The sequence below is a fragment of the Frigoribacterium sp. AC512 genome, assembly GCF_979258295.1.
This window is the reverse complement of record NZ_OZ409850.1, coordinates 1,829,961-1,886,016: the sequence shown is the minus strand read 5'-3', so window position 1 is coordinate 1,886,016 and position 56,056 is coordinate 1,829,961. Positions and strand designations below refer to the sequence as shown.

General features: G+C 71.7%; 58 protein-coding genes (2 of these 58 only partly in view). 50 read left to right on the top strand and 8 right to left on the bottom strand.

Annotation, left to right across the window (positions count from 1 at the left end):
• Positions 1-292 carry the 5' portion of a M50 family metallopeptidase gene (locus tag ACZZ97_RS08535; protein WP_314102658.1) on the bottom strand. The gene continues 452 nt to the left of window position 1, outside the view, so only the first 292 of its 744 coding nucleotides appear in the window; it begins with the start codon at positions 290-292; the stop codon falls past the left edge of the window.
• Positions 293-411: 119 nt separating this feature from the next.
• Between ACZZ97_RS08535 and ACZZ97_RS08530 the strand changes: the two genes are divergently transcribed.
• Both ACZZ97_RS08530 and rpsO read left to right on the top strand, forming a co-directional pair.
• Positions 412-867, top strand: coding sequence for a VanZ family protein (locus ACZZ97_RS08530; protein ID WP_463472868.1), 456 nt, complete (start codon positions 412-414; stop codon positions 865-867).
• A gap of 93 nt (positions 868-960) precedes the next feature.
• Positions 961-1,230 carry a 30S ribosomal protein S15 gene (rpsO, locus tag ACZZ97_RS08525; protein ID WP_043596660.1) on the top strand — a complete coding sequence of 90 codons (270 nt, stop codon included), beginning with the start codon at positions 961-963 and terminating at the stop codon, positions 1,228-1,230.
• A gap of 106 nt (positions 1,231-1,336) precedes the next feature.
• Here rpsO and ACZZ97_RS08520 read toward each other — a convergent pair whose 3' ends face one another.
• Entirely contained in the window at positions 1,337-2,602 is a 1,266-nt protein-coding gene (locus ACZZ97_RS08520) for a coiled-coil domain-containing protein (protein WP_463472867.1), read from the bottom strand.
• Positions 2,603-2,939: 337 nt separating this feature from the next.
• Between ACZZ97_RS08520 and ACZZ97_RS08515 the strand changes: the two genes are divergently transcribed.
• On the top strand, positions 2,940-5,213 hold the full coding sequence (locus ACZZ97_RS08515; RefSeq protein WP_314100776.1) for a polyribonucleotide nucleotidyltransferase: 2,274 nt from the start codon (positions 2,940-2,942) through the stop codon (positions 5,211-5,213).
• 307 nt (positions 5,214-5,520) lie between these two features.
• Positions 5,521-6,564 carry an aldo/keto reductase gene (locus ACZZ97_RS08510; protein ID WP_463472866.1) on the top strand — a complete coding sequence of 348 codons (1,044 nt, stop codon included), beginning with the start codon at positions 5,521-5,523 and terminating at the stop codon, positions 6,562-6,564.
• A 156-nt stretch (positions 6,565-6,720) separates the two neighbouring features.
• Here the strand turns inward: ACZZ97_RS08510 and ACZZ97_RS08505 are convergent, their stop codons facing one another.
• Complete coding sequence (locus ACZZ97_RS08505; protein ID WP_463472865.1) at positions 6,721-7,272, bottom strand: TetR/AcrR family transcriptional regulator; 552 nt, start codon at positions 7,270-7,272, stop codon at positions 6,721-6,723.
• 302 nt (positions 7,273-7,574) lie between these two features.
• Here ACZZ97_RS08505 and ACZZ97_RS08500 point away from each other — a divergent pair, with 302 nt between their 5' ends.
• The gene (locus tag ACZZ97_RS08500) at positions 7,575-8,933 is read left to right on the top strand and encodes a M16 family metallopeptidase (protein ID WP_463472864.1); all 1,359 of its coding nucleotides are present in this window, start codon (positions 7,575-7,577) and stop codon (positions 8,931-8,933) included.
• Positions 8,934-8,947: 14 nt separating this feature from the next.
• Entirely contained in the window at positions 8,948-9,550 is a 603-nt protein-coding gene (locus tag ACZZ97_RS08495) for a histidine phosphatase family protein (RefSeq protein ID WP_123548739.1), read from the top strand.
• On the opposite strand, the gene ACZZ97_RS08490 is transcribed toward ACZZ97_RS08495, so the two are convergent.
• Positions 9,547-10,086 carry a GNAT family N-acetyltransferase gene (locus ACZZ97_RS08490; protein WP_463472863.1) on the bottom strand — a complete coding sequence of 180 codons (540 nt, stop codon included), beginning with the start codon at positions 10,084-10,086 and terminating at the stop codon, positions 9,547-9,549. The genes ACZZ97_RS08495 and ACZZ97_RS08490 overlap by 4 nt on opposite strands.
• A gap of 55 nt (positions 10,087-10,141) precedes the next feature.
• Between ACZZ97_RS08490 and dapB the strand changes: the two genes are divergently transcribed.
• Together dapB and ACZZ97_RS08480 are read left to right on the top strand one after the other, a co-directional pair.
• A complete protein-coding gene (gene dapB, locus ACZZ97_RS08485; protein WP_123548690.1) occupies positions 10,142-10,873 on the top strand; it encodes a 4-hydroxy-tetrahydrodipicolinate reductase in 732 nt (243 codons plus the stop codon).
• Positions 10,873-11,313, top strand: a complete 441-nt coding sequence (locus tag ACZZ97_RS08480; RefSeq protein WP_194613449.1) for a tetratricopeptide repeat protein — start codon at positions 10,873-10,875, stop codon at positions 11,311-11,313. Before dapB ends, ACZZ97_RS08480 begins: the two co-directional genes overlap by 1 nt.
• On the opposite strand, the gene ACZZ97_RS08475 is transcribed toward ACZZ97_RS08480, so the two are convergent.
• The gene (locus ACZZ97_RS08475; protein WP_314100762.1) at positions 11,310-12,215 is read right to left on the bottom strand and encodes a TIGR01777 family oxidoreductase; all 906 of its coding nucleotides are present in this window, start codon (positions 12,213-12,215) and stop codon (positions 11,310-11,312) included. The two genes, ACZZ97_RS08480 and ACZZ97_RS08475, sit on opposite strands and share 4 nt — an antisense overlap.
• Positions 12,216-12,375: 160 nt before the next feature.
• Between ACZZ97_RS08475 and thyX the strand changes: the two genes are divergently transcribed.
• From thyX to dapF, 15 genes are all read left to right on the top strand, one after another.
• Complete coding sequence (thyX, locus tag ACZZ97_RS08470; protein WP_243833450.1) at positions 12,376-13,158, top strand: FAD-dependent thymidylate synthase; 783 nt, start codon at positions 12,376-12,378, stop codon at positions 13,156-13,158.
• A 62-nt stretch (positions 13,159-13,220) separates the two neighbouring features.
• On the top strand, positions 13,221-14,198 hold the full coding sequence (gene dapA / locus ACZZ97_RS08465) for a 4-hydroxy-tetrahydrodipicolinate synthase (protein ID WP_192169887.1): 978 nt from the start codon (positions 13,221-13,223) through the stop codon (positions 14,196-14,198).
• A gap of 99 nt (positions 14,199-14,297) precedes the next feature.
• The gene (locus ACZZ97_RS08460; protein WP_314100781.1) at positions 14,298-15,974 is read left to right on the top strand and encodes a ribonuclease J; all 1,677 of its coding nucleotides are present in this window, start codon (positions 14,298-14,300) and stop codon (positions 15,972-15,974) included.
• Positions 15,975-16,093: 119 nt separating this feature from the next.
• Positions 16,094-17,110: an efflux RND transporter periplasmic adaptor subunit gene (locus ACZZ97_RS08455; protein ID WP_463472862.1), complete on the top strand. Its 1,017-nt coding sequence runs from the start codon at positions 16,094-16,096 to the stop codon at positions 17,108-17,110.
• The gene (locus ACZZ97_RS08450) at positions 17,110-17,895 is read left to right on the top strand and encodes an ABC transporter ATP-binding protein (protein ID WP_463472861.1); all 786 of its coding nucleotides are present in this window, start codon (positions 17,110-17,112) and stop codon (positions 17,893-17,895) included. Before ACZZ97_RS08455 ends, ACZZ97_RS08450 begins: the two co-directional genes overlap by 1 nt.
• Positions 17,892-19,121: an ABC transporter permease gene (locus tag ACZZ97_RS08445; protein ID WP_463472860.1), complete on the top strand. Its 1,230-nt coding sequence runs from the start codon at positions 17,892-17,894 to the stop codon at positions 19,119-19,121. The genes ACZZ97_RS08450 and ACZZ97_RS08445 overlap by 4 nt, the downstream gene beginning before the upstream one ends.
• 76 nt (positions 19,122-19,197) lie before the next feature.
• Positions 19,198-22,149: an FtsK/SpoIIIE family DNA translocase gene (locus ACZZ97_RS08440; protein ID WP_463472859.1), complete on the top strand. Its 2,952-nt coding sequence runs from the start codon at positions 19,198-19,200 to the stop codon at positions 22,147-22,149.
• Between the two features lies 1 nt (position 22,150).
• The gene (gene pgsA, locus ACZZ97_RS08435; RefSeq protein ID WP_192041331.1) at positions 22,151-22,792 is read left to right on the top strand and encodes a CDP-diacylglycerol--glycerol-3-phosphate 3-phosphatidyltransferase; all 642 of its coding nucleotides are present in this window, start codon (positions 22,151-22,153) and stop codon (positions 22,790-22,792) included.
• A complete protein-coding gene (locus tag ACZZ97_RS08430) occupies positions 22,789-23,280 on the top strand; it encodes a CinA family protein (RefSeq protein ID WP_463472858.1) in 492 nt (163 codons plus the stop codon). The genes pgsA and ACZZ97_RS08430 overlap by 4 nt, the downstream gene beginning before the upstream one ends.
• A 146-nt stretch (positions 23,281-23,426) precedes the next feature.
• Complete coding sequence (locus ACZZ97_RS08425) at positions 23,427-23,735, top strand: helix-turn-helix domain-containing protein (protein WP_123548700.1); 309 nt, start codon at positions 23,427-23,429, stop codon at positions 23,733-23,735.
• Between the two features lie 91 nt (positions 23,736-23,826).
• Positions 23,827-24,051, top strand: a complete 225-nt coding sequence (locus tag ACZZ97_RS08420; protein WP_314100754.1) for a DUF3046 domain-containing protein — start codon at positions 23,827-23,829, stop codon at positions 24,049-24,051.
• Positions 24,052-24,358: 307 nt separating this feature from the next.
• A complete protein-coding gene (gene recA, locus ACZZ97_RS08415) occupies positions 24,359-25,420 on the top strand; it encodes a recombinase RecA (protein WP_314100753.1) in 1,062 nt (353 codons plus the stop codon).
• Positions 25,421-25,602: 182 nt separating this feature from the next.
• Complete coding sequence (locus ACZZ97_RS08410) at positions 25,603-26,211, top strand: regulatory protein RecX (RefSeq protein WP_463472857.1); 609 nt, start codon at positions 25,603-25,605, stop codon at positions 26,209-26,211.
• A 24-nt stretch (positions 26,212-26,235) separates the two neighbouring features.
• Positions 26,236-27,177 carry a tRNA (adenosine(37)-N6)-dimethylallyltransferase MiaA gene (miaA, locus tag ACZZ97_RS08405; RefSeq protein ID WP_314100751.1) on the top strand — a complete coding sequence of 314 codons (942 nt, stop codon included), beginning with the start codon at positions 26,236-26,238 and terminating at the stop codon, positions 27,175-27,177.
• Positions 27,174-28,052, top strand: a complete 879-nt coding sequence (gene dapF, locus ACZZ97_RS08400) for a diaminopimelate epimerase (RefSeq protein WP_314100750.1) — start codon at positions 27,174-27,176, stop codon at positions 28,050-28,052. Before miaA ends, dapF begins: the two co-directional genes overlap by 4 nt.
• 54 nt (positions 28,053-28,106) lie before the next feature.
• Here the strand turns inward: dapF and ACZZ97_RS08395 are convergent, their stop codons facing one another.
• Positions 28,107-28,730: a class I SAM-dependent methyltransferase gene (locus tag ACZZ97_RS08395; protein ID WP_314100749.1), complete on the bottom strand. Its 624-nt coding sequence runs from the start codon at positions 28,728-28,730 to the stop codon at positions 28,107-28,109.
• 81 nt (positions 28,731-28,811) lie between these two features.
• On the opposite strand from ACZZ97_RS08395, the gene hflX reads away from it, so the two are divergent.
• Entirely contained in the window at positions 28,812-30,383 is a 1,572-nt protein-coding gene (hflX, locus tag ACZZ97_RS08390; RefSeq protein ID WP_463472856.1) for a GTPase HflX, read from the top strand.
• A gap of 75 nt (positions 30,384-30,458) precedes the next feature.
• On the opposite strand, the gene lexA is transcribed toward hflX, so the two are convergent.
• Positions 30,459-31,148 (bottom strand): transcriptional repressor LexA, encoded by a 690-nt coding sequence (lexA, locus tag ACZZ97_RS08385; RefSeq protein ID WP_314100747.1) that lies wholly within the window; start codon positions 31,146-31,148, stop codon positions 30,459-30,461.
• A 251-nt stretch (positions 31,149-31,399) separates the two neighbouring features.
• Between lexA and ACZZ97_RS08380 the strand changes: the two genes are divergently transcribed.
• From ACZZ97_RS08380 to ACZZ97_RS08355, 6 genes are all read left to right on the top strand, one after another.
• Entirely contained in the window at positions 31,400-31,771 is a 372-nt protein-coding gene (locus ACZZ97_RS08380) for a LysM peptidoglycan-binding domain-containing protein (protein ID WP_314100746.1), read from the top strand.
• A 92-nt stretch (positions 31,772-31,863) separates the two neighbouring features.
• The gene (locus ACZZ97_RS08375) at positions 31,864-32,949 is read left to right on the top strand and encodes a histidinol-phosphate transaminase (protein ID WP_314100745.1); all 1,086 of its coding nucleotides are present in this window, start codon (positions 31,864-31,866) and stop codon (positions 32,947-32,949) included.
• The gene (gene hisB / locus ACZZ97_RS08370) at positions 32,946-33,560 is read left to right on the top strand and encodes an imidazoleglycerol-phosphate dehydratase HisB (protein ID WP_314100744.1); all 615 of its coding nucleotides are present in this window, start codon (positions 32,946-32,948) and stop codon (positions 33,558-33,560) included. Before ACZZ97_RS08375 ends, hisB begins: the two co-directional genes overlap by 4 nt.
• Positions 33,557-34,192, top strand: a complete 636-nt coding sequence (gene hisH / locus ACZZ97_RS08365) for an imidazole glycerol phosphate synthase subunit HisH (protein WP_463472855.1) — start codon at positions 33,557-33,559, stop codon at positions 34,190-34,192. The genes hisB and hisH overlap by 4 nt, the downstream gene beginning before the upstream one ends.
• A gap of 74 nt (positions 34,193-34,266) precedes the next feature.
• Positions 34,267-35,016 carry a bifunctional 1-(5-phosphoribosyl)-5-((5-phosphoribosylamino)methylideneamino)imidazole-4-carboxamide isomerase/phosphoribosylanthranilate isomerase PriA gene (gene priA / locus ACZZ97_RS08360; protein WP_463472854.1) on the top strand — a complete coding sequence of 250 codons (750 nt, stop codon included), beginning with the start codon at positions 34,267-34,269 and terminating at the stop codon, positions 35,014-35,016.
• Positions 35,013-35,792: an SseB family protein gene (locus ACZZ97_RS08355; protein WP_463472853.1), complete on the top strand. Its 780-nt coding sequence runs from the start codon at positions 35,013-35,015 to the stop codon at positions 35,790-35,792. Before priA ends, ACZZ97_RS08355 begins: the two co-directional genes overlap by 4 nt.
• Before the next feature lie 52 nt (positions 35,793-35,844).
• On the opposite strand, the gene ACZZ97_RS08350 is transcribed toward ACZZ97_RS08355, so the two are convergent.
• Entirely contained in the window at positions 35,845-36,183 is a 339-nt protein-coding gene (locus ACZZ97_RS08350) for a DUF1844 domain-containing protein (RefSeq protein WP_123548743.1), read from the bottom strand.
• A gap of 330 nt (positions 36,184-36,513) precedes the next feature.
• Between ACZZ97_RS08350 and infC the strand changes: the two genes are divergently transcribed.
• The 20 genes from infC to tyrS form a co-directional block, all read left to right on the top strand.
• The gene (infC, locus tag ACZZ97_RS08345) at positions 36,514-37,161 is read left to right on the top strand and encodes a translation initiation factor IF-3 (RefSeq protein WP_314100741.1); all 648 of its coding nucleotides are present in this window, start codon (positions 36,514-36,516) and stop codon (positions 37,159-37,161) included.
• A gap of 3 nt (positions 37,162-37,164) precedes the next feature.
• Entirely contained in the window at positions 37,165-37,359 is a 195-nt protein-coding gene (gene rpmI, locus ACZZ97_RS08340; protein WP_314100740.1) for a 50S ribosomal protein L35, read from the top strand.
• 30 nt (positions 37,360-37,389) lie between these two features.
• Positions 37,390-37,782, top strand: a complete 393-nt coding sequence (gene rplT / locus ACZZ97_RS08335; protein WP_209561104.1) for a 50S ribosomal protein L20 — start codon at positions 37,390-37,392, stop codon at positions 37,780-37,782.
• Positions 37,783-37,899: 117 nt separating this feature from the next.
• Positions 37,900-38,712 (top strand): TrmH family RNA methyltransferase, encoded by an 813-nt coding sequence (locus tag ACZZ97_RS08330; protein ID WP_463473782.1) that lies wholly within the window; start codon positions 37,900-37,902, stop codon positions 38,710-38,712.
• A gap of 82 nt (positions 38,713-38,794) precedes the next feature.
• Positions 38,795-39,532, top strand: coding sequence for an amino acid ABC transporter ATP-binding protein (locus ACZZ97_RS08325; protein ID WP_314100739.1), 738 nt, complete (start codon positions 38,795-38,797; stop codon positions 39,530-39,532).
• A gap of 131 nt (positions 39,533-39,663) precedes the next feature.
• Positions 39,664-40,536, top strand: a complete 873-nt coding sequence (locus ACZZ97_RS08320; protein WP_314100738.1) for a glutamate ABC transporter substrate-binding protein — start codon at positions 39,664-39,666, stop codon at positions 40,534-40,536.
• A gap of 108 nt (positions 40,537-40,644) precedes the next feature.
• A complete protein-coding gene (locus ACZZ97_RS08315; RefSeq protein WP_314100778.1) occupies positions 40,645-41,313 on the top strand; it encodes an amino acid ABC transporter permease in 669 nt (222 codons plus the stop codon).
• A complete protein-coding gene (locus ACZZ97_RS08310) occupies positions 41,310-42,269 on the top strand; it encodes an amino acid ABC transporter permease (RefSeq protein WP_463472852.1) in 960 nt (319 codons plus the stop codon). Before ACZZ97_RS08315 ends, ACZZ97_RS08310 begins: the two co-directional genes overlap by 4 nt.
• Positions 42,270-42,360: 91 nt before the next feature.
• A complete protein-coding gene (gene pheS, locus ACZZ97_RS08305) occupies positions 42,361-43,401 on the top strand; it encodes a phenylalanine--tRNA ligase subunit alpha (RefSeq protein ID WP_463472851.1) in 1,041 nt (346 codons plus the stop codon).
• Positions 43,401-45,905 (top strand): phenylalanine--tRNA ligase subunit beta, encoded by a 2,505-nt coding sequence (gene pheT, locus ACZZ97_RS08300; RefSeq protein ID WP_463472850.1) that lies wholly within the window; start codon positions 43,401-43,403, stop codon positions 45,903-45,905. The genes pheS and pheT overlap by 1 nt, the downstream gene beginning before the upstream one ends.
• A gap of 57 nt (positions 45,906-45,962) precedes the next feature.
• A complete protein-coding gene (gene argC / locus ACZZ97_RS08295; RefSeq protein ID WP_314100734.1) occupies positions 45,963-47,012 on the top strand; it encodes an N-acetyl-gamma-glutamyl-phosphate reductase in 1,050 nt (349 codons plus the stop codon).
• Positions 47,009-48,166, top strand: a complete 1,158-nt coding sequence (gene argJ / locus ACZZ97_RS08290; RefSeq protein ID WP_463472849.1) for a bifunctional glutamate N-acetyltransferase/amino-acid acetyltransferase ArgJ — start codon at positions 47,009-47,011, stop codon at positions 48,164-48,166. The genes argC and argJ overlap by 4 nt, the downstream gene beginning before the upstream one ends.
• Entirely contained in the window at positions 48,166-49,164 is a 999-nt protein-coding gene (gene argB / locus ACZZ97_RS08285) for an acetylglutamate kinase (RefSeq protein WP_463472848.1), read from the top strand. The genes argJ and argB overlap by 1 nt, the downstream gene beginning before the upstream one ends.
• Positions 49,161-50,378, top strand: coding sequence for an acetylornithine transaminase (locus tag ACZZ97_RS08280; RefSeq protein WP_314100731.1), 1,218 nt, complete (start codon positions 49,161-49,163; stop codon positions 50,376-50,378). The genes argB and ACZZ97_RS08280 overlap by 4 nt, the downstream gene beginning before the upstream one ends.
• Entirely contained in the window at positions 50,375-51,295 is a 921-nt protein-coding gene (gene argF / locus ACZZ97_RS08275; RefSeq protein ID WP_463472847.1) for an ornithine carbamoyltransferase, read from the top strand. Before ACZZ97_RS08280 ends, argF begins: the two co-directional genes overlap by 4 nt.
• 108 nt (positions 51,296-51,403) lie before the next feature.
• Complete coding sequence (locus ACZZ97_RS08270) at positions 51,404-52,603, top strand: argininosuccinate synthase (protein WP_133738692.1); 1,200 nt, start codon at positions 51,404-51,406, stop codon at positions 52,601-52,603.
• Positions 52,603-54,054: an argininosuccinate lyase gene (gene argH, locus ACZZ97_RS08265; RefSeq protein ID WP_463472846.1), complete on the top strand. Its 1,452-nt coding sequence runs from the start codon at positions 52,603-52,605 to the stop codon at positions 54,052-54,054. The genes ACZZ97_RS08270 and argH overlap by 1 nt, the downstream gene beginning before the upstream one ends.
• The gene (locus tag ACZZ97_RS08260; protein ID WP_255416206.1) at positions 54,051-54,176 is read left to right on the top strand and encodes a hypothetical protein; all 126 of its coding nucleotides are present in this window, start codon (positions 54,051-54,053) and stop codon (positions 54,174-54,176) included. Before argH ends, ACZZ97_RS08260 begins: the two co-directional genes overlap by 4 nt.
• Positions 54,177-54,181: 5 nt before the next feature.
• Positions 54,182-54,787 carry a DNA-3-methyladenine glycosylase gene (locus tag ACZZ97_RS08255; RefSeq protein ID WP_463472845.1) on the top strand — a complete coding sequence of 202 codons (606 nt, stop codon included), beginning with the start codon at positions 54,182-54,184 and terminating at the stop codon, positions 54,785-54,787.
• A gap of 12 nt (positions 54,788-54,799) precedes the next feature.
• Positions 54,800-56,056, top strand: partial view of a tyrosine--tRNA ligase gene (gene tyrS / locus ACZZ97_RS08250; RefSeq protein WP_463472844.1) — the 5' portion only. Its footprint extends 54 nt past the window's final position; only the first 1,257 of its 1,311 coding nucleotides appear in the window; it begins with the start codon at positions 54,800-54,802; its stop codon lies off the right edge, out of view.

The following is a 56,056-nucleotide window of genomic DNA, read 5'->3' as shown; positions in this document are numbered from 1 at the left end:
GGGTCAGCACCATGCCCGGCCCCGACCGCGGCCCGCGCGAGACGGTCAGCCCGGACGTGTCCGAGTGCAGGCGGATCCCCGTCAGCCGCCGCCCGGTCAGCACGGCGGCCAGGCCGTGGCCGCCCTCGTGCACGACGGTCACCGCGTGCCGCACCGTGTGCCAGGTGCCCGGCAGCAGCACGAGCGCGGCCCCGGCGGCGACGGCCAGCAGCATCCACGACAGGGGGAGCGGATCGGCGCGCTGCGCGACCCGGGCCCACAGAGCGGCCAGGGAGGCGGTGGTCTCGTCCATCCCGCCAGCCTAGGAGGCGCCTCCCGGTCCTCCCTCCCCAGGCTCGACCACCTCCGTCGAGAGGATGGTCCTCGGCTCCGGGCGGCGTCTTCCGAGCCGGCGTGCCGCACCATGGACGGATGCGCCGCGCCGTCCTCCTCCTCTTCAGCCTCGTCTACCTCGCCGGGGTGGCCTGGATGACGCTGCGCCCGTCGGTCTACGGCGACGGCACGTCCGAGCTGCTCTGGCGCGCCCTCGACTTCTTCGGTCGTCACGAGGAGACGAGCTGGATCACGTTCGCCAGGGTCGAGGCGGCGGCGAACGTCGCCATGTTCGTGCCCATGGGCATGTTCCCCGCGCTGCTCCTCCCGAAGCGCGCCTGGTGGGTCGGCGTCGTGGTCGGCTTCGCCGCGACCTGCGCCATCGAGCTCTACCAGGCCACAGCCCTCTCGTCGACGCGGTTCTCCGACCCGCAGGACATCCTGATGAACACGATCGGCGCGGCGATCGGAGCCGCGTTCGTCGGTCTCGTCCTGCCGAGTCGCCGCCGCTCGCGAGATCGCCGCCGGTCACCTCGCCCGGCACCCGTCTGGTAAGCTCGCCCGGTTGCCGTCTGAACGGCCGCGGAACAAGAGAGCTCGCACATCCTGTGACGGGCGCCGCGCAACGAACTGGAAAGGGGATCCTGAATGGCACTCGCACCTGACGTCAAGACCCGGATCATCGAAGAATACGCGACCCACCCCGGCGACACCGGATCCCCCGAGGTCCAGGTCGCCGTGATGACGCAGCGCATCCTCGACCTGACCGAGCACCTCAAGGAGCACAAGCACGACCACCACTCGCGTCGTGGCCTGCTCCTCCTCGTCGGCCAGCGCCGTCGTCTCCTGGGCTACCTGTCCAAGGTCGACATCGAGCGCTACCGCACGCTGATCGGTCGTCTCGGCCTGCGTCGCTAGTCGACCTCCGAGTCTCGACTCCGGCCCCCGTCCTGCTCTGCAGGGCGGGGGCCGTTCTCGTCCGCGCGGGGGAGCAGACCGCACGAGGAAGAGCGGAGGGACCGGCTCAGTACCAGTTGTTCCTGACCCAGAATCCCCACGCGCCGCACGGGGTCTTGTAGCGAGACGCGATGTAGCTCAGCCCCCAGTTCACCTGGGTGCGGTAGCTGGTCTGCCAGTCCAGCCCCGCCGACGCCAGGTTCTTGGCGGGCCAGGCCTGGGGGATGCCGTAGGCGCCGCTCGTCGGGTTCGTGGCGTTCGTGCGCCAGCCCGACTCCTTGTTCCAGAGCTGCACGAGGCAGTCGTACTCGGCGCCCGTCCCGATGCGCGACGCCGCGTAGGCCTTCGCGCCTGCAGGGTCGTTGACCACGCCGGCCGGCGGTGCCGGCGTGGGGGCAGGAGACGGGGCGGGGGCAGGCGCGGGGGCGACCGGCGCAGGCGCGACGGGTGCGGGGGCGACAGGCGCGGGCGCGACCGGCGCGGGCGCAGGCGCGGACGGGGCACCTGCGCCAGCGCCGGACCCGCCCGAGGGGGCGCTGGGGCCTCGATCGTTCGCGGCAGCGGCCCCGGCCGCCTCGACGCTCTTGGTCACCGCAGCGGCGCGACGTGTCTCGCGCTCGACGTCGGGGGTCGTCTGCCGCAGTGCGGCCAGCTGCGCGTACAGCTCGGCGGCGCGGGTCGTGGCGGCGGCGACCTCGTCGTCGGCTGTCGCCTGCGCGGACCTCGCGTCGGCCGCTCGCGCGGCCGCCTCGTCCGCCAGTCGCTCGCGCTCCTGGCGGGCCGCCTCCCTCTGGTCACGGAGCGAGACGAGCGTGTTGCTGGCGAGCGTCGCGTCGGACATGACCCCCTGCCAGCGCTCGCCGAGCTGCGTGAGCGTGCCCAGCTGCTGGAGCACGTCGTCCGGGTGGTCGGAGCCCAGCAGGACGCTCGTCGTGGAGGCGCCCCGCCCGGCCCGGGCGAGGTGTGCCGCGAGCTGGCCTGCCTGCTGATGGGCCGCCTCCTCGGCGAGCTCGGCCTCCGCGGCACGACCGGACAGCTGGTCGGCGAGCGCGTCGGCCTCGACGAGGGCCGAGTCGGCGTCGGCACGTGCCGCCGAGGCGGACACCGCCTGGTCGCTCCGCTCGGCGGCCGTCGCCTCGAGCGCGTCCAGGGACGCCAGCACGGCGTCGATCTGCTGCTGGGTCGCCGCCGTCCCGGAGTCGACGCCCACGGCCGAGGCCGGGACGCCGGCGCCGAGGACCAGAGCCAGGGAGGCGGCGAGGGCGACCGTGCCGACGCAGGTCGCGCGCAGTCCGGGTCTCGCGGCACGACGGGGGCGGCGGGCGGCGAGCATGGACCGATGCTATCCGGGAGCCGCCACGCTCGCGCCGCCCCGAGAGGGGGTCGCCTCCCTGGTCCCCGAGGGGCCGGGTGCTACCATCGCCCTCGGAGCAGGCCGGTCTGGCTGCTGGTCGCCGGTGGTGACAGGCGGAACGCCCCGACACGTGCACGAAGCAGATCGCACGGGGTCGCGAGGTGGGTCCGACCGTTTCTTCCGCTGACCAGACGTGCCGCCGCCTCCGTCGCGTTGCTGCACGTGCGTGTCCTCACGCCGTCCCCGCCGCCCGCTCCCGCTGCACATCGATGCCCACACGGGGCCTCGATGCAAAACAAAGAGGAGTAGCCCCCACATGGAGGGTCCAGAGATCAAGTTCGGCGAAGCCGTCCTCGACAACGGCAAGTTCGGCAAGCGCACCATCCGATTCGAGACCGGCCGTCTCGCACAGCAGGCTCAGGGAGCCGTCGCTGCGTACCTCGACGAGGACACGATGCTCCTCTCGGCCACGAGCGCGAGCAAGAAGCCGAAGGACAACTTCGACTTCTTCCCGCTCACCATCGACGTCGAGGAGCGCTCGTACGCCGCGGGCAAGATCCCCGGCTCGTTCTTCCGTCGTGAGGGTCGTCCCTCCACCGAGGCCATCCTCGTCTGCCGTCTCATCGACCGGCCCCTGCGTCCCTCGTTCGTCGAGGGCCTCCGCAACGAGGTGCAGGTCGTCATCACCGTGCTGAGCATCGCGCCCGACGAGTTCTACGACGCCCTGGCCATCAACGCCGCCAGCGCCTCGACCCAGATCTCCGGCCTGCCCTTCTCGGGCCCGATCGCCGGCGTGCGCCTCGCGCTCATCGGCGACCAGTGGGTCGCGTTCCCCAAGGCCTCGCAGCTCGAGGAGGCCGTCTTCGACCTCACCGTCGCCGGCCGTGTCGTCACCGACGCCGCGGGCAACGAGGACGTCGCCATCATGATGGTCGAGGCCGAGGCCACCGAGCACGCCTGGGGCCTCATCCAGGGCGGCGCCACCAAGCCCGACGAGGCCGTCGTGGCCCAGGGACTCGAGGCGGCCAAGCCCTTCCTCAAGCAGCTCGTCGACGCGCAGTCGGCCATGGCCGCGCAGGCGTTCAAGGAGATCGCCGACTACCCGGTCTTCCTGCCCTACACGGACGAGGTCCTCGCGGCCGTCACCGAGGCCGCCGGCACCGAGCTCGCCGAGGTCTACAAGATCGCGGGCAAGACCGAGCGCCAGGACGCCGACGACGTGCTCAAGGGCAAGGTCAAGGACGCGATCTCGGCCAAGGTCGACGCGGGCGAGCTGCCCGCCGAGGCCAACGGCCAGGTCTCCGCCGCCTACAAGTCGGCGACGAAGAAGGTCGTCCGCGACCGCATCCTCACCGAGCAGGTCCGCATGGACGGTCGCGGCCTCGCCGACATCCGTCCGCTCGACGCCGAGGTCCAGGTCATCCCGCGCGTGCACGGCTCCGCCATCTTCCAGCGTGGCGAGACCCAGATCATGGGCGTCACCACGCTGAACATGCTCAAGATGGAGCAGCAGATCGACTCGCTGAGCCCGGTCACCAAGAAGCGCTACCTGCACCACTACAACTTCCCGCCCTACTCGACCGGCGAGACCGGTCGCGTCGGTTCGCCGAAGCGTCGCGAGATCGGGCACGGCTTCCTCGCCGAGCGCGCCCTCGTGCCGGTGCTGCCGTCGCGCGAGGAGTTCCCGTACGCCATCCGTCAGGTGTCCGAGGCCCTCGGCTCCAACGGCTCGACGTCGATGGGCTCCGTCTGCGCCTCGACCCTGTCGCTGCTCAACGCCGGTGTGCCCCTGCGCGCCCCGGTCGCGGGCATCGCGATGGGCCTCGTGTCCGACGAGGTCGACGGCCAGACGCGCTACGCCGCGCTGACCGACATCCTCGGTGCGGAGGACGCCCTCGGCGACATGGACTTCAAGGTCGCCGGCACGTCCGAGTTCGTCACGGCCATCCAGCTCGACACGAAGCTCGACGGTCTGCCGACCGCCGTCCTCGACGCCGCCCTGAAGCAGGCCAAGGAGGCGCGCACCGCCATCCTGAGCGTGCTCAACTCGGCCATCGACGCACCCGACGAGATGGCCCCGACCGCGCCCCGCGTGATCTCGGTCCAGATCCCGCAGGACAAGATCGGCGAGCTGATCGGCCCGAAGGGCAAGACGATCAACTCGATCCAGGACACCACGGGTGCCGACATCTCGATCGAGGAGGACGGCACGGTCTACATCGGCGCCGTCGACGGTCCCTCGGCCGAGGCAGCTCGCGCCCAGGTGAACGCGATCGCGAACCCGACGAACCCCGAGATCGGCGAGCAGTTCCTCGGAACGGTCGTCAAGATCGCGTCGTTCGGCGCCTTCGTCTCGCTCCTCCCCGGCAAGGACGGCCTGCTGCACATCAGCGAGGTCCGCAAGCTGGCCGGCGGCAAGCGCGTCGAGGCCGTCGAGGACGTCCTCGGCGTCGGACAGAAGATCCTGGTCGAGATCACCAAGATCGACGACCGCGGCAAGCTGTCGCTCGCGCCCGTCGTCGCCGACGAGGCCGACACCGACTCGAGCGGTGCCGCCGAGCAGTCGAACGACGAGTCCGTCGAGGTCTAGTCCCCGACGAGCAGTAGATCGCAGCGCCCGTCCCGACCACGTCGGGGCGGGCGCTGCGTCGTCGGTGCAGCCCCCGTGGCCGCCCCCGAACTCGGGGTGCCGGATCTCGTAACGATCGGGTGCGGCGTCAGGCGGACGGCGACCTCAGCACGTACGCTTGTCGCAGGAGCGAGCACGGTGCTCCCGGGCCATCTCAGGCGGCACATCGAGGTGGTCGTCCGGCGTACCCGCCTGGCTGCCCCTCGGGGCAGCGTCCCGCGGGGCCGGCACCTCGACCGCACGACGCCACGACCACGAAGGGCACGGAGTGACGAACACGTCGGCGGGCATCCCCGGTCCCACCACGCCTTCCGCGCCTCCCGTCGACCTCCCTGCGCGCATCCCCGAGACCGTCGGCGACGCCACCGTGCCCGTCGACCTCGGCATCATCCAACCTCGACGTCGACTCGGGGTCTCCGACCTCCGGGTCTTCCCCGTCGCGCTCGGCGGCAACGTCTTCGGCTGGACCGCCGACCAGACCGACACCATGTCCGTCCTCGACGCCTACTACGACCACGGCGGCAACTTCGTCGACACGGCGGACAGCTACGCCGGCGGCCGCAGCGAGGTCATGATCGGCTCGTGGATGCGCTCGCGCCGATCGCGCGACGACATGGTCGTCTCGACCAAGGTCGGCAAGGGCGCCGACGCTCCCGGGCTCTCGCCGCGCTCGATCGAGCGCGCCGTGGAGGCGTCCCTCGAGCGCCTGGGCACCGACCACATCGACTTGTTGTACCTGCACGTCGACGACACCGAGGTCGCCTTCGAGCGCACCCTGCTCGCGGTCGACCACCTCATCCGCGCGGGCAAGGTCCGCTGGTTCGGCGGGTCGCACCACTCGGGCAACCGGCTCTACGAGGCGCGCATCGCCGCCGGCATGCTCGGTGTGGCCCCGATGGTGGCCCTGCAGAACCAGTACAGCCTCATGCACCGCACCGAGTACGAGAAGGGCCTGGCGCGCGTCGCCGCGCAGCTGCGCCTCGGGGTCATGCCCCGGTTCGCCCTGGCCGGCGGGTTCCTCACCGGCAAGTACCGATCGCGCTCCGACTTCGCCGGCACGAAGCGCGGCCGCGGCGTCTCCGGTTACCTGACGAAGAAGGGGCTGCGGGTGCTGCACGAGCTCGACAGCGTCGCGTCGGCGCACGAGGTCTCGACAGCGGCCGTGGCCCTGGCCTGGCTCCTGGCCAAGCCGCACGTCGTGGCGCCCGTGGCGAGCGCCACGAACGCCAAGCAGGTCGTCGAGCTCGCGCAGGCGGCCACGGTCAAGCTCACGCGCACCCAGGTGCTCGAGCTCGACCGCGTCTCCGCGTAGCGGAACGCCCAGTCCGCCCTCTGTCACGGGCCGGACCGGCCTGATCGGTCTCGTCGGCACGACGGGCCTGATCGGCACGACGGGCCTGATCAGCACGACGGGCCTGATCAGCACGACGGGCCCGATCGCGGGGGCGGGCCCGGTGCCGTCGGCGGGCTAGGCCGGCAGGAGGCGCTCGGCCGTCCGGCGGAGCGCCGCGGACGCTGCGATGGCGTCGCCGCAGTACGCGCCCACGAGCGCACCGTCGAGCGCCAGCAGGAAGTCGTCGGCCGCGTCTCCGGGCATCGGGTGGTCGGCTTCCTTGAACAGCTCGACGAGAGCGTCGGTGAGCCATTCCTGGTGCTCGGCCACGGCGGCGCGGACGGGGTGGGTCGGGTCGCTGAACTCGGCGGCGGCGTTCGCGAAGGCCGAGCCACGGAATCGGGGCGACTGCAGCGAGGCGACGACCTCGTCGACGACGGCGAGGACGGTCGCGGCCCCGCCCGGGGACGCGGCGACGACGGCCTCGAGCCCGGCGACGGCACGCTCGTGCCTCACGCGCAGGTACTCGAGCACGAGGGTGTCCTTCGCGCCGAAGTGCTTGTAGAACGTGGCCTTCGTCACGGACGCCTCGGCGATGAGGCGGTCGACGCCGACGACGCGGACGCCCTCGTCGTAGAAGAGCCGGTCGGCCGTCGTCAGCACGCGGTCCCGGGCGCCGGGCGTCACCTGGTCGGCACGGGGCCGCCCCGGGAGACGCTGGACGGCCGGAGGGGGGAATCGACCGTCACAGCGTGGCTCCTCGAGGCATATCGGCTTGGAGCAGCGCGGGGGACGTCTGCTCCGGACCGCCGGATGACCTCCGACCAGCCGCCGACGACGAGGCAGGGGGTGTCCCGTCGACGGTTCCCCGACTCTATCACCGCGGAGGACAGACTGAACCGTCTGTTTGTCCGCAGGGCCGTCCCCAGTTCGGGTGCCAGCCCCGACGGTCGGGTCGTGCCGAGGTACGGTCCCGTAGGCTCGACGCGATGAACGGCCCGGTCTCCCTCCCACTCGACTCGGTCGAGCTCTCCTTCCGCGCGACGGGCGACGCACTCGTGCGGCGCACCCTCCTCCCGACGGGCGTCCGCGTCCTCACCGAGCAGATGCCCGGGGCCCGCAGCGCCACCGTCGGCTTCTGGGTCGCCGTGGGCTCCCGCGACGAGCAGCCCGGCGAGCGCGGCTCCACGCACTTCCTCGAGCACCTCCTCTTCAAGGGGACGGCGACGCGTTCGGCGCTCGACATTGCGGTCGCCTTCGAGTCGGTCGGCGGCGAGCACAACGCCGCCACCGCGAAGGAGTACACCTGCTACTACGCCCGGGTGCGCGATGTCGACCTGGACGACGCCGTCGACGTCCTCGCCGACATGCTGACGTCCTCGGCCCTCGAGCCCGGCGAGTTCGAGACCGAGCGAGGCGTGATCCTCGAGGAGCTCGCGATGGCCGACGACGACCCCGCGGACGTGGCCGGCGAGCGCCTGTTCGAGTCCGTCTTCGGCGAGCACCCGCTGGGGCGCCCGATCGGGGGATCGTCCGAGAGCATCAAGGAGGCGCGGCGCGACGACGTGCACGCGCACTACCTCGCGAACTACCGGCCCCGTGACCTCGTGGTCACGATCGCCGGAGCCGTCGACCACGACCACGTCGTCGAGCGGCTCGAGCAGGCGCTCGCGAGGTCGTCCTGGTCGACCGAGGCAGCCGCTCCCGTGCCCCGACGCTCGACCGAGCTCGTCGTGCCGACGCCCAGCGAGCCGACCCTCGTCGTGCGCCGCCCCCTCGAGCAGGCCACGGTCCTGCTGGGGATGCCGGGCATCTCCGCCTCCGACGACCGTCGCCCCGCCCTCGCCGTCCTCAACTCGGTCCTGGGAGGCGGCATGTCGTCCCGCCTGTTCCAGGAGGTCCGAGAACGGCGCGGCCTGGCCTACTCGGTCTACTCGTTCGCCCCGAGCTACTCCGACGCCGGGCTGTTCGGGCTCTACGCCGGCTGCACGCCGAGCAACGTCGAGATGGTCGGGCAGCTCATGCTCGACGAGCTCGACCGCGTCGCCGAGTCGGGCGTCACCGAGCTCGAGCGGGAGCGGGCGCTCGGCCAGCTCGGCGGCGCCGCCGCCCTCGCGCTCGAGGACAGCGACACCCGGATGAACCGCCTCGGCCGGGCCGAGCTGTCGACCGGCGAGTTCGTCGACCTCGACGCCTCGCTCACCCGGCTCGGTCGCGTCGGCCTCGACGACGTGCGCGACCTCGCCCGCGAGCTCCGGTCCGGCCCCCTCTCGACCGTGGTCGTGGGCGACGTCGACGGATCCTCCTTCACGCCCCCGACGACGACGTCGGCGGCGGTCACCCCATGAGTCAGGAGACGACGGTGTCCCACTACCTCTACCTGGTCCGGCACGGCGAGCAACAGGACGCCGAGCACGGGCTCCCCGACGGCCCGCTGTCCGAGCGCGGCAAGCGACAGGCGCGGCTCCTCGCCGAACGGCTCGGGGGAGTCCCGTTCTCCGCAGCCTGGCACTCCCCGCTCGAGCGGGCGGCCGAGACGGCGCGCATCATGACCGAGCGGCTGCCCGCCCTCGAGTCGCAGCCGTCGACGCTGCTCTTCGACTGCGTGCCCTCGGGCCCGACGGCCGACATGCCGTCCGCCTACAAGCCGTTCTTCGGCGGCGTCACCGAGGACGAGATCGAGGCGGGCCAGGCACAGATGGCCGACGCGGTGTCCGAGTGGCTGACGCCCTCCCGCGAGGATCGCCACGACCTGCTCATCACGCACAACTTCGTCATCGGGTGGTTCGTTCGCGAGGTCTTCGGGGCTCCCGACTGGCGCTGGATGGGCGTGAACCAGGCCAACGCGGGCCTGACCATCATCCGCGTCCGCTCGGCGAAGCCGCCGGAGCTCGTGACGCACAACGACCTGGGCCATCTCCCCGTCGAGCTCCGCACCGGCCTCCCGGTCGAGCAGCCGATCTAGCTGACGGGCTCCCGGGGCGCCACCGGCTTGGCGAACCAGGTCGTCGCGTTCGGGTTGTCGTTGTACGGCTCGACCTCGCGGTAGCCGGTGGCCCGGTAGAGGGCCCCGGCCGCCAGGAGGCTCTCGTTCGTGTCGAGGACGACCAGGTCCGCGCCCAGGCCGGCGGCCACCTCCTCGAGCTCGGCCATCAGCAGGCGACCGAGACCTCGCCCGCGGGCCTCCGGGCGCACGTAGACGTGCTTGACCTCGTACCGCACCAGCCCCTCCTCGGTCGGGTCGATGCGGCGGACCCCGCCGCAGGCCAGGGCACGCACGACGCCGGGCTCGGCGCCGGTCGCGGCGGATCCGGCGTCGACGTCCTCGCTCTCGACGACGAGGAACGACCCGGCCGGGGGAGTGAAGGTCGCGTCCGACGGCGACGCGGTGCGGTAGCTGCCCTTCCCCGACGGGAAGGTCTCCCGGCGCTCGGCGAAGTACGCCTCGAGCAGCTCGGCGGCGGCGGGGGACGACACGGGAACGGCACGGAACCGGGGCATGCGCACCATGCTAGGTCGGGCGGGCCCCCGGGCGCTGCCGGGTAGGTTGGAGCCCATGACCTCCCAGATCGCCGTCGTCGGAGCCACGGGCACCCTCGGCTCGTTCGTCGTCGACCTCGTCCGGCGCACGCCCGGCCTCGAGCTGCACGCCGGCCTCTCGTCCCGTGACGACCTCGACGACGTGCGCGGCGCCGACCTCGTGGTCGACGTGACTCACCCGGCCGTCAGCCCCGGCATCGTCGAGCACGTCGTCCGGGCGGGCCTCCCCGTCCTCGTGGGCACCTCGGGCTGGAACGCCGAGCGGGTGGCGAAGCTCCGGACGGTCGTCGCGGACGTCGGCGGCCCCGGCGTCCTGGTCGTCCCGAACTTCTCCCTCGGGTCCGTCCTCGCGACGCGGTTCGCCACGATGGCGGCGCGCTTCTATGAGAGCGTCGAGATCGTGGAGGCGCACCACCAGGGCAAGGTCGACTCGCCCTCCGGCACGGCCGTCCGCACCGCGGAGCTGATCGCCGAGGCGCGTCGCGAGCTCGGCCCGGTCTCCGCGCCCTTCTCCGACCAGCGCGCCCGCGGCCAGCAGGTCGCCAGCGTCCCGGTGCACAGCATGCGCCTCCGCGGCGTCGTCGCGAAGCAGGAGGTCGTCTTCGGCGGCGAGGGCGAGACGCTCACCCTGACGCACGACACGATCTCGCAGCGCGCCTACGAGCAGGGGCTGCTCGTCGCCATGGCCGAGGCTCCGCGGGTCGAGGGCGTCGTCGTGGGGCTCGACAGCGTGCTGCCGCTCGACTGATGAAGGGCCGCACCGCGGCGCTCGTCATGGCGCTGTTCCTCCTCCTGTACGTCGTCCTCGTCGCCCAGCGCGCGTACCTCTTCGTCATGACCGGCGAGCCCGTGGCCGTCGTGCTCGGCGTGGCCCTGCTCGTCCTGCCGGTCCTCGGGATCTTCGCCCTGGTCGCCGAGCTGCGCTTCGGGGTGCACACGCAGCAGATGGTGCGCGAGCTCGAGGAGGCGGGCGAGCTGCCGGTGGACGAGGTCCCCCGCCGTGCCTCGGGTCGGTACGAACGCGCCGCGGCCGACGCCGCCTTCCCGCGCTGGGCGCAGGCGGTCGAGGACGCCCCCGACGACTGGCGGGCCTGGTTCCGGCTCGGCCTGGCCTACGACGCGTGCGGTGACCGCAGGCGAGCCCGACAGGCAGTCCGCAAGGCCTCGCGGATGCGGTCCGCGGCCTAGCGGCCGCCGACCAGCGCGTCGACCGCCTGGTCGACCGTGCGGTGACGGAAGGCGAAGCCGTCCGCGAGCAGCGCCTCCGGGACGACCTGCTGGCTGGGCAACAGCATCTCGCGACCTGCCTCCTGCATCGCCGTGCTGATGACGACCTCGGGCACCGTGAGCGCGTAGGGGCGTCCCAGGTCCTTGGCGAGCCGTCTCGTCAGGGCGTCGCTGGTCGCGGGCGTGGGGCCGGCGAGGTTGACGGGGCCCCTGAGGCTCGACGTCAGCAGGTGCACGATGGCCGCGGCCTCGTCGTGCAGGCTGATCCAGGGCCAGAACTGGTCGCCGGTGCCGAGGCGCGAGCCGAGGCCGAGCTTCGTGAGGGGCAGCAGCGGGGCCATGGCGCCGCCGGGGCCCACGACGACGCCGGTGCGCAGGTGGACGACACGGGTGGCATCGGGCGTCGGGGCGGTCGCGGCCTCCCAGTCGGCGACGACGTCGCTGAGGAAGCCGCTGCCGCGGGGGCTCTGCTCGGTCAGGCGCTCGCCCGGGCGGTCGCCGTAGATGCCCACGGCCGAGCCGCTCAGGAACACGGCGGGCGGTCGCTCGGCGCCGGCCATGCCGTGCGCGAGCGTGGCGGTGGCCGTCACGCGGGAGTCACGGATCTCGCGCTTGTAGCCGGCGGTCCAGGGCAGCCGACCGAGGGAGGCGCCGCTCAGGTTCACGACGGCGTCCGCCCGGTCGAGCAGGGTGCGGTCGACGATGCCGGCCGCGGGCACCCACGTCGCCTCGCCCTCGTCGCGGGCCTCGCGCCGGACGAGCGCGACGACCGTGTGGCCGGCGGCCACCAGCTGGCGTCGGAGCTCGGTGCCGACCAGGCCGGAGGCGCCGGAGACGAGGACGGTGAGGGAGTCGGCGGTCATGGGCCCGGTCTTTCTCGAGGAGGTGCGGCGCAGGGGAGCTGCGCCTCCCCGGGAGCGTAGCCGCGCCTCCTGCCGGTCGCCCGGGCACCGGCCCGAGGGCCGGTGGGCCGAGCCTGCCGCCGATCGAGGCTCGTCGGTGGTCGGAGGTAGAGTCGTGGCCGTGACTGATGCCGACGCCGTGACCCCCGCCTCTTCGTCTCCCGAGACCGCCGCCGACCCCGTCGAGTTCCGCAGCGACGTCACGGTCGAGCTGGTCCGCTCGAGCGCGCACGACTCCGACGTCCTCTTCGCGGCGCGTGTCTCGACGATGGGCGAGCAGACGCTCGAGGGCGCCCAGGCCTCGGCCGACGGGGCCCAGGCGACCAAGGGCGCCGGCCTGATCAACTACCTCATGCGCGACCGCCACGGCTCGCCGTTCGAGCACAACTCGATGACCTTCTACGTGCAGGCGCCGATCTTCGTGTTCCGCGAGTTCATGAGGCACCGCATGGCGAGCTACAACGAAGAAAGCGGTCGCTACCGCGAGCTCAACCCCGTCTTCTACGTCCCCGCCGCGACCCGCAACCTGCAGCAGGTGGGCAAGCCCGGCGCCTACGACTTCCTGCCCGGCACGCCCGAGCAGAGCGAGCTCGTCCGGTCCGAGACCGAGCGCACCTCGCGCGAGGCCTACGCGGCCTACAAGCGCATGCTCGACGAGGGCATCGCCCGCGAGGTCGCCCGCATCGTCCTGCCGCTGAACATCTACTCGTCCATGTACGTCACCGTGAACGCGCGGTCGCTGATGAACTTCCTCAGCCTCCGCACGAAGCGCGAGGGCACGCACTTCCCGTCGTTCCCGCAGCGCGAGATCGAGATGTGCGCCGAGAAGATGGAGGACATCTGGGCCGAGCTCATGCCGCTCACCTACGCCGCCTTCGGCACGAACGGCCGCGTCGCCCCCTGACCGGGCCGATCCTGGCCGTCCGAGGGGCGATCCGCGCGGGGCGAGACAGTACGCTGGTCGACGTGTCGAACATCAGCAACCCCTTCGGGCAGGTCCTCGTCGCTCTCGTCACCCCCTTCACCGCCGACGGCGAGGTCGACTGGCCGGCGGTCGAGAAGCACATCGACGACTGCGTCTCGGCGGGTGCCGACGGCATCGTCGTCACCGGCACGACGGGCGAGACCAGCACCCTGACCGACCCCGAGAAGCTCAAGCTCGTCGAGGTCGGCAAGTCGGTCGCGGCGGGGCGCGCCAAGATCATCACGGGCGGCGGCTCGAACGAGACCGCGCACGCCATCCAGCTGTACAAGGCCAGCGAGAAGGCCGGCGCCGACGGCGTCATGATCGTCACGCCGTACTACAACAAGCCCACGCAGGCCGGCGTCCTCACGCACTTCCGCATGATCGCCGACGCGACCGACCTGCCGGTCATCCTCTACGACATCCCCGGCCGCACCGGCATCCCGATCAAGTACGAGACGCTGCTGCGCGCCGCGAAGCACCCGAACATCGTCGCGGTCAAGGACGCGAAGGGCGACTTCGCCGAGGTCAGCCGCGTCATCAACCAGACCGACCTGCTCTACTTCTCGGGCGACGACGCGAACGTGCTCCCGCACCTGGCGATCGGCGCCTCCGGCCTCATCGGCGTGACGGCGAACATCGTCTCGGCGCCGTACCGCACCATGATCGACGCCGTGAACGCAGGCGACCTGCACACGGCCACGGCAGCCCACAAGATGCTCGAGCCGCTGGTGCGCGCCGTCATGACGCACGTGCCCGGCACGGTCGCGGCGAAGTACATCCTGCACGGCCTCGGCCGCATCTCCAGCCCCCGCGTCCGCCTGCCGCTCGTCGGCCCGGAGGACAGCGAGGCGGCGCTCATCGAGGACGAGCTCTCGCACGTGGGCGACATCCCCGGGCTCGACCTCAGCCGCTTCCGCCCCGACCGCAACGCCGCGGCCGGCGGTGCCCTGCCCAAGGTGCACGGCACCACGCGCTGACCACGCGGCACGCCGCCGGCCGCGTGACGGTGCGGCGCGCGGGCCGACAGAGACCTCGATCCGCGGGGCACGAGCCCCGACCTCGACCCGAAGGACATGATGCCCACGACCGTCAAGACCCCGCGCAAGCTCGAGGACGGCACGCTCCGGGTCATCCCGGTCGGCGGCCTCGGCGAGATCGGGCGCAACATGACCGTCTACGAGATCGACGGCAAGCTGCTCGTCGTCGACTGCGGGGTGCTGTTCCCCGAGGAGCACCAGCCGGGCGTCGACCTGATCCTCCCGGACTTCTCGCCCCTCCGCGACCGGCTGGACGACGTCCTCGCGGTCGTGCTGACCCACGGCCACGAGGACCACATCGGCGCGGTGCCCTATCTCCTCCGCCTCCGCGCGGACATCCCGCTGATCGGCTCGCAGCTGACGCTCGCCCTGATCGAGGCGAAGCTCAAGGAGCACCGCATCAAGCCCTACACGCTGACGGTCAAGGAGGGCGGGCGCGAGACGCTCGGCCCGTTCGACCTCGAGTTCGTCGCGGTGAACCACTCGATCCCGGACGCCCTCGCCGTCGCGATCCGCACCTCCGCCGGCCTCGTCCTGCACACCGGCGACTTCAAGATGGACCAGCTGCCGCTCGACGACCGCATCACCGACCTGCGTGCCTTCGCCCGCCTCGGCGAGGAGGGGGTCGACCTGTTCCTCCCCGACTCGACGAACGCCGACGTGCCGGGCTTCACCGCCCTCGAGCGCGACATCGGACCGGTCCTCGACGACGTCATCCGCCGGGCGCCGCGCCGGGTCGTCGTGGCGAGCTTCTCGAGCCACGTGCACCGCGTGCAGCAGGTGCTCGACGCCGCCCACGCCAACGGGCGCCGGGTCGCGTTCATGGGCAGGTCGATGATCCGCAACATGGGCATCGCCGCCGACCTGGGCTACCTCGTCGTGCCCGAGGGCGTCCTCATCGACGCGAAGAAGGCCAAGGACCTCCCCGACGACCGCATCGTCTACATGAGCACGGGCTCGCAGGGCGAGCCGATGGCCGTCCTCGCCCGGATGGCGAACCTCGAGCACCAGATCGAGATCGGGCAGGACGACACGGTCATCCTCGCCTCGAGCCTCATCCCCGGCAACGAGAACGCCGTCTACCGGGTCATCGACGGGCTCACCAAGCTCGGCGCGACGGTGGTGCACAAGGGCAACGCGAAGGTGCACGTGTCGGGCCACGCCTCGGCCGGCGAGCTCCTCTACTGCTACAACGTGCTCCGCCCGAAGAACGTCATGCCGGTCCACGGCGAGCACCGGCACCTCTACGCGAACGCCGCCCTGGCCCAGCGCACCGGCGTGCCGCGCGAGAACACGATCCTCGGCGAGGACGGCGTCGTCGTCGACCTCCGCGACGGCGTCGCCGAGGTGGTCGGCCAGCTCGACCTCGGCTACGTGTACGTCGACGGCTCGACCGTCGGCGAGATCACCGACGCCGACCTCAAAGACCGGCGGATCCTCAGCGAGGAGGGCTTCATCTCCGTCTTCCTCGCGATCGACGCCACGACGGGCCGTGTCGTCGTCGGCCCCGAGATCCAGTCGCGCGGCTTCGCCGAGGACGAGCGGGTCTTCGACGACGTCATGCCCAAGATCCTCGCCGCGCTGGCCGAGGCAGCCGAGAACGGCACCCGTGACACGCACCAGTTCAGCCAGGTCGTCCGCCGCACGGTGGGCCGCTGGGTGAACACGCAGCACCGTCGTCGTCCCATGATCGTGCCGGTGGTCATCAGCGCCTGACCCGGCTCGGCACGAGGCCTCAGCTCGCTCGGGAAGTCATCCCGACGGCTGAGGCCTCCGTCGTCCCCCTCCTCCTATGGTGAGCACGTTCCGTCCGTTGCTCCGAAGGGGAGTCGCCCGTGCGCGTCGCCAAGACCTGGATCTTCCCGATCCTCCGCATCCTCATCTTCGTCGCGATCGCGGTGGCCCTCGTCAAGCTCGCGTTCTTCGCGTCGCCCGACGCGGCGACCGGCTCCGTGGCGGTCCCGACCGGCGAGGCCGTCGAGCCCCAGGTCGCCGTGGCCGTCGGCACCGTCACGAACGACGTGACGGTCGACGCCACGGTCGAGGCCGACGTCGCCTCGACCGTGCCCGCGACCCTGGCCGGCACCGTCGTGACCGTCGTCGTCGAGAAGGGCCAGGCCGTCGCCGCGGGCGACAAGATCGCGACGCTGCGCTCCGAGACCCCGCAGGAGGCGCTGGTCTCGGCCGACGGCACCGTCACCGAGCGTGCCCCGATCGTCAAGACCGCGGTGGTGACGTCGCCCGTCGCGGGCACCGTGACGGAGCTCTCCGTCATCAAGGACCAGGAGGTGGCCGTGGGCGACGCGGTCGCGAAGGTGGCGCCTCCGACGTTCCACGTCACGGGGGCGCTGGCCGCCGACCAGCTCTACCGGCTGGTCAGCCGGCCGGCCGAGGGCACCGCGTCCATCCAGGGCGGCCCGGCGCCGTTCGCCTGCACCGGCCTCTCGATCGGCGGTGCCGGCGCCGGCGCGGGCACCACGACCGCCGGCGACACCGGCGACTCGTCGGGCACGGGCGTCTCGGGGCAGTCGGTGACGTGTGCCGTCCCCGGCGACGTCACGGTCTTCGCGGGCCTCGCCACGAAGCTGACGATCCCCGCCGGCGTCGCGACCGACGTCCTCACGGTGCCGCTCACCGCGGTCGAGGGCGCCGCGGGCAAGGGCGTCGTGACCGTGGTCGGCGCCGACGGCACCGAGGAGGAGCGGGAGATCACGCTCGGCATCAACGACGGCACGACCGTCGAGGTGACCGGGGGCCTCGTCGAGGGCGACATGGTCCTCGAGTTCGTGCCCGGCGCCGTCGCCCCGCAGGAGGGCTGCGTCGACCCGACGACCGGAGAGGTCTACTGCTGATGTCGTTGATCCGGCTCGAGGGAGTCACGAAGACGGTTCCCCTCGCCGACGACGCGACCCTCGACATCCTCCGCGGCGTCGACCTCGTGGTCGAGGCGGGCGAGCACGTGAGCATCGTCGGCCGCTCCGGCTCGGGCAAGTCGACGCTGCTCAACATCCTGGGGCTCATCGACGCGCCGACGACGGGCGCGCACTGGTTCGACGACGTCGACGTCAGCGGCATGCGCTCGGGGGCCCGCGACCGGCTCCGCGGCGAGCAGGTGGGCTTCATCTTCCAGCAGTTCAACCTGCTGCAGGGGCGCACGGCGCTCGAGAACGTCATGACGCCGTTGCTCTACGCACGCGGTCGGCGCTTCTGGCGCCGGCGGGCGATCGCGGCCGAGATGCTCGAGAAGGTCGGGCTCGGGCACCGCGTCGACTCGATGCCGCACCGCCTCTCGGGCGGCGAGCAGCAGCGGGTGGCGATCGCGCGCTCGCTGGTGCGCGACCCGCGCGTCATCCTGGCCGACGAGCCGACGGGAGCGCTCGACATCGAGACGGGGGCGACGGTCATGCGCCTCCTCGACGACATCTCGTCCGACACCGGCGCCGCCCTCGTCACCATCACGCACGACCTGGCCGTGGCGGGCCTCGCCGCGCGGCACTACTCGCTCGACGCGGGCGTGCTCTCGGCCGCCCGACTGGGCAGCGGGCTGGCCGGGGCGTCGGCCCTCGTGCCGGCGGGCGCCTCCGCGTCGGGGGCTCCCGCCTCCTCCGTCCCGGCACCCGTCGAGGTCGTGTCGTGAGCGGTCTGTTGTCGGGGGTCGTGGGAGCGTTCGTCGAGGCCTGGTCCGAGCTGAGGGTCAACAAGCTGCGGGTGCTGCTCAGCCTCATCGGGGTCGCGGTGGCCGTCGCCGCGCTGACCGCCGTCGTCGGGCTCGGCAGCCTCGCCGAGCAGTCCACGCGCGAGTCGTCCGAGAAGTCCGGCGGGCGACCTGCCACCTACACGGTCTCGGCCTACAGCCAGGGGGCGACCCTGCTCGACCCCGCCCTCCTCGACGACGAGTTCCGCTCGACGATGTCGCGCTACCAGATCTCGTGGGCGTCCGAGAACCTCTGGACGACGAGGTCCGTCCAGCTGCCCGGCGGCCTCACCGACGTCTCGGCACAGGTCGTCGACCCCGAGTACGGCGAGATGCACCGGGTGTCGATGGCCGAGGGATCCTGGTTCGTCGAGGGCGACGACCAGCGGATGGCCCCGGCGGTCGTCGTGAACGAGGCGCTCTGGGACACGCTCGGCCGCCCTCCGGTCGACTCGCACCCCACCCTCCTGCTGAGCGGCACGGACTCGGTGACCGGCGTCGTCGTGGGCGTCACGGCGGCGCAGTACGCCGAGGAGGCGCCCGGGCTGTTCCTCCTGCCCTCGGACGAGCACGACCTGGTGCCGCTCTCGCAGGGCGGGTACGCAGAGACGCCGCAGTACGAGATGTGGCTGCCGACGTCGTCCGGCGACCAGTTGAGCACGATGGTGCAGGGCAACCTCGCGGCGGCCCTCGGCGACGACGTGCAGGTCGACGTGAACCGGTCCGACTACGCGGCGTACGCGGGCGACTCCGACCCCTTCAAGCCGATCAAGCTGATCATCACGGGGGTCGGCGTGCTCGTGCTGCTGCTCGGCGGGCTCGGACTGGTCAACATCGCGCTGGTCACGGTGCGGCAGCGCATCCGCGAGATCGGGGTCCGGCGGTCGTTCGGCGCCACGGCGCCCCGGGTGTTCTTCTCGGTGATGCTCGAGAGCGTCGCCGGCACGGTGGTCGCGGGGGCCGTCGGCGTCATGGTCGCCGTGCTCGTCGTGCAGAACCCGACCGTGCAGGGCTTCATCGCCCAGGGGTCGGTCGACGACCTGCCGCCGTTCCCGATCACCGCCGCCCTGATCGGCCTGGGGTCCGCGACGCTGATCGGCGCCGTGGCGGGAGTGCTGCCCGCTCTCGTCGCCGTCCGGGTCAAGGTCATCGACGCCATCCGCTACTGAGGCGGGCGGGCCGCGCGGGGCCCGGCGCGCCGACCACCTCCGGTCGGCGTCGGCGGCGGGCGGTAACCTCGACGGCATGGCCACGCCCACCAAGTCGACCGCGCGCTCGCGCTCGGGGCGCGGCGCGTCCGCCGGCACCTCGACGGCCCGCGGCGCGACCGCGGCCACCAAGAAGCTCCCCGCCGCGAAGGCTCCCGCTCCCGTCGACGAGGGGCCCGGCGTCGTCGCCTCCGCCTGGATGGGCCTGGCCCACCTGACCGGAGGCGCCTTCCGGCTCTTCGGCAGCGAGTCGCTCGACAAGTCCGAGCGCCGCGACGGCGTCCCCTTCCTCCTCGTGCTGCTGGCGATCGCCGGGGCCGTGGTCGAGTGGCTCAACCCCACCAGCCCCTTGGCCGTCGCGTTCGACGCGTACACGTTCGGCGGGTTCTTCGGGCGGGTCGCCTACGCGCTGCCGGTCATCATGGTGCTCTTCGCCGGCTGGCTGTTCCGGCACCCGGCCTCCGTCCACGACAACACGCGCATCGGCATCGGGCTCGGCCTCATGATCGTGTCCATCAGCGCCCTCTGCCACATCTACGGCGGCCAGCCCCAGGCCGTCGAGGGCATGCGCGCCCTGGCGACGGGCGGGGGAGTGCTCGGGTGGCTCGTCGCCTCCTGGCTGGTCATGCTCGCGACCGAGTGGGTCGCGGTGCCGGTCGTCGTCGTCCTGCTCGCCCTGTCCCTGTTGATCATGACCAAGACGCCGCCGAACCGCATCGGCCACCGTCTCGGCGACCTGTACCGCTGGCTCTTCGGCGAGACGACGGCGGACGCGAGCGCTGCCAGCGCCGACGGCACCGCCGAGGGCGAGGCGGGCGAGCCCGACACGTTGCCCTGGTGGCGACGCAACAAGAGCGGGCGCGAAGAAGACCCGGCCTACGACACGCCCGTGGTCACCCAGAGCAGCGCCGACGACGCGGCGGACCGCCGAGGGCGGGGCTCTCGTCGTCGTGGCGCCGCCGGCCCGGTCTTCGTCGACCACGGCGCGACCATCGGCGGCGACGTCCCCGCCACAGGGTCCCCGGCAGCAGGGGCCGCGGCAGCTGACGCCCCGACCGACGTCTACCAGGCCGACCTGCTGCACGACCTCGACGCGGCGGAGGACGCCGTGCGGTCCTTCGGCATCGACGTCCCGCTGCACGACGACGAGCCGGCGCCCACGACGTCCGCCGCGGGCGCCGCCGGCAGCGGTCCTGCCGGGGCGACGGCCGCCACGACCGTCCTCCCGTCCCTGCCCGTCACCGCCGTGCCGGCCACCACGTCCGCGGCCGCGCCCGGCGAGAGCGACGTCGCCGCCGACTTCCTGGCCGTCGACGACGACGAGCCCGCCCCGCCGTCGCTCGACGTCGAGGACGACTCGCCCGTGGCGCCCTACCGCCTGCCGGCCGCCTCCACGCTGAGCGTCGGCCCGCCCGCCAAGGCGCGCAGCGAGGCCAACGACGAGATCGTGCGCTCGATCACCGAGGTGCTCCGCCAGTTCTCCGTCGACGCCCGCGTCGTCGGCTTCAGCCGCGGCCCGACCGTCACCCGCTACGAGATCGAGCTGGGCCCGGGCGTCAAGGTCGAGAAGGTGACGGCCCTCAGCAAGAACCTGTCCTACGCCGTGGCCTCGAACGAGGTGCGGATCCTCTCGCCCATCCCGGGCAAGAGCGCCATCGGCGTCGAGATCCCGAACACCGACCGCGAGATCGTGTCGCTCGGCGACGTCCTGCGCTCCGGGGCCGCCGCCAAGAGCGTGCACCCGATGACCATCGGCGTCGGCAAGGACGTCGAGGGCGGCTACGTCGTGGCGAACCTCGCGAAGATGCCGCACCTCCTGGTCGCCGGCGCCACCGGCTCCGGCAAGTCGAGCTTCGTCAACTCGATGATCACGTCGCTCCTCATGCGGGCCAAGCCGACCGACGTGCGCATGGTCCTGATCGACCCGAAGCGGGTCGAGCTCTCCATCTACGCCGGCGTCCCGCACCTGATCACGCCCATCATCACCAACCCGAAGAAGGCGGCCGAGGCGCTGCAGTGGGTGGTGAAGGAGATGGACATGAGGTACGACGACCTCGCCAGCTTCGGGTTCCGCCACATCGACGACTTCAACCGCGCCGTCGTCGCGAACGAGATCGTGCTGCCGGCCGGCAGCGCCCGGTCGCTCAAGCCCTACCCGTACCTGCTCGTCGTCGTCGACGAGCTGGCCGACCTCATGATGGTCGCCCCGCGCGACGTCGAGGACAGCATCGTCCGCATCACCCAGCTGGCGCGTGCCTCGGGCATCCACCTGGTGCTCGCGACGCAGCGTCCGTCGGTCGACGTGGTGACGGGCCTCATCAAGGCGAACGTGCCGTCCCGGTTCGCGTTCGCCGTGTCGAGCGTCACCGACTCGCGGGTCATCCTCGACCAGCCCGGCGCCGACAAGTTGATCGGCCAGGGCGACGGGCTCTTCCTGCCGATGGGCGCCTCGAAGGCCATGCGCGTCCAGGGTGCGTGGGTGCAGGAGGCGGAGATCGCCGAGGTCGTGGCGCACGTGACGCGGCAGGCGCGTCCCGACTACCGGCCCGACGTGGCGGCCGTGGTCGAGAAGAAAGAGATCGACGGCGACATCGGCGACGACCTCGAGCTGCTCCTCGCGGCGGCGGAACTGGTCGTCAGCACGCAGTTCGGGTCGACGTCGATGCTCCAGCGCAAGCTGCGCGTCGGCTTCGCCAAGGCCGGGCGACTGATGGACCTCATGGAGTCGCGCGACATCGTGGGTCCCTCCGAGGGCTCGAAGGCGCGCGACGTGCTCGTCACCAACGAGCAGCTGCCGGGCGTGCTGGCCAAGCTGCGCGGGCAGGGCGACGACGGGCTCCGGGGGTCGGGCCCCGCCTCCTCGGCTCCCGTGGCGGTCGGCGCGGGCGACTACGGCGACGACCCCGTCGCCGAGATGACACGAGGCTACGACGAGGTCGACGGCGACGAGGAGTCGGAAGACGCCTGGGGCCTGACCGGCAGGGACTGACGTGACCGACGAGAGAACCCCCGACGCACCCCGGGCCGCGACGTTCCCCTGGCGGGGACGCTTCGCGAGCCGCGGCGCGGGGCCGGCCAGCACGGCGAACATCGCCAACGTGATCACGGTCGTCCGCATCCTGATGGCGCCGCTGTTCATCGCCTGGCTGCTGATCGACGACGGCGCCGACGGCCCGCTGCGCATCGCGGCCGCCGTGCTGTTCGTCGTCGCCATCCTCACGGACAGCCTCGACGGCATGCTGGCGAGGGGCCTCGACCTCGTCACCGACTTCGGCAAGATCGTCGACCCGATCGCCGACAAGGTCCTGGTCGGCGGCGCGCTGGTCGGGCTCTCGATCCTCGGCGAGCTGCCCTGGTGGGTCACCGCGCTCATCCTCGTGCGCGAGATCGGGATCACCGTGTACCGCTTCGTCGTCATCCGCGACCGCGTCATCCCTGCGTCACGAGGCGGCAAGCTCAAGACCGTGCTGCAGGCCGTCGCGGTGACGCTGGCGCTCTTCCCGCTGTGGGTGCCGCTGGGCGACTGGGTGCACGGCCTCAACACCGTCGTGATGACGGCCGCCGTGGTGGCCACGCTCGTGTCGGGTGCCGACTACGTCCGTGTCGCCCTGAAGCACTCCCGCACGTCGTGACCACCGCGGCCGAGGTCGTGCACGAGCTCGACCGCCAGGGGCTGACCGTCGCGGTCGCCGAGTCGTTGACGGGGGGTCTGCTCGCCGCAGAGTTGATCTCCGTCCCCGGTGCGTCCACGGTCGTCGTCGGGGGAGTCGTGGCCTACCAGACGCCGCTCAAGGCCTCGCTGCTCGGTGTGCCGGCTGCGCTGCTCGCGGCCCGGGGCGCCGTCGATCCCGACGTCGCCGTCGCCATGGCGGCGGGGGCACGTCGAGCGCTGGCCGTCGAGGGCCAGGCCGCCGACGTCGGCATCGCGACCACGGGGGTCGCTGGCCCTGACCCCCAGGACGGCCAGGCGCCCGGCACGGTGTACGTCGCCCTGAGCGCAGGAGGCGAGGCTCGCGTCACGAGGCTCGCCCTCGAGGGCGACCGTGCGGCCATCCGATCGGCGACCGTCTCCGAATCACTCTCGATGCTGCACGACTGGCTCACGGAGCCTCGGGAATAGCCGGGGTTTCGGTCTCGTTACATCTCGTGAGTTCACAAGCGTCACACAGAGCTGGCTGGCTACAGTGGCACCCAGTTCGACAGCAGTGTTCCTCACCCACCCCTGAATCCCGTCACGGTGGGTCCTATGTCGCAAGGAGGGGTCCCATGGTTCTGGTCCGTCAAGAGATCGGCGACGTCCTCCGCGACTTCCGTCTCCAGAAGGGCCGCACGCTGCGACAGGTCGCCTCCAAGGCGAGCGTCGCACTCGGCTACCTCAGCGAGGTCGAGCGTGGGCAGAAAGAGGCGAGCTCCGAGATCCTCGCGTCGGTCGCCGACGCGCTCGAGACCCCGATCTCCGTCATCATGCGCGAGGTGGGCGACCGGATGGCCGTCATCGAGGGCCTCAACCCGATCCCGGACACCCTGCCCGACGACATGGTCGCCGAGTTCGACACCGATCTGGTCGTGCGCTGACGTCTCTGACCTCACGGTCCGTCGTGCAGTACGCGCCGAGACGCCCCCGATCCAGGTCGGGGGCGTCTCGACGTCCGGGTACCCTCGACTGATGCGCAAGAGCGAGTTCCGCAGGGCGGTCGACGACGAGTTCGGCGAGGCGTACGGACGAGTCGTCACCCGTGATCTCGTCCTCTCGTCGCTGGGCGACGAGACCGCCGACGAGGCGCTCCGCGGAGGCGTGCCGCCGCGCGAGGTGTGGCTGGCCCTGTGTGAGGCCGAGGGCGTCCCCGTGGCCCGCAGGCACGGCGCCGGGCTGCCCGAGCCGCGTCGCTGACCTTCGTCGCCGAGCCGTGTCGCCAGGGCCGTGCGACGATCAGGTGTTCGACACGCCGACACGTTGGATCGAACATGCGTTCGGCGCAGTGGTAGCTTCCTCCACAAGGGCGCCGATGTCCGAGTGCTCCACTTCCAGCCGAGATCGCGTCCGCGATGTCGGTGGCCGGTCGTAGCGTTCCCTCATCGACGTTCCACCGCTCTCGCATCCGCGGGGGCACCAGCCTTGTCGTCGAGACCGCCGCCTCCGGGCCGAGCGCGACGCGACAGCCTACAGGCGCACGGACATCAACCTTGAAGGAGTCACCATGCCCTCAGCAGAGAACCGCGAGAAGGCCCTCGAGACGGCGCTCGCCCAGATCGACCGGCAGTTCGGCAAGGGCGCCGTCATGCGCCTGGGCAGTGACGACCGCGCGCCGGTCGCCGTCATCCCCACCGGCTCGATCGCCCTCGACGTCGCGCTGGGCATCGGGGGCCTTCCTCGTGGCCGCATCGTCGAGATCTACGGCCCCGAGTCCTCGGGAAAGACGACGCTCACGCTGCACGCCATCGCCAACGCACAGCGCAACGGCGGCATCGCGGCCTTCATCGACGCCGAGCACGCCCTCGACCCCGAGTACGCGAAGAAGCTGGGCGTCGACATCGACGCACTCCTGGTCTCGCAGCCCGACACGGGCGAGCAGGCGCTCGAGATCGCGGACATGCTCGTCCGCTCCGGCTCCATCGACCTCGTCGTCATCGACTCCGTGGCGGCGCTCGTGCCGCGTGCCGAGATCGAGGGCGAGATGGGCGACTCCCACGTCGGCCTCCAGGCGCGGCTCATGTCGCAGGCCCTCCGCAAGCTGACGGGTGGTCTCAACCAGACCGGCACCACCATGATCTTCATCAACCAGCTGCGCGAGAAGATCGGCGTGTTCTTCGGCAGCCCCGAGACCACAGCCGGCGGCAAGGCGCTCAAGTTCTACGCCTCGGTGCGACTCGACATCCGCCGCATCGAGACCCTGAAAGACGGAACGGACGCAGTGGGCAACCGCACCCGCGTCAAGGTCGTCAAGAACAAGATGGCACCGCCCTTCAAGCAGGCCGAGTTCGACATCCTCTACGGCGTCGGCATCTCCCGTGAGGGCAGCCTGATCGACTTCGGCGTCGAGCACGGCATCGTCCGCAAGTCCGGTGCCTGGTACACCTACGAGGGCGACCAGCTCGGCCAGGGCAAGGAGAACTCGCGCAACTTCCTCCTCAAGAACGCCTCCGTCGCACAGGAGATCGAGCAGAAGATCCTCGCGAAGCTCGGCGTCGGCGGGGCGAAGCCGGTCGAGGCGCCCGTCGAGTCGATCGAGGCGAAGATCGCCGCCCGGAAGGGCGCATGACCTCGCACGACGACGAGTGGGCCGACGACCTGGCTCCCGTGACCCCCCTCTTCGGGGTCCGCGGGGCCAGGTCCGGCCGTGCAGGCGCTGACGCGTCGAGTCACCCCTCGAGGGGGCCGGCGACTGTCGTGGGCGACGACGAGCCTGTCGAGCCGTCGGGCGACGGCGCGAGGCGGGATCCGGTGCGTGACGCGGCAGCCGCCCTGGCCGCCGTGACCGAGCACTGGTCGGACGGGTCCGCCGCGGCGCCTGTGCACGGCGACGAGGCAGAAGCCGAGGGGCCGCGCGAGGACCTGGACGCACAGCGGACCAGGGCCGAGAACGTCAGCCTGCACGCTCTCAGTCGACGGGGAGTCTCGTCGGCCGAGATGGCGTCGCTGCTCGAGGCCCGCGACCTCGATCCCGAGGTCGTGGCCGACGAGGTGTCGCGCCTCGAAGGGGTGGGCCTCCTCAACGACCGGGAACTCGCCGAGAACCTCCTCGAGACGAAGCAGGGCCGCAAGGGCCTCGGTCGGGGCGCCGTGACGTCCGAGCTGCGCTCGCGTGGCATCGACGCGTCCGTGATCGAGGAGGTCCTCGCCGAGACCGACGACGCCGACGAGCAGGCCAGGGCCGACGAGTGGGCCGAGAAGCGCGCAGGCTCGCTGCGCGGCCTGGACAGGGCCACTGCTGAGCGGCGTCTCAACGGCTACCTCATGCGCCGCGGCTACCGCTCCGACACCGTACGTCGTGCCGTGGAGAAGGCCCTGCCGCGCGGTGGCAGCAGCCGGGGCGGCGTCCGCTTCGAGTGACGCCCCGCCCTACACTGGGGCACCATGTCGACGGTCGGTGAAGGTGTGGGCGGCGGCCTGGTCGCCGTCGTCGGATCGACCGGCACCGGCAAGTCGGCGTTCTCGCTCGACCTGGCCGAGCGGCTCCGCGACGCGGGGCGTCCAGCCGAGATCGTCAACGCGGACGCGATGCAGCTCTACCGGGGGATGGACATCGGCACGGCCAAGCTGCCCGAGGCCGAGCGGCGAGGTGTGCCGCACCACCTCTTCGACGAGCTCGAGGTGACGGCCGAGGCCAGCGTCGAGTGGTACCAGTCCCGTGCTCGGACCGTGATCGACGACGTCCTCGCGCGCGGCGCCGTGCCCCTCCTGGTGGGTGGGTCCGGGCTCTACGTCTCGAGCGTGCTCTTCGACTTCCGGTTCCCGGGCACCGACGCCGCCGTGCGACAGCGCTTCGAGCGGGTGGCTGCGAGCGGCGGCCCCGGCGCGCTGCACGAGCTGCTCATCCAGACCGATCCGGTCGCCGCCGAGCGGATCGGACCGCACAACGCCCGGCGGCTCGTCCGGGCCCTCGAGGTCGGCGAGATCACCGGTGAGCCCTTCTCGGCGGCCCTGCCCGACGAGGCGCAGCGGTGGCGCCCCTCCTCGATCGTCGGCATCGCCGAGGAGAGACCGGTGCTCGTCGAGCGTCTCGATGCACGCGTCCGCGGCATGTGGGCCGACGGCCTGGTCGACGAGGTGCGAGGCCTGTTGCCGCTCGGCCTCGCCGACGGGATCACCGCCTCCCGGGCGATCGGCTACGCCCAGGCAGCGGCGCAGCTGCGGGGCGACACCGACGAAGAGGCGGCGATCAGCGAGACGCAGGCGCTCACGCGTCGCTACGCCCGCCGCCAGGTCAGCTGGTTCAAGCGGTACCCGGACGTCGACTGGTCGACCACGGGCGACCCGGCGGCCGTCGAGCGGGCCCTCGCTAGACTCCTCGGGTGACCACGACGCTCCAGTTCACCAAGGGACAGGGCACCGGGAACGACTTCGTGTTGTTCACCGACGCCGACGGCGAGACCGACCTCGACGGGGTCGCCATCCGCGCCCTGACCGACCGTCGTTTCGGCGTGGGGGCCGACGGGGTCATCCGTGCCGTCCGCTCATCCGCGTTCCCGGCCGGCGCCGCGGCGCTGGCGAGCGATCCCTCCGCCGAGTGGTTCATGGACTACCACAACGCCGACGGCAGCCTCGCCGAGATGTGCGGCAACGGCGTCCGCGTCTTCGTGCGCTACCTGGTAGAGCGCGGCCTGGTCGACCTGCCCGTCGGCGAGGCCCTCACGATCGGCACGCGTGCCGGCGTGCGGACGGTGCGGCGAGACGGCTCGGGCTTCCGGGTCGACCTCGGCGTCTGGGCCCTCGGGGACGACGAGCCGACGGTCCGCGCCCGAGAACTCCACGCGGCGAGGCCGGGCCTGTCCCTCTCGGTCGGCAACCCGCACGTGGTCGTCGCCCTCGCCTCCGACGACGAGCTCGACGGGCTCGACCTCTCCTGGGTCCCGGTGCTCGATCCCGCGCCTGCCGAGGGCGCCAACGTCGAGTTCGTGGTCCCGTCCGATCCGCTCGTGGTCGACGGCATCGGCCACATCCGCATGCGCGTGCACGAGCGCGGCAGCGGCGAGACGCTCTCGTGCGGCACGGGCGCGGCGGCTGCGGCACTCGCCGTGCGGCACTGGGCCGGCGCGGGCGCGCCCGACGACTGGTCCGTCGAGGTGCCGGGTGGCATCCTCGGGGTCCACGTCGCGGCCGGAGCCGATGGTGAGCACGTGTCGCTCAGCGGCCCGGCCGAGCTCGTGTTCAGCGGCGCGCTGACCCTCTAGCCGTCCCTCCCCGGGCGTGGGCCCTCGGGCGACGACCCTGTCGTACCGGCTCGCCTAGGCGAGCGGCGAGGAGGCGCGTCGGGCCCGCAGCACCCGGTACCCCTTGCTCGTCGAGGCCCGCTCCACCTGCACCACGTCCGCCATGGTCGTGTTCATCCATGCCTGCAACGAGTCGGCGCCGAGGTTCTTCTGCACGACGAGCCAGGCGTCGGAGCCGGGCTCGAGGCGTGGCAGCCAGGTCTCCAGGAGGCCGTGCAGCACCTCCTTGCCGACCCGGATGGGCGGATTCGACCAGATCGACGCGAACACGACGTCGTCGGGAACACCGTCGGGCGTCACGGCGTTGACGTTGTGGAGGCCCGCGGCCCGTGCGTTCTCACGGACGAGGTCGAGGACCCTCTCGTTCACGTCGACGGCCCACACCGTCGCGTCGGGTGACGACAACGCGAGGCTCAGTGTGATGGGGCCCCATCCGCACCCGACGTCCAGCAGGTCGCCCGTCGCGGGCGGCTGCGGTGCACCGGCCAGCAGGACGGCCGTGCCCGGGTCGACCCGCTCGGGGCTGAAGACGCCCGACGCCGTCGTGAGCGTCAGCTCTCGCCCTGCGAGGGTCGCCGTGATCGTCCGCCGACGCAGCTCGCTCTCCGGCTTCGGGGAGAAGTAGTGGTCGTTGGTCACGCGGGACAACTTACCGAACATCAGCTGCCTGGCCCGTGACGGCCCAGGCTCGACCCCCTCCGGAGGGCTAGTATCACTTCGATGACATACACCCCCACGACCCCGCTCGACGACGAGCGTGACGGACAGCCCGGCGACGACGTCGTGTCGCGGGTCCTCGAGCGTGCGGCGTCGCGGGCGTCCGCCTACACGATCTTCTCGCCTGCCCAGGCGATCCAGACCCGCTCGCTCGACGGCTCGGGCGACGGCGACCAGTACGACCGCGAGGACCGGGCCGCGCTCCGTCGCGTGGCCGGCCTCTCGACCGAGCTGGAGGACGTCACCGAGGTCGAGTACCGCCAGCTCCGCCTCGAGAACGTCGTCCTGATCGGCGTGTGGTCGCAGGGTTCGCTCTCGGACGCCGAGAACTCGCTCCGCGAGCTCGCCGCGCTGGCCGAGACCGCGGGCGCGTCGGTGCTCGACGGCCTCCTGCAGCGTCGGCCGAACCCGGACCCCAGCACCTACCTCGGCAAGGGCAAGGCAGAAGAACTGCGACAGACCGTCGCCGCCCTCGGCGCGGACACGGTCATCGCCGACACCGAGCTCGCACCGAGCCAGCGGCGTGCGCTGGAGGACGTCGTCAAGGTCAAGGTCATCGACCGCACGGCCGTCATCCTCGACATCTTCAGCCAGCACGCGAAGAGCCGCGAGGGCAAGGCGCAGGTCGAGCTCGCCCAGCTCGAGTACCTGCTCCCGCGACTCCGTGGCTGGGGAGACTCGATGTCCCGCCAGGCCGGTGGCCAGGTCGGCGGTGCCGGTGCCGGCATGGGCAGCAGGGGCCCCGGTGAGACGAAGATCGAGCTCGACCGTCGCCGGATCCACACGCGCATGGCCCGCCTCCGGCGCCAGATCAAGGAGATGAAGCCGGCTCGCGACGCCAAGCGAGCGAACCGCGACCGCAACGAGGTGCCCTCCGTGGCGATCGCCGGCTACACGAACGCAGGAAAGTCGAGCCTGCTGAACCGGCTCACGAGCGCTGGCGTCCTGGTCGAGAACGCCCTCTTCGCCACCCTCGACGCGACGGTGCGCAAGAGCGCCACCACCGACGGTCGACCCTTCACCTACGCCGACACGGTGGGCTTCGTGCGAAACCTGCCGCACCAGCTCGTCGAGGCCTTCCGCTCGACGCTCGAGGAGGTCGCCGGCTCCGACGTCATCGTGCACGTCGTCGACGGATCGCACCCCGACCCGGCCGCGCAGCTGGCGACGGTGCGCGAGGTCATCGGCGAGGTCGACGGCCGGGACATCCCCGAGGTCGTGGTCTTCAACAAGAGCGACCTCGTCGACGACGACCAGCGGCTGGTGCTGCAGGGGCTCGAGCCGACGGCCGTCTTCGTGTCGGCGCGCACGGGCGAGGGCATCGACGAGCTGCTGGCGAAGCTCGCCGGGCTGCTGCCCGAGCCCGAGGTCGAGCTCGACCTCCTCGTGCCCTACGACCGCGGCGACGTGGTGTCGCACCTGCACGACTCCGGCCGGGTCCTGACGACCGACTACGACGAGCAGGGCACCCGGGTGCACGCCCGCGTCTACCCGAGCGACGTCGCGGCGCTCTCGCCGTTCGTGCGCACGGAGACTGCCGACGCCGTCGAGACCACGGAGGCAGCCGCCTCCTGAGTCGTTCGCTCCCTGCACGAGGAAGCGCCTCCGACCCGGCCAGGGCAGGAGGCGCTTCGTCGTTCTCGGGACGCGTCAGACCGAGCGGAGCACCGCCACGACCTTGCCGAGGATCTGCGCGTGGTCGCCCACGATCGGCTCGAAGGCGCTGTTGCGGGGCAGCAGCCAGGTGTGGCCGTCTCGCTGCCGGAAGACCTTGACCGTGGCCTCGTCGTCGAGCATGGCCGCGACGATGTCGCCGTTCTCGGCGTTCTGCTGTTGCCGGACGACCACCCAGTCGCCGTCGCAGATGGCGGCGTCGATCATGGACTCGCCGACGACGCGGAGCATGAACAGCTCGCCCTTGCCGACGAGCTGCCGGGGGAGCGGCATGACGTCCTCGACCTGCTGCTCGGCGGTGATGGGGATGCCGGCCGCGATGCGGCCGACCATCGGGACGTGGGCGGTGTCGCCGTCGTCGCTCGTCGAGAGGATGCTCGTCACGGGGGCGGCGGCAGGCGTCGGGTCGCCCAGCACCTCGAGGGCGCGCGGGCGGTTGGGATCGCGGCGGATCCGGCCGGCGAGCTCGAGCTGGTTGAGCTGGTGGGTCACGCTCGACAGCGACTTGAGGCCGACGGCGTCGCCGATCTCGCGCATGCTCGGCGGGTAGCCGCTCTGGGCGATGCTCGCCTGGATCGCGGCCAGGATCGACTCCTGCTTGGCGGTGAGCGCCTTGCGCGGGGGCGTCGCCGGGGCGGTCGCCGTCGCGCTGTGCCGGTCGGTCATCTCTCTCCTGCCGTCGATGTCGGTGGTCGCTGGTGTACTCGTCCCACCGACTGGAACCTATCGGATCACGGCCACTTGGCGAAACACATGTTCGAGTGTGTCGCGCTTGTCTGCGGGCGATGTTCGAGAGAAATGGTTGCGGTCGGGCTCAGTCGAAGATATGTTCGGTACACGTCTTCGTGTCCGGCATTCCCGGCCGAGTGCCGGGCACGAACTCGTACGACAACTCTCGCGGTGAAAGGAACCACCTCATGAGCGCCACCAGCATCAGCAACGACATCGTCGGCATCACCGGCGGCTCGGTCGTCCCTCGCACCCGCCTGCGCATCACGCGTCGGGGCAGGCGAGTGGTCGGCGCCGCGGTCGCGCTCGGCGCCACCGGCATCGTGGCCGCGGGCTTGCTGCTCGGCCCCGGTGCCGTCGCCTCCGACCAGGCCGCAGACGTGTCCTTCGCCCAGGTCACGGTCGAGGGCGGCGAGTCGCTCTGGCAGGTCGCGAGCGAGATCGCCCCCACCAAAGACCCGCGCGACGTCGTCAGCGACCTCGTCCGCCTGAACAACCTGCCGAGCGCCGAGGTGGCAGCGGGCCAGACGCTGGCGGTCCCCGAGAAGTACAGCCGCTGATCTGGTGTGGCCGGGGTTGACTGGTCCGTTCCGTTCCGGTCCGGTCCGGTCACGGTGAGGTCGGCACTCCGCCTGCCGCCTACCATGGACTCGTGTCCTTCAGCCTCGCCGACCTGCCCATCCGAGACGACCTCAAGGGGCTGACGCCGTACGGCGCTCCCCAAGAACGCGTGCCCGTCGCCCTCAACGTCAACGAGAACACGCACCCCGTTCCTGCCGACGTCGCCGCCGACATCCTCGAGGCCGTCGGCGCGGCACTCGTCGACGTGAACCGCTACCCCGATCGCGAGTTCTCGACCCTCCGCGATTCGCTGGCGGGCTACCTCGGACACGGACTCAGCCGTGAGCACATCTGGGCGGCGAACGGCTCCAACGAGGTCATCCAGCAGATCCTGCAGGCCTTCGGCGGCCCGGGCCGCTCCGTGCTGGGGTTCCCGCCCACGTACTCGATGCACTCGATCATCGCGGCGGGCACCGGCAGCACCTGGCTCGAGGGCGCCCGCGACGAGGGCTTCACGATCACGCCCGAGACGGCGGTCGCCGAGATCGAGCGTCTCCGGCCCGACGTCGTCTTCTTCTGCGGGCCGAACAACCCGACGGGCACCCCGCTCGACCTCGACACGGTCCGGGCCGCGTACGACGCGACCGACGGCATGGTCTTCGTCGACGAGGCCTACGCCGAGTTCATGCCGGCCGGCCAGCCCACGGCGCTCACCCTTCTCGAGGGCCGGGAGCGCCTCATCGTCTCGCGCACCATGAGCAAGGCCTTCGCCTTCGCCGGTGCCCGGGTCGGCTACATGGCGGCACACCCTGCCGTCGTCGACGCACTCCGCCTGGTGCGGCTGCCGTACCACCTCTCGTCCCTCACGCAGGCGGCGGCCGTCGCAGCCCTCGCGCACGCCGACGAGATGCTCGCGATGGTCGACGACATCAAGGCCCAGCGCGACCGCATCGTGCGTGTCCTGACCGAGCTCGGCTACAGCCCGTGGCCGACCTGGTCGAACTTCGTCCTCTTCGGGGGCGTCGACGACCCGGCCGACGTCTTCCGTCGCCTCCTCGCCCGTGGCGTGATCGTCCGCGACCTCGGCATCGAGGGGCACCTCCGGGTGAGCGCGGGCACCGAGGCCGAGACGACCGCGTTCCTCGACGCGCTGCGCGACATTAGGCTCTCCTCGTGACCGATCAGCCTCGCGCCCGCACCGCCTCCTCGTCCCGCGAGACGAGCGAGTCGCGCATCCAGCTGTCCCTCGACCTCGACGGGACGGGGCGCTCGTCGATCGACACGTCCGTGCCGTTCTTCGACCACCTCCTGACGGCCCTGTCGAAGCACTCGCTCATCGACCTCGACGTGTCGGCGGCGGGCGACACCCACATCGACGTCCACCACACGGTGGAGGACGTGGGCATCGTGCTCGGCGGCGCGATCAGGGAGGCGCTGGGCGACAAGGCCGGCATCTCCCGCTACGGCGACGCGCTCGTGCCCCTCGACGAGGCGCTGGTCCAGGCCGTCGTCGACGTCTCGGGCCGCCCGTACCTCGTGCACACCGGCGAGCCCGAGGGCTTCGAGTACCACCTCATCGGCGGCCACTTCACCGGCTCGATGGTGCGCCACGTCTTCGAGGCGATCACGTTCCACGCCGGCATCACCGTCCACGTGCGCGTGCTCGGCGGCCGTGACCCGCACCACATCGCCGAGGCGGAGTTCAAGGCCTTCGCGCGGGCCCTGCGCCAGGCCGTCCAGCCCGACGCCCGGGTGACCGGGGTGCCGTCCACGAAGGGCGCCCTGTGACGGTCCGTCCCACCGTGGCCGTCCTCGACTACGGCAGCGGCAACGTGCACTCGGCGGTCAAGGCCCTCGAGCTCGCGGGCGCCGACGTCGAGCTCACGCGCGACCGCGCCAGGGTGCAGGCGGCTGACGGGCTGTTCGTCCCGGGCGTCGGTGCTTTCGGCGCCGTGATGAGCCAGCTGCAGTCGGTCCGCGGCGGCGAGATGATCGACCGGCGACTCGCGGGCGGCCGTCCCGTCATGGGCATCTGCGTCGGCATGCAGGTCTTCTTCGAGGGCGGGGTCGAGCGCGGTGCGACGACCGGCGGCCTCGGCGAGTGGCCCGGCGTCGTCGACGAACTGAAGGCTGAGGTGCTGCCGCACATGGGCTGGAACCTCGTCGACGCCCCCGAGGGCAGCGTCCTCTTCGAGGGCGTGCGCGACGAGCGCTTCTACTTCGTGCACTCGTTCGCGGCGCAGGCCTGGACCCTCGACGTGATCCGTCCGTTCCCCGAGCCCCACGTCACGTGGGCCGACCACGGCGGACGCTTCGTCGCGGCCGTCGAGAACGGACCGCTCTGGGCGACGCAGTTCCACCCCGAGAAGTCGGGGCAGCCGGGCATCAGGCTGCTCTCGAACTGGCTCCGCACCCTCTGACCCGCACCCCTGACCCGACCGCGATCCCGGCTCCCGTCGGCGACAGCACGCGGCACGTCCGCGAGAGAGACACCATGAGCGACTTCTGCACGACCCCCGGCCTCACCCTGTTCCCCGCCGTCGACGTCGCCGGCGGGCAGGCCGTCCGCCTGACGCAGGGCGAGGCCGGCACCGAGACCGGCTACGGCGACCCCGTGGCGGCGGCCGACGACTGGAAGTCGCAGGGCGCCGAGTGGCTGCACCTCGTCGACCTCGACGCGGCGTTCGGGCGGGGTGACAACCGGTCGGTCATCAAGAAGGTCATCAAGCAGGTCAAGGGCATCGACGTCGAGCTCAGCGGCGGCATCCGCGACGACCGCTCGCTCGACGACGCCCTGAGCACGGGCGTCAAGCGCATCAACCTGGGCACCGCCGCGCTCGAGAACCCCGAGTGGGCCGCCCACGTCATCGCCGAGTACGGCGAGGCCGTCGCGGTCGGGCTCGACGTGCGGGGCACGACGCTCGCCGCGCGCGGCTGGACGGAGGACGGCGGCGACCTCTGGACGGTCCTCGCCCGGCTCGAGGACGCAGGGTGCGCGCGCTACGTCGTGACCGACGTGACGAAGGACGGCACCCTGACCGGCCCGAACACGGATCTCCTCCGGCAGGTCATGGAGCGCACCGACCGTCCGGTCATCGCCTCGGGGGGCATCTCGAGCCTCGACGACATCGCGGCTCTCCGCGAGCTCGTCCCCCTCGGCCTCGAAGGGGCCATCGTCGGCAAGGCCCTCTACTCGGGTGCCTTCACCCTCGCCGCCGCGCTCGACGTCGCATCGGTGTCGTGAGCCGCGGCCACGAGCCCACGCCCGCGGCCGACAGCGCCGGGCGGCCCTTCGCGGGCCGCACCTTCGACCACCACGACACGGCCCACGCGGGTGACGACGGCTCGGCCGACCCGCGCCTCCTCGAGGCCCTGGTCCGTTTCGGCGCGGGCGGGCTGCCCGAGCACGAGGTCGTCGACGCCCTGCGTCCCGCGCGTCTGCTGATCCCGCTGGTCGCGGTCGCGGGGGAGGAGGGGCTCCACGACCACGGTCGCCGCGTCGACAAGACGCAGGAGTTGTCCATCGTGACGGTGGCCGGCCCGGACGGCCGCGCCGTGCTGCCGGCGTTCACCAGTGTCGAGGCCCTCAGCCGCTGGGACGCCGTGGCGCGTCCGGTCCCGGTCGACGCGCGACGGGTCGCCCTGGCGGCCGTCGCCGAGTCGACCGAGCACCTCGTGCTCGACCCGGGTTCGCCCACCGAGTTCGGGGTCCGGCGACCGGCGCTCTGGGCCGTCGCTCAGGACCTGCCCTGGGTGCCCGCCCACACGGACGAGGCGGTCCTGCAGGCTTTCCTCGCCGCGTCGAGCGACGAGGAGGCGCTGGTCGGGCTGGCGATCTCGCCCGGCTACCGAGGCGCCCGTCTGGGCACGCCCGAGATCGTCGTCCGGCTCGCGGTGCGTGCCGGGCTCGACCAGGTGCAGCTGGGGGAGCTGCTGCAGCGCCTCCAGGCGTCGTGGCAGGCCGACCCGGTGATCGTGGACCGCGTCGACAGCATGTCCGTCAGCGTCGTCCCCGCCTGAGGCGGGTCAGATCGACGCGTCGGACGATCGGGTCAGCCCACCTGGTCGCGAGTCAGGTGACCGGGCCGGTGAGCTTCTCGCCGGGGCCCTTGCCGACGGCGTCGGGGATCGAGCTGGCCTCGCGGAAGGCGAGCTGCAGCGAACGGAGGCCGTCGCGCAGGGCGCGGGCGTGCTGGTCGCCGATCTCGGGCGCGCTGGCCACGACGAGGCCGGCGAGCGACGAGATGAGCTTGCGTGCCTCGTCGAGGTCGGTCTGCGCCGCGGGATCGTCGGCCAGGCCGACCTTGACGGCCGCCGCGCTCATCAGGTGCACCGCGACGGTGTTGATGACCTCGACCGCGTTGACGTCGGCGATGTCGCGGACGGCGTCGGACGGGTGCTCGACCGGGATGCCGACGGGAGCGTCGTCGTGGCCGTCGGCGGGGTGGGTGTGCGGGGTGTGGCTCACGTGCTGATCCTCTGCTAGGCTTCTCCAGGCTCGCAGCGTCTGCTGCGTGCGAAAGTGGAGATTCTCCCACCCGCGCTTGACCGTCACACGAGGTTACCGGGTTGTTGGCACCCCGTTCGATCTGCACCACCCCGAAGAGCGATCCTCGAGGCGGAGCGGGCCGGGCAGCCAGGGTGCAGTGCACGGCCGTCGAGAGACGGCACGGGCCGCGAGAGCGACCGGTGCGCGAACCTCCTCTTTCCCTTCCGCCCCTCCGGGGCGGCAGGTGACGAAGTGACGACAGAGGAGTTCCGCATCAGCGATCCCCGTACGAACGACCGTATCCGCGTCCCCGAGGTCCGCCTCGTGGGGCCTGCAGGTGAGCAGATCGGCGTCGTTCCCATCGCCATGGCGCTGCGTCTCGCCGCAGAGGCCGAACTCGACCTGGTCGAGGTGGCCCCCAACTCGAAGCCTCCCGTGGCCAAGATCATGGATCACGGGAAGTTCAAGTACGAGGCTGCGCAGAAGGCGAAAGAGGCCCGACGCAACCAGGCGAACACCATCCTCAAAGAGGTCCGGTTCCGTCTGAAGATCGACAAGCACGACTACGAGACCAAGCGCAAGCGCGCCGAGGGCTTCCTCGAGGGCGGCGACAAGGTCAAGGCCATGATCCTGTTCCGCGGTCGCGAGCAGTCGCGTCCCGACCAGGGCGTGCGTCTGCTCCAGCGCTTCGCTGAGGACGTGTCCGAGCTGGGCAGTGTCGAGTCCACCCCCACCATCGACGGCCGCAACATGGTCATGGTGATCGGGCCCCACAAGAACAAGTCCGAGGCGAAGGCCGAGGCCGAAGCTCGCAAGGCGGCGAACAAGCCCCCGAAGCACCCCACGTCCGACAAGGCGGCGGCCGATGCACCGGCCGAGCCGACAGAAGAGAGCAAGTAGCACATGCCCAAGCAGAAGACCCACTCCGGTGCCAAGAAGCGTTTCAAGGTCACCGGTTCCGGCAAGATCATGAAGCAGCAGGCCGGCATGCGACACAACCTCGAGGTGAAGAGCGCCAGCCGCAAGGCGCGCCTCAACCAGGACCAGCTGTTGGCCCCGGCCGACGCCAAGGTCGCCCGGAAGCTTCTCGGTCACTGACCGCTGACACGAACGTAGAGGAACAAGAAAATGGCAAGAGTCAAGAGAGCGGTCAACGCCGCCAAGAAGCGTCGCGTCATCCTCGAGCGCGCCGAGGGCTACCGCGGTCAGCGTTCGCGCCTGTACCGCAAGGCCAAGGAGCAGGTCACCCACTCGCTCGTCTACTCGTACCGTGACCGCCGTGCGCGCAAGGGCGAGTTCCGCCGCCTGTGGATCCAGCGCATCAACGCCGCGTCGCGTCAGAACGGCCTGACCTACAACCGCCTCATCCAGGGCCTGTCCCTGGCTGGCATCGAGGTCGACCGTCGCATCCTGGCCGAGCTGGCCGTGCACGAGCCCGCCACCTTCGCGTCGATCGTCGCGACGGCCAAGGCTGCGCTGCCCGCCGACACCTCGGCCCCCAAGGCCACGGTCGCCGCGTAGCACGCACTGCGTCAGCATCACCAGCACCACCTCCGGAGGGCCCGGACAGCACTTGCTGTCCGGGCCCTCCGTCGTTCCCGGGGTCGGGTGCGGCATAGTTGTCGCGTGCGCACCCCTCTGATCGACAACCCCCGTTCGCCGCGAGTCCGGGCGGTGGCGAAGCTCTCCAAGCGGGACGCCCGCACCGAGACGGGGCTGTTCCTGCTGGAGGGGCCGCAGGCGGTGTCCGAGGCGCTCGCGTTCCGTCCCGAGCTGGTGCTCGAGCTCTACGTCACTCCCACCGCCCTCGAGCGGCACCCGGGGCTGGCGGACGCGGCCGGCGAGGCGGGCCTCGAGGCGGAGTTCGTCACCGAGGCCGTGCTCGACGCCATGGCCGACACCGTGACCCCGCAGGGCGTGGTGGCCGTCTGCCGTCAGTTCCCCACGTCGGTCAAGGACATCTTCGCCGAGGGCGACGACGGCGGCCCGAAGCTCATCGCCATCCTCGAGGAGGTGCGTGACCCGGGCAACGCCGGGACGATCATCCGCGCCGCCGACGCCGCCGGTGCCGACGCCGTCGTGATGACCGGTCGAAGCGTCGACCTCTACAACCCGAAGGTCGTCCGCGCGACGACCGGCTCACTCTTCCACGTCCCCGTCGCGGTCGGCATCGACCTGGCCAGCGTCGTGGCGCGGTGCGCCGAGGCGGGCATGCAGGTCATCGCCGCCGACGTCAAGGGCGACGACCTGCTGCAGGCGCGGCAGGACGGCGTCCTCGACGCCCCGACCGCCTGGCTCTTCGGCAACGAGGCGCGCGGGCTCACCGACGACGACCTCGCGCGGGCCGACCGAGCGGTCGTGGTGCCCATCTACGGGCACGCCGAGTCGATGAACCTGGCGACCGCCGCCTCCGTCTGCCTCTACGAGAGCGCGTTCGCCCAGCGCTCCTAGGCGGACCGGACGGCTCGTTTCGGTTGCGTTACGAATCAGCTGTGAGTTTGACCCCCTACCGGGCGTCTGTTTGTGTGGACCCATGGAACCCCTCGTCGTGGTCGACCACGTCAACAAGCACTTCGGTCAGCTGCACGTCCTGAAAGACGTCACGACCACCGTCGGGCGGGGCGAGGTCGTCGTGGTGATCGGTCCGAGCGGCTCGGGCAAGTCGACGCTCTGCCGGGCGATCAACCGCCTCGAGACGATCGACGACGGCGTCATCACGATCGACGGCACGCGTCTGCCCGAAGAGGGCTCGGCCCTCGCGAAGCTCCGTGCCGACGTGGGCATGGTGTTCCAGAGCTTCAACCTCTTCGCCCACAAGACGGTCCTCGAGAACGTCACGCTCGGGCAGATCAAGGTGCGCGGCCGGTCCAAGGCCGAGGCCGAGAAGCGCGCGATGGAGCTGCTGGACCGCGTCGGGGTGGGCAACCAGGCGTCCAAGATGCCTGCTCAGCTCTCCGGTGGGCAGCAGCAGCGCGTGGCCATCGCCCGCGCCCTGGCGATGGACCCCAAGGTGATGCTCCTCGACGAGCCGACCAGCGCGCTCGACCCCGAGATGATCACCGAGGTCCTCGACGTCATGGTGCAGCTCGCGAAGGACGGCATGACGATGATCGTCGTCACCCACGAGATGGGCTTCGCCCGCAAGGCGGCCGACCGTGTCGTGTTCATGGCCGAGGGCGAGATCGTCGAAGAAGCGACGCCCGAGGAGTTCTTCACTGCCCCGAAGTCGGACCGGGCCCGCGACTTCCTCTCGAAGATCCTCACGCACTGAGCCCAGCACGCCCCGTCACGGGGCGTCCTCGGCCACCCCTCCGCACCTCCTGCGCCCCCGGCGTCGATGAGGCGCCCCACCAGACTCCCGGACGTCGACCGTCGACCGGGTCACCCAGCAAGGAGAACGACATGCGACTCAGCAAGGGATTCGTCGCCGCAGCCGCAGCCGCCGTGACGGTGCTCGGCCTGACGGCCTGCACCGACTCGTCGGCACCCGCCGTCGACGTCGAGACGCCCGCCGACTTCGCGGCCGGCAGCACGATGGCCGAGCTCGCCGACGCGGGCGAGATCACGATCGGAACCAAGTTCGACCAGCCGCTCTTCGGCCTGGCGAACCCGGACGGCGTGCCGGAGGGCTTCGACGCCGAGATCGGCAAGCTGATCGCCGCGAAGCTCGGCATCGAGCCCGACTCCATCAACTGGGTCGAGACCGTGTCGGCCAACCGCGAGCCGTTCATCCAGAACGGCCAGGTCGACCTCGTCATCGCGACGTACACGATCAACGACGCCCGCAAAGAGGTGGTCTCGTTCGCCGGCCCGTACTACGAGGCCGGTCAGGACCTCCTCGTGCTCGAGGGCAACCCCGAGGGCATCGAGAGCGTCGACGACCTCGCGGGCAAGCAGGTCTGCACGGTCAGCGGCTCGACCAGCGAGGCCAACATCGCCGAGTACGTCAGCGCGCCGACCGACATCATCGCGACCGACACGTACTCGAACTGCCTCGAGCCGCTGCGCACGGGCGCGGTCCAGGCCGTGACGACCGACAACGTCATCCTGGCCGGCCTCGCCGACCAGAACGAGGGCGAGTTCGAGGTCGTCGGCGAGCCCTTCACGGCAGAGCCCTACGGCATCGGCCTCGCGCTGGACGACACCGACTTCCGCATGTTCGTCAACGACACGCTGCAGGACGCCGAGGACGACGGCACCTGGGACGAGCTGTGGGAGAAGACGGCCGGCAAGGTCCTCGAGACCCCCGAGCCCCCGGCGATCGACCGCTACTAGCGACATCGACGGACACCGTGCGCGGCCTGCGCACGGTGTCCGTCGCCTCCCCGCCGGCCCCGCTCGGCGGGCCCGCCGCCCCGACCTGAGGACCAATCCGTGAACCCCCTGGACGTCATCCCCGGCCTCGACGCCGTGACCGACAACTGGCCCCGATTCTGGGGCGGCTTCGTCACGACGCTGCAGCTGATGCTGTTGTCGGGCGTCGGCGCCCTCGTGATCGGCTTCGTGGTCGCGGCGATGCGCATCTCGCCCGTCGCCTCCTTCCGCGCCTTCGCGACCGTCTACACGGAGGCGCTCCGCAACACGCCGCTCACCTTGGTCCTCTTCTTCTGCGCCTTCGTGCTGCCCTACCTCGGGGTCGACTTCGGCAGCTACTTCCCGCTCGCGGTGATCGGCCTGACGGCCTACACATCGCCGTTCGTCGCCGAGGCCATTCGGTCGGGCATCAACGGCGTGCCGGTCGGCCAGGCCGAGGCCGCACGCAGCATCGGCCTCGGGTTCGGCCAGACCCTCGGGCACGTGATCCTGCCGCAGGCGGTCCGCATGGTCGTGCCGCCGCTCATCAACGTCTTCATCGCCCTCACGAAGAACACCTCCGTGGCGGGAGCCTTCTTCGTGGCGGAGCTGTTCGCCGCCGGTCGCTACATCGCCAACGACCGGGGCGACGCGGTCATCACGACGCTGCTCGCCGTGGCCGTCTTCTACCTCGTCGTCACCGTCACGCTCGGCCGGGTCGCCGCCGTCGTCGAGCAGAGAGTCGCAGCCCTCCGATGAGCACCAACGTCCTCTACGACGCCCCAGGGCCCGTCGCGCGCCGCAGGTCGCGGATCATCTCGGTGGTCGGCGTCGTCCTCGTCCTCGCCCTGCTGGGCTACGTCGCCTACCTGCTCGGCCGTCCGCGCGTCAGCGCGAACGGCGCCGTCACGCCGGGCGTCCTCGACGGCTCCCGGTGGGACATCCTCGGCGACCTCGCCCTCTGGCGTGCCATCGGTCGAGGTTGGGTCGCGACCCTCCAGGCCGCGGCCATCGCGTCCGTCCTCGCCGTGGTCATCGGTGTCCTCTTCTCGTTCCTCCGCACCGCGAGGTCGAGGTGGGTGCGTGTGCCGACGACGGTCGTCCTCGAGTTCTTCCGCGGCATGCCCGTCCTGCTGATGATGCTGTTCATCCTGCTCGTCTTCTCGACCGGGGCCTTCTGGGCCGTCGTGGCGGCCCTCGCCGTGTACAACGGCGCCCTCATCGGCGAGGCCCTCCGCGCCGGGATCGCGTCGCTCCCGAAGGGCCAGCGCGAGGCCGGCCTGGCGATCGGGCTGACGCCGACGAGCACGCGCTTCCTGATCGAGTTCCCGCAGGCGTTCCGACAGATGCTGCCGATCATCCTGGCGCAGCTCGTCGTCCTCCTGAAGGACACCTCGCTCGGCTACATCGTCGGCTACGTCGAGCTGACCCGCGAGGGCCTGAACCGTCTCGGCACCTACTACGGCAGCCGCTACACGTTCACGCTCTTCGCCGTGGTGCTCGTCGTGTACCTCGCGACCAACCTCGTGCTCTCCTACGTCGTGCGTGTCGTCGACCGACGCACGGGCCGTCGCGGAGTCGTGCGCACCAAGGGCGGGCTCGGCGGCACCGGCCTCCTGGCCCGCGCCGGGCGACCGAACGTCCCCGCGACGACCGGCGAGGCCGGGGGAGCGGGCGTCGGAGCCGGTGCCGGCGGGGCCGCCGGCGACCACTGAGCCCTCCCCAGGTCCGTGATCCGCGCCTCCTCGTCCCCAGGGCACGAGGAGGCGCGGGTCGTCTCCCCAACGATCGCTAAGCTTGGTTCTCGTGTCAGACTCCGTCCCCATCTCCGAAGAGGCCGTCTCGGCCGCGGTCGACGCGGCCCTCGCCGCCGTCGCGACCGCCGCCTCCGTCGCCGAGCTCAAGGCGGCCCGTGCCCAGCACGCCGGCGAGGCGTCGGTCCTGGCACGCATGAACGCCGGTCTGCGCGACCTGCCGAACGACCAGAAGGCCGCGGCAGGCAAGCTCGTCGGCGGCGCCCGCGGCCGTGTCGGCCAGGCGGTGGCCGCCCGTGAGGGCCAGCTCGCCGAGCTCGAAGAATCACAGCGCCTCGTCGACGAGGCCGTCGACGTCACGGCCTTGCCCACGCGGCGCCGGGTCGGTGCGCGGCACCCGCTCGCCCTCCTGCAGGAAGAGATGCTCGACCTGTTCGTGGGCATGGGCTGGGAGGTCAGCGAAGGTCCCGAGCTCGAGCACGAGTGGTTCAACTTCGACGCACTGAACTTCGACGCCGACCACCCGGCGCGCGCCATGCAAGACACGTTCTTCGTCGATCCGGTCGACGCGCACCTCGTGCTGCGCACCCACACGTCCCCGGTGCAGATCCGCACGCTCCTCGCGAAAGAGCTGCCCGTCTACAACGTCGCGACCGGTCGCGTCTTCCGCACCGACGAGCTCGACGCGACGCACACCCCCGTCTTCACGCAGATCGAGGGCATCGCCATCGACCGTGGCCTCACGATGGCGCACCTGCGCGGCACGCTCGAGCACCTCGCGCGCTCGATGTTCGGGCAGGGCGCACAGATCCGGCTCCGGCCCAACTACTTCCCCTTCACCGAGCCGAGTGCCGAGATGGACGTCTGGCAGCCGAACGCCAAGGGCGGGGCGCGCTGGGTCGAGTGGGGCGGCTGCGGCATGGTCAACCCGAACGTCCTCCGGGCGGCGGGCATCGATCCCGAGGTGCACCAGGGCTTCGCCTTCGGCATGGGCATCGAGCGGACCCTCCAGTTCCGCAACGACCTCAACGACATGCGCGACATGGTCGAGGGCGACGTCAGGTTCAGCGAGCAGTTCGGGATGGTGGTCTGATGCGGGTTCCGCTGAGTTGGCTCGGCGAGCACGTCGACCTCCCGGTCGACGTCTCCCTCGAGCACGTGCACGCCGCGCTGGTGTCGGTCGGCTTCGAAGAAGAAGACGTCCACGTCGGCGACGTGACGGGGCCCCTCGTCGTGGGCCAGGTGCTCGAGCTGCAGCCCGAGCCCCAGAAGAACGGCAAGACCATCAACTGGTGCCAGGTCGCCGTCGGTCCCGACGACGTCCGTGGCATCGTCTGCGGTGCCCACAACTTCGTCGTCGGCGACAAGGTCGTCGTGTCGCTGCCGGGCGCCGTGCTGCCCGGCCCGTTCCCGATCGCCGCGCGCAAGACCTACGGCCACGTGTCCGACGGCATGATCGCGTCGACCCGTGAGCTCGGCCTCGGCGACGAGCACGACGGCATCCTCCTGCTCAGCTCGCTCGGCCTCGACCCCGAGGTCGGCACGGACGCGATCGCGCTCCTCGGCCTCGACGAGGCCGCCGTCGAGATCAACGTCACGCCCGACCGCGGCTACGCGCTCAGCATGCGCGGCGTGGCTCGCGAGTACTCCCACGCGACGGGAGCCTCCTTCACCGACCCGGCCGGGACGGTCGAGCCCGCAGCGGCGGACGGCTTCGCCGTGAGCGTCGTCGACGACGCCCCGGTGCGCGGCCGCCAGGCCGTGGCTACCTTCGTCACCCGGGTCGTCCGCGGCATCGACTCCTCGCGGCCCACGCCGACCTGGATGTCGTCGCGGCTGCGCCTCGCCGGCGTCCGCTCGATCTCGCTGCCGGTCGACGTCACGAACTACGTGATGCTCGAACTCGGCCAGCCGATCCACGGCTACGACCTCGCCGCCGTCCAGGGCGGGCTGACTGTCCGCCGCGCCGCGGCGGGCGAGAAGCTCGAGACCCTCGACGGCACCGTGCGTGCCCTCCACGTCGAGGACCTGGTCATCGCGGACGAGCAGGGTGCCGTGGGCCTGGCCGGCGTCATGGGCGGTTCGCGCACCGAGATGGGCGCGGGCACCACAGACGTCCTCGTCGAGGCCGCCACCTTCGACCCCGTCTCGGTCGCACGGACCGCTCGTCGGCACAAGCTGCCGAGCGAGGCGTCCCGTCGCTTCGAGCGCGGCGTCGACCCTGCCGTGTCCGCCCCCGCGGCACAGCGGGTCGTCGACCTGCTCGTCGAGCTCGCGGGCGGCACGGCCGACCCGCTCGGCTCCTCCCTCGACCAGTCCGTCGCGCCCGGCTCGATCGAGCTGCCGCGCGACCGCGCCGCCCGCCTCATGGGCGTCGACTACACGACCGACGAGGTGGTGGGCGCCCTGCGCGCCGTCGGCTCCGTCGTCGTCGAGTCGGGCGAGGGCTGGCAGGTGACCCCGCCGACCTGGCGGAGCGACCTCCGCACGTCGGCCGACCTCGTCGAAGAAGTGGCCCGCATCACCGGGTACGACCGCATCCCGTCGGTGCTGCCCGTGGCGCCTCCCGGGCGTGGCCTGTCCCGTGAGCAGAAGCTCCGCCGCCGGGTCGCGGCGTCGCTGGCCGCCGCAGGATCGGTCGAGGTCCAGGCCTACCCCTTCGTCCGTCCCGACCAGAACGCCGCCTTCGTCTCGATCGACGGCTCGGACACCCGTTCCACGGTCCCTGCCGTCACGCTCGCGAATCCGCTCGACTCCGCGGCCCCCCAGCTGCGTCGCTCGCTGCTGCCCGGCCTGCTCGACGTCGTCCGCCGGAACACCTCCCGCGGTCTCGTCGACGTCTCGATCTTCGAGAGCGGCACGGTCTTCCTGCCCGTCGAGGGCACGACCTACGGCACCGCCGAGGTGCCCGCCGGTGCCGAGCGCCCCGGTGACGAGCTCCTCGCCTCGCTGGCCGCGAGCCTCCCTGCGCAGCCCCGGCACCTCGCCGTGGCCGTCGTGGGCGACGCCGTCGATCGTCAGCCGGGGCAGCCTGCCGTCGCCGCAGGCCTGGCTGACGTGCTCGACGACCTCAGGGTCGCCGTCCGCGCCGCCGGGGCCGAGGTCGAGTTCCGCACGGGTCAGCACCGTTCCCTGCACCCCGGCCGCACGGCCGAGGTGCTGGTCGCGGGAGAGCTCGTCGGCGTGGCCGGCGAGCTGCTGCCCACGGTGTCGGCCGAGCTCGACCTGCCGCGCGTCGTCGCGGTCGGCGAGATCGACCTCGACCGCGTCCTGGCCCTGTCCGACGTCCCCGTCCAGCCGACGGCGATCTCGTCCTACCCGGCCGCGACGCAGGATCTGTCGCTCGTCGTCGGCGTCGACGTCGCCGCGGGCGACCTGCTCGAGACCGTCCGCGAGGGCGCAGGCGACCTGCTCGAGTCCGTGCGGCTCGTCGACGACTACCGGGGCACCGGACTGCCGGAGGCGAGCAAGTCGTTGACCTTCGCGCTGCGGTTCCGTGCCGACGACCGCACGCTGACGGCCGCCGAGGCGACCGAGGCCAAGCAGGGGGCCGTCCGCCTCGCCGGCGAGCGATCAGGGGCGACGCTCCGCGAGTGACCTCGCGAGGCGCCGCCGCCCTCGATCCTCGACCGACTCGACCATCAGGATGGACACATGCCTCACTCCGTAGCAGTAGCGGGCGCCAGCGGGTACGCCGGCGGTGAGCTCCTCCGGCTCCTCGCCGCGCACCCCGACTTCGAGGTCACGACCGTCACGGCGTTCCAGAACGCCGGGCAGCCCCTCGTCGCCCTGCAGCCCCACCTGCGCTCCCTCGCGCACCTCACGCTCGTCGAGACGACCGCCGAGACCCTCGCCGGGCACGACGTCGTCTTCCTCGCCCTCCCGCACGGCAAGTCGGGTGCGATCGCGGCGCAGCTGCCCGACGACGTCCTCGTCGTCGACTGTGGTGCCGACCACCGTCTCACCGACGAAGCCGCCTGGGCCCAGTTCTACGGCACCGAGTACCACGGCGCGTGGGCGTACGGGCTGCCCGAGCTCCTGCTCGGTGCGTCCGGCGGGCGTCAGCGCGACGCCCTGCGCGGCGCACGCCGCATCGCGGTGCCCGGCTGCAACGTGACGGCGGTGACCCTCGGCCTCGCCCCGGGCGTCCGTGCCGGGCTGGTGGAGGCGACCGACATCGTGTCGGTCCTGGCGGTCGGCCCGTCGGGAGCCGGCAAGGCGCTGGCACCGCACCTCCTCGCCAGCGAGCTGATGGGGTCCGCCTCGGCCTACGGGGTCGGCGGCACGCACCGCCACGTGCCCGAGATCCAGCAGAACCTCCGGCTCGCCGGCGCACGAGACGTGCGGATCTCGTTCACCCCCGTGCTGGTCCCGATGTCGCGGGGCATCCTCGCGACCACGTCGGCGACGCTCGCCCCCGGTGTCGGCGCCCACGACGTGCGCACCGCCTGGGAGCAGGCCTACGCCGACGAGCCCTTCGTCCACGTCCTGCCCGAGGGCGTGTTCCCCCGGACGGCCGACACGGTCGGGGCGAACACGGCCCTCATCGGCCTCGCCGTCGACGAGGCCGCCGAGCGCGTCGTCGTCGTCAGCGCCATCGACAACCTCGTCAAGGGCACGGCCGGCGCGGCCGTCCAGTCCGCCAACATCGCCCTCGGCCTCTCCGAGACCGCGGGCCTCAGCACGGACGGAGTGGCACCGTGAGCGTCACCGCAGCACAGGGCTTCACCGCCGCCGGCGTCGTCGCCGGCCTCAAGAGCACCGGCGCGCGCGACGTCGCCCTGGTCGTCAACACCGGTCGCAGCAAGGCCGCCGCGGCCGTCTTCACGAGCAACCGCGCCAAGGCGCACCCCGTCCTGTGGTCCCAGCAGGTGCTGGGCGACGGCGTCGCGGAGGCGGTCGTCCTGAACTCGGGAGGCGCCAACTGCTTCACCGGCCCGTTCGGCTTCCAGACCACCCACGCCACGGCCGAGGCCGTCGCCGAGTCGCTCGGCGTCTCGGCGGGCGACGTCGTCGTGTGCTCCACCGGCCTGATCGGCGTCGGCGACCAGGTCTTCCGCGACAAGGTGCTCTCCGGGTCCCGCGCTGCGGCGACCCAGCTGAGCGCCGAGGGCGGCGAGGACGCCGCCCTCGCGATCATGACGACCGACAGCGTGCCGAAGCAGGCCGTCGTCGCCGGTGACGGCTGGGTGGTCGGCGGCATGGCCAAGGGCGCGGGCATGCTCGCGCCGGGCCTGGCGACCATGCTCGTCGTCCTGACGACCGACGCCGACCTCCCGGCCGAGACGCTCGACGCCGCGCTGCGCGCTGCCACGAGGGTCACCTTCGACCGCCTCGACTCCGACGGCTGCATGTCGACCAACGACACGGTCGTGCTCCTCTCGAGCGCCGAGTCCGGTGTCGCCCCGTCGGCCGACGACTTCACGACGGCGGTCACGGAGCTCTGCGCCGACCTGGCTCGCCAGCTGCAGGCGGACGCCGAGGGCGCCTCCCACGAAATCCGCATCGAGGTGGTCGGTGCCGTCGACGAGGACGACGCGGTCGAGGTGGGCCGCTCCGTCGCCCGGAACAGCCTCTTCAAGGCCGCCGTGTTCGGCAACGACCCCAACTGGGGCCGCGTGCTCGCCGCCATCGGCACCACGTCGGCCGCCTTCGACCCCTACGACGTCGACGTGTCGATGAACGGCGTCCGGGTCTGCCACGCGGGGGCGCCCGACGTCCCGAGCGAGACCGTCGACCTCACCCCGCGGGCCGTCCACGTGCTGGTCGACCTGCGCGCCGGCGACGCCGAGGCGACGATCCTCACGAACGACCTCACGCACGACTACGTGCACGAGAACAGCGCGTACTCCAGCTGATGGGCGCACACGAGGTGACCCACAGCGCCGAGCAAGAACTGGCAGCCGTCAAGGCCGCGACCCTGATCGAGTCGCTGCCCTGGCTCAAGCGCTTCTCCGGCAAGGTCGTGGTCGTGAAGTTCGGCGGCAACGCGATGGTCGACGAGGCCCTCGGCCGTGCCTTCGCCGAGGACATGGTCTACCTGCGGCTGGCCGGCCTGTACCCGGTGGTCGTCCACGGAGGCGGTCCGCAGATCTCCGCGGCCCTCGCGACCGCGGGCATCCCGAGCGACTTCCGCGGCGGGTACCGCTACACGAGCACCGAGGCCATCGCCGTGGTCCGCGACGTCCTCGCCGGGGACGTCGCGCATCAGATCGTCGGGCTCGTCAACGAGCACGGCGACCTCGCCCGCAGCGTGTCCGGCGAGGGCTCGACGCTGTTCCGCGGTCGTCGCCGCGGCACCGTCGTCGACGGCGAGGCCGTCGACCTCGGGCACGTGGGTGACGTCGTCGACGTCGACCCGTCGTCGGTGCTCGCCGAGATCGAGGCAGGACGCATCCCGGTCGTGTCGTCGCTCGCCGTCGACGAGGGCGACGAGGGGTCGCTGCTGAACGTGAACGCCGACGCCGCGGCCGCCGCGCTCGCCGTGGCGCTCCGGGCGACCAAGCTCGTCGTGCTCACCGACGTCTCGGGCCTCTACTCCGACTGGCCGAACCGCGACTCGCTGGTCGCCGCCATCACCGTGTCGGCGCTCACCGACATGCTCCCGACGCTCGAGTCGGGCATGATCCCCAAGATGACGGCCTGCCTCGACGCGGTCGTCGGCGGCGTCGGGGGAGCGACCATCATCGACGGCCGCATCCCGCACTCCATCCTCCTCGAGGTCTTCACCCAGCGCGGGTCGGGCACCGAGGTCGTCCCCGACGACAGGGCCGCCGCCTACGGCGCACCCGTCGTCGACTCGTTCCCGATCACCCCGTTCGGCGACGTCAGCACCCCGCAGGAAGGACAGTCGTGACCACCACCCAGACCCCAGCCGGACACGACGAGCGCCGCGACTGGCAGAGCCGGTTCGGCGACGCGTTCATGCGCTCGCTGGCCACCCCGAAGGTGATGCTCGAGCGCGGCGAGGGCTGCGCCGTGTGGGACGTCGACGGCAAGCGCTACCTCGACTTCCTCGCCGGCATCGCCGTCAACGCCCTCGGCCACGCGCACCCCGTGCTCGTCGAGGCGATCGCCCGGCAGGCCGGCGCGCTCGTCCACGTCTCCAACTACTTCGCGACCGAGCCGCAGCTGGCCCTGGCCGAGCGACTCCTCCGCATCAGCGGCGCGGGCGACCAGGGTCGCGTCTACTTCGCGAACAGCGGGGCCGAGGCCAACGAGGCCGCGTTCAAGCTCGCGCGGCTCAACCGCGGCGACGGACGCCGCACGCGGATCCTCGCCCTGCAGAACTCGTTCCACGGCCGCACCATGGGCGCACTCGCCCTCACCGGCAAGCCCGCCCTCCGCGGGCCCTTCGAGCCGATGGTGGCGGGCGTCGAGCACATCGACACGACGCTCGAGGCGCTCGAGGCCGCGATGGGTGACGACGTCGCGGCTCTCTTCGTCGAGCCGATCAAGGGCGAGGCCGGCGTGCTCGACCTCCCCGTCGGGTTCCTCGAGCGGGCCCGTGAGCTGACCCGCGAGCACGGAGCGCTCCTCGTCCTGGACGAGATCCAGACGGGCATCGGCCGCACCGGCTCCTGGTTCGCCTTCCAGCAGTTCGACGTCGTGCCCGACGCCATCACGGTCGCCAAGGGGATCGCCGGGGGAGTCCCCATCGGCGCGCTCGTCACCTTCGGCGCCGCCTCCGACCTGTTCGAGGCCGGACAGCACGGCAGCACGTTCGGTGGCAACCCGCTGGCCACGGCTGCCGCGGACGCGGTCCTCGGCGAGATCGAGCGTGCCGGCCTCGTCGAGGCCGCCGTCGTCCGGGGCGCCCAGATCCGGGCTGCCGTCGAGGCGATGGACTCGCCGCTCGTCGCCGGCGCCCGCGGGCAGGGCCTGCTGATCGGCATCGGCCTGACCCAGCCGATCGCCGCCGAGATCTCGGCCCGGTGCCTCGAAGCAGGCCTGATCGTGAACGCCCCCAACGACTCCAGCGTTCGCCTCGCCCCGCCGCTCATCGTGGGCGACGCCGAGATCGCCGAGTTCTCCACCCTCTTCTCCCGCGTCCTGAAAGGTCTCGAATGACCCGCCACTTCCTCCGCGACGACGATCTCAGCCCCGCTGAGCAGCTCGAGGTCCTCGATCTCGCAGACGCCCTCAAGCGAGACCGCTGGTCGCAGCGCCCCCTCGAGGGCCCGCAGACGGTCGCCGTGATCTTCGACAAGTCGTCGACCCGCACCAGGGTCTCGTTCGCGGTCGGCATCGCCGACCTCGGCGGCAGCCCGCTCGTCATCGCGACCGCGAACAGCCAGCTGGGCGGCAAGGAGACGCCGTCCGACACCGCACGCGTCCTCGAGCGCATGGTCGCGGCCATCGTCTGGCGCACCTACGCGCAGTCCGGCCTGGAAGAGATGGCGGCCGGCACGACCGTCCCGGTCGTCAACGCCCTCAGCGACGACTTCCACCCCTGCCAGCTGCTGGCCGACCTGCAGACCATCCGGGAGGCGAAGGGCACGCTCGCCGGCCTCTCCGTCGCCTTCGTCGGCGACGGCCGGAGCAACATGGGCCAGTCGTACCTGCTGGCCGGCGCCACCGCCGGCATGCACGTGCGCATCGGCTCGCCGGCGGGCTTCCAGCCGGAGCAGCATGTCGTCGACGACGCGGCCGCGATCGCCGCGACGACCGGCGGATCCGTCCAGGTCGTCGACGACGCCGCGGCTGCGGTCGCGGGAGTCGACGTCGTCGTCACCGACACCTGGGTATCCATGGGCAAGGAGGACGAGAAGGACGAGCGTGTCGCCGTCTTCGGCGGCTTCAAGGTCGACCAGGCGCTCATGGCACGGGCCGCCGACGACGCGATCTTCCTGCACTGCCTCCCCGCCGACCGCGGGTACGAGGTCGACGCCGACGTCATCGACGGCCCGACCAGCGTCATCTGGGACGAGGCGGAGAACCGCGTCCACGCCCAGAAGGCGCTCCTCACCTGGCTGCTCTCGCACTGAGGCAGCAGCACCGAGCCAGCAGCACCGAGCTCGGAGCACCGGCCGCCCGGCCACGAGGCCGGGCGGCCTCCGGATAAGATCACCCACACACCACACTCAAGGAGAACCATGGCGGAACGCGTCGTCCTCGCATACTCCGGAGGTCTCGACACCTCCGTCGGCATCGGCTGGCTCGCTGACGCGACCGGCAAGGAGGTGGTCGCCCTCGCCGTCGACGTCGGACAGGGCGGCGAGGACATGGACGACATCCGTCAGCGTGCCCTCGACTGCGGTGCCGTCGAGTCGGTCGTCGTCGACGCCAAGGAGGAGTTCGGGCGCGACTACCTGATGCCCGCCCTCAAGGCGAACGCGATGTACCAGAAGACCTACCCGCTGGTCTCGGCCCTCAGCCGCCCGCTGATCGCGCGCCACCTCGCCCGTGTCGCGAAGGAGCTCGGCGCCGACAGCGTCGCGCACGGCTGCACCGGCAAGGGCAACGACCAGGTCCGCTTCGAGGCGGCCGTGGCCGCGCTCGCGCCCGACCTGACCAGCATCGCGCCCGTCCGCGACCTCGCCCTCACCCGCGACAAGGCGATCATCTACGCCGAGCAGCACTCGCTGCCGATCCGTCAGAGCGCGGCGAACCCGTACTCGATCGACAAGAACGTCTGGGGCCGCGCGGTCGAGACGGGCTTCCTCGAGGACCCGTGGAACCCGCCGATCGAAGATCTGTACGAGTACACGCAAGACCCGTCCGTCATCAAGGACGCCGACGAGGTCGTCATCACCTTCCAGGCCGGCGTGCCCACCGCGATCGACGGCGTCTCGTACACGCCGCTCGGCATCGTGCAGAAGATGAACGAGCTCGCGGGCGCGCACGGCGTCGGCCGCATCGACGTCGTCGAAGACCGTCTCGTCGGCATCAAGAGCCGCGAAGTCTACGAGGCTCCGGGCGCCGTCGCGCTGATCCAGGCGCACGAGGCGCTCGAGGCGCTCACGATCGAGCGCGACCTCGGCCGCTACAAGCGCGGCGTCGAGGCCGAGTGGTCGAACCTGGTCTACGACGGCCTGTGGTTCTCGGGCCTGAAGCGCTCGCTCGACGTCTTCATCGACGACACGCAGAAGTACGTCTCCGGCGAGATCCGCCTGAAGCTGCAGGGCGGCCGCGCGGTCGTCACCGGCCAGCGGAGCGACCAGAGCCTGTACGACTTCGACCTCGCGACCTACGACACGGGCGACACGTTCGACCAGTCGCTGTCCAAGGGCTTCATCGAGATCTGGTCGCTGCCGAGCAAGATCTCGGCGCGTCGCGACCTGGCGCAGCAGTAGTGGTCGACGCGACCCCGGGCCAGAACCAGCGGGCGGGGGAGGCGGGCGCCCTGTGGGGAGGCCGCTTCGCCTCCGGCCCCGCTCCCGAGCTCGCCGCCCTGAGCAAGTCGACGCAGTTCGACTGGCAGCTCGCGCCGTACGACATCGCGGGGTCACGGGCGCACGCCCGTGCCCTCGCGGCGGCGGGATACCTCGACGGCGCTGAGCTCGACGGCATGGTGGCCGCCCTCGACCAGCTCGAGGCCGACGTCGCCGACGGCTCGTTCGTGGCGGCGGAGTCCGACGAGGACGTGCACTCGGCACTCGAGCGGGGCCTGATCGGCATCGCCGGCGCCGAGCTCGGCGGCAAGCTCCGCGCGGGCCGCAGCCGCAACGACCAGATCGCCACGCTCGTGCGTCTCTACCTGCGTGACCACGGTGCGGCGATCGGCCGTCTGGTGGTCGGGCTCGTCGACGCGATCGCTTCTCGGGCCTCGGCGCACCCCGACGCCGTGATGCCCGGGCGCACGCACCTGCAGCACGCTCAGCCCGTCCTGCTCGCGCACCACCTCCTCGCTCACGCCTGGCCGCTGGTCCGCGACCTCGAGCGTCTGCGCGACTGGTCGCGTCGTGCGTCGGCGTCGCCCTACGGCGCCGGTGCCCTCGCCGGCAGCTCGCTCGGCCTCGACCCGATGCTGGTCGCGACCGAGCTCGGTTTCGACCGCACCACCGAGAACAGCATCGACGCGACGGCCAGCCGTGACGTCGTGGCCGAGTTCGCGTTCGTGGCGGCCTCGATCGGCATCGACCTCTCGCGCCTCGCCGAAGAGGTGATCCTCTGGTCGACGCGGGAGTTCGGCTTCGTGAAGCTGCACGACTCGTTCTCGACCGGGTCGTCGATCATGCCCCAGAAGAAGAACCCGGACATCGCCGAGCTCGCCCGGGGCAAGTCGGGGCGACTGATCGGCAACCTCACCGGCCTGCTGGCGACGCTGAAAGGCCTCCCGCTCGCGTACAACCGCGACCTGCAGGAGGACAAGGAGCCGATCTTCGACTCAGTGACCCAGCTCGAGGTGCTGCTGCCCGCCTTCACGGGCATGATCGCCACGCTCGAGTTCGACGAGGCGCGGATGGCCGAGCTGGCGCCGCAGGGCTTCTCGCTCGCGACGGACGTGGCCGAGTGGCTCGTCCGCCAGGGAGTGACGTTCCGTGACGCCCACGAGATCAGCGGCGAGCTGGTGCGGTTCTGCGAGCAGCACGGGCTGGAGCTCGACGAGCCGACCGACGCGCAGTACGCCGAGGTGTCGTCCCACCTCACCCCCGAGATCCGTGCGGTCCTGACCGTGCGCGGCTCGATCGGCAGCAGGCAGGGCGTCGGCGGGACGGCTCCCGAGCGCGTCGCCGAGCAGCTGGCCGAGCTGACCCAGCGCGTCGCCCGCCTGGTCCGCGACCTCGATCCGGTCTCGGCGTGACCGAGCCGCGTCGACCGCGTACCCCGCGTGCCTGGCTGCTGCCCGCGGTCGTCGCGGTGTGCGTCGTCGTCCTCGTCGCGGTCGTCGTGATCGCGACCGCCTCGGGCCAGCGGTTCTTCTGAACGAGGTGACCCGGCTCCTGACGCGGCCGGCCCTCGAGGTGGGCCCGCTCCTCCTCGGCTCGGTGTTTCGGGTCGGGGAGGTGGCGGTCAGGCTCACCGAGGTCGAGGCCTACCACGGCCAGGGGCAGGATCCCGGGTCGCACGCGCACCGCGGGCCGACGCCGCGGAACGCGAGCATGTTCCGCGAGGGCGGGACCCTCTACGTGTACTTGTCGTACGGGATCCACCGCTGCGTCAACATCGTCTGCGGTCCCGAGGGGTACGCGTCCGGTCTGCTGCTCCGCGCGGGCGAGGTCGTCGAGGGGCTCGATCTCGCCCGGTCGCGTCGGGCGAGCGCCCGCAACGACGCCGAGCTGGCGAAGGGACCGGGCAGGCTCGGGTCGGCACTCGCCATCGGTCTCGACGACGACGGCAGCACCCTGGGCACCGGGCGGTTCTCCCTCGCGCTGCCGGCCGGGCCCGTCGGCGAGGTCGTCGCCGGTCCGCGCGTCGGGGTCTCCGGCCGCGCCGGGACCGACGAGTTCCCGTGGCGGTTCACGCTCGCGGGTGAGCCGTCGGTCTCGGCCTGGCGGCCCGCGGTCAGGCGCGGCGGCGGCACGTCCGCACGCTGATACCGTTCTCGGGTGAGCAGCGAAACCACGGCCGACGTCCTCGCCGGCCAGGCCAACGACCCCACGTTCGACGACGTCTGGGACGAGCTGCAGTGGCGCGGCCTGGTCCACGTCTCGACGGACGCCGAGGCGCTGAAGTCCGTGCTCGCCGGCCCGCCGATCACGTACTACTGCGGCTTCGACCCGACCGCGCCGAGCCTGCACCTCGGCAACCTCGTGCAGCTGCTGCTGATGCGCCGGCTCCAGCTGGCCGGACACCGGCCGCTCGGGCTCGTCGGCGGTTCCACCGGTCTGATCGGCGACCCGCGTCCGACGGCCGAGCGCACCCTGAAGACACCCGAGCAGACCGCCGAGTGGGTGACGCGGATCCGCGTGCACGTCGAGAAGTTCCTCGCCGCCGAGGGCGAGAACGGCCTCCGGGTCGTGAACAACCTCGACTGGACGGCGCCCCTGTCGGCGATCGAGTTCCTCCGCGACATCGGCAAGAACTTCCGGGTGGGCACCATGCTCAAGAAGGATGCGGTGAGCGCCCGCCTCAACTCGGACGCCGGCATCAGCTACACCGAGTTCAGCTACCAGATCCTGCAGGGCCTCGACTTCCGTGAGCTCTACCGCCAGCACGAGTGCGTGCTGCAGACGGGGGGCAGCGACCAGTGGGGCAACCTCACCAGCGGCACCGAGCTGATCCGTCGCACCGAGGGAGTCGCGGTGCACGCCATCGGGACCCCGCTGATCACCAACAGCGACGGCACCAAGTTCGGCAAGAGCGAGGGCAACGCCGTCTGGCTCGACCCCGAGCTGACGAGCCCCTACGCGATGTACCAGTTCTGGCTCAACACCGACGATTCCGACGTCGTCTCGCGACTGCGGGTCTTCACGTTCCTCGACCGCGCCGCGATCGAGTCGCTCGAGCGCGCCGTGGCCGACGAGCCGTTCCGGCGGGAGGCGCAGCGCACGCTCGCGTGGGAGGTCACGCGCCTGGTCCACGGCGAGGCCGCCACGCAGTCGGCGATCGACGCGGCCGCCGCCCTCTTCGGGCAGGGCGACCTCGGTGTCCTGGACGAGGACACCCTCCGCAGCGCGGTCGCCGAGCTCCCGTCCGCGGAGGCGGACTCGACCACCACGGTGGCGCAGGCACTGGTGGCCACCGGGTTGTCGACATCTCTGGGTGCCGCCCGCCGGAGCACGGGCGAAGGCGGGGTCTACCTGAACAACGTCCGCGTGGTCGACGCCGATGCTCCGGTGGGGGAGTCCACCCTGGCCGGCGGC

Excerpts from the sequence above, each read along its gene's own strand:
- argB (WP_463472848.1), top strand. The coding sequence starts at position 48,166 with ATGGGCGCACACGAGGTGACCCACAGCGCCGAGCAAGAACTGGCAGCC.
- ACZZ97_RS08475 (WP_314100762.1), bottom strand. The coding sequence starts at position 12,215 with ATGACCGCCGACTCCCTCACCGTCCTCGTCTCCGGCGCCTCCGGCCTG.
- ACZZ97_RS08310 (WP_463472852.1), top strand. The coding sequence starts at position 41,310 with ATGAGCACCAACGTCCTCTACGACGCCCCAGGGCCCGTCGCGCGCCGC.
- pheT (WP_463472850.1), top strand. The coding sequence starts at position 43,401 with ATGCGGGTTCCGCTGAGTTGGCTCGGCGAGCACGTCGACCTCCCGGTC.
- argC (WP_314100734.1), top strand. The coding sequence starts at position 45,963 with ATGCCTCACTCCGTAGCAGTAGCGGGCGCCAGCGGGTACGCCGGCGGT.
- ACZZ97_RS08530 (WP_463472868.1), top strand. The coding sequence starts at position 412 with ATGCGCCGCGCCGTCCTCCTCCTCTTCAGCCTCGTCTACCTCGCCGGG.
- rplT (WP_209561104.1), top strand. The coding sequence starts at position 37,390 with ATGGCAAGAGTCAAGAGAGCGGTCAACGCCGCCAAGAAGCGTCGCGTC.
- lexA (WP_314100747.1), bottom strand. The coding sequence starts at position 31,148 with ATGACCGACCGGCACAGCGCGACGGCGACCGCCCCGGCGACGCCCCCG.
- ACZZ97_RS08325 (WP_314100739.1), top strand. The coding sequence starts at position 38,795 with ATGGAACCCCTCGTCGTGGTCGACCACGTCAACAAGCACTTCGGTCAG.
- ACZZ97_RS08420 (WP_314100754.1), top strand. The coding sequence starts at position 23,827 with ATGCGCAAGAGCGAGTTCCGCAGGGCGGTCGACGACGAGTTCGGCGAG.
- dapB (WP_123548690.1), top strand. The coding sequence starts at position 10,142 with ATGACCTCCCAGATCGCCGTCGTCGGAGCCACGGGCACCCTCGGCTCG.
- ACZZ97_RS08380 (WP_314100746.1), top strand. The coding sequence starts at position 31,400 with ATGAGCGCCACCAGCATCAGCAACGACATCGTCGGCATCACCGGCGGC.
- ACZZ97_RS08440 (WP_463472859.1), top strand. The coding sequence starts at position 19,198 with ATGGCCACGCCCACCAAGTCGACCGCGCGCTCGCGCTCGGGGCGCGGC.
- argF (WP_463472847.1), top strand. The coding sequence starts at position 50,375 with ATGACCCGCCACTTCCTCCGCGACGACGATCTCAGCCCCGCTGAGCAG.
- ACZZ97_RS08425 (WP_123548700.1), top strand. The coding sequence starts at position 23,427 with ATGGTTCTGGTCCGTCAAGAGATCGGCGACGTCCTCCGCGACTTCCGT.
- hflX (WP_463472856.1), top strand. The coding sequence starts at position 28,812 with ATGACATACACCCCCACGACCCCGCTCGACGACGAGCGTGACGGACAG.
- ACZZ97_RS08460 (WP_314100781.1), top strand. The coding sequence starts at position 14,298 with ATGCCCACGACCGTCAAGACCCCGCGCAAGCTCGAGGACGGCACGCTC.
- ACZZ97_RS08490 (WP_463472863.1), bottom strand. The coding sequence starts at position 10,086 with ATGCCCCGGTTCCGTGCCGTTCCCGTGTCGTCCCCCGCCGCCGCCGAG.
- ACZZ97_RS08480 (WP_194613449.1), top strand. The coding sequence starts at position 10,873 with ATGAAGGGCCGCACCGCGGCGCTCGTCATGGCGCTGTTCCTCCTCCTG.
- rpmI (WP_314100740.1), top strand. The coding sequence starts at position 37,165 with ATGCCCAAGCAGAAGACCCACTCCGGTGCCAAGAAGCGTTTCAAGGTC.
- ACZZ97_RS08450 (WP_463472861.1), top strand. The coding sequence starts at position 17,110 with ATGTCGTTGATCCGGCTCGAGGGAGTCACGAAGACGGTTCCCCTCGCC.
- ACZZ97_RS08320 (WP_314100738.1), top strand. The coding sequence starts at position 39,664 with ATGCGACTCAGCAAGGGATTCGTCGCCGCAGCCGCAGCCGCCGTGACG.
- miaA (WP_314100751.1), top strand. The coding sequence starts at position 26,236 with ATGTCGACGGTCGGTGAAGGTGTGGGCGGCGGCCTGGTCGCCGTCGTC.
- ACZZ97_RS08270 (WP_133738692.1), top strand. The coding sequence starts at position 51,404 with ATGGCGGAACGCGTCGTCCTCGCATACTCCGGAGGTCTCGACACCTCC.
- ACZZ97_RS08515 (WP_314100776.1), top strand. The coding sequence starts at position 2,940 with ATGGAGGGTCCAGAGATCAAGTTCGGCGAAGCCGTCCTCGACAACGGC.
- recA (WP_314100753.1), top strand. The coding sequence starts at position 24,359 with ATGCCCTCAGCAGAGAACCGCGAGAAGGCCCTCGAGACGGCGCTCGCC.
- priA (WP_463472854.1), top strand. The coding sequence starts at position 34,267 with ATGAGCGACTTCTGCACGACCCCCGGCCTCACCCTGTTCCCCGCCGTC.
- ACZZ97_RS08500 (WP_463472864.1), top strand. The coding sequence starts at position 7,575 with ATGAACGGCCCGGTCTCCCTCCCACTCGACTCGGTCGAGCTCTCCTTC.
- rpsO (WP_043596660.1), top strand. The coding sequence starts at position 961 with ATGGCACTCGCACCTGACGTCAAGACCCGGATCATCGAAGAATACGCG.
- ACZZ97_RS08520 (WP_463472867.1), bottom strand. The coding sequence starts at position 2,602 with ATGCTCGCCGCCCGCCGCCCCCGTCGTGCCGCGAGACCCGGACTGCGC.